Raw genomic sequence first — 57,671 nt, 5'->3', positions numbered from 1 at the left:
TCTTGAATACAACGATTTACATCTATATACGTAAGCTTCATTTAGTCCACCTCTATTTTTAGTAATTGAATTTCCGAACCTGTTAAATTATTTAACGCTGTCATCATTATTTCAATTGCATTACACTATTTGACAACTCTTTATACTACCTAAAAAAATTCAAACAATTGATTGATTCAAAATTTCAAAACACAAACTATGTGAAGGTGAGTGGAAACGTAAGAAACATCAACCTGAATATCGACGTTAATGGCGCAAGCTCCACATTGGAATAGATGCTAAAACTCTGCAAATACGGACTGTACAGCTCACAACGAATAATATCAGTGACTCACAAGCCCTTGGTGGTTTGCTAAATCAAATTCCATCTGATGAGCAAATTGAATCCATCTATACAGATAGAGACTATGATACGAAATACTGCAGACAGGTGATTGCAGATCGTCAGGCACATGCTTTTATTCCACAAAGAAAAAATGTAAAACCATGGAAAGACAAGAAATTGAGATCTTTAGAGAGGAATGAATTATTAAAAACAGTCAAACGTCGAGAAAGAACGCTTGGGAAAAAGTGGTCAGGTTATCATCGAAGAAGTTTGGTGAAAGCCAAGATGCATTGCATCAAATTATTGGGAGAGTTGTATCTTAAATTTATAGTGTTTAGGGTAGTTCTATCTTTCTAATCTTTATGCAATCAAGCCACTAAAATGTTAAAAAAATGTCCTCTTGGCTGAATTAAAAACCAGAATCATCATTTAAAAAACACTAAAAAAAAGCGTTAATTAATTAAAATTAACTCTTCAATTAGCTTTCAAGAACTATTAAAACTCTATTTATTATAGATTAATATTTAACTTAATTACTCATTTTACTACCAGTAAAATATATTATTCAGATGAATAATAATTCGAGATCATTTTATTAATTTTAACGTAGATTGAATATGACAGTACTTCTCAAGAAAATTTCCATTTCGGTCTAAAATCACTCAAAAAAAGCTAAAAATGGGGGTGGGATTTTCACCCTTAATTACCCCATTTTTGAGCGATAAAAACTCAGTTTTCTACAAATACAGGCTCGGAAAAACAAAGTTGTAAAATCAAAAAAAATATCCATCTGTTTTCAATGTATTTTTTTTGATAAATTTCCGTTCATATGCTCAACATCTGATAGAGCCCTTGAGCAATCTTTTTTGATACTCTCGGCACTCTTTCATCTTGTAAAAGACGCTTTGCAACAGCATCTTTTGAATAAAATGATTATCTTTGGGTATTTTCTTATTACGGATTACATATTTTTTTATTTTCACTTCTCCGATTTTAATAGTATCAAATTCATTCCAATCAGGTTGATCCCATTCTAAATTGGATGAATATTCTGGATAAACTTTCTTAATAAATTCTAAGAATTTTTGATAATCAATCAAGTCATTTTTAGATGATGCCTTAAAGTTTAAAATAGGACGATCTTTTTCAAGTGAAATTTTATTTTCTAAACAATCAAAGAAATTTTTAAGGTCTTTCCGGGTTATATTTTTATTTAAGTTAAAAGGTTGATCAATCTGATAAAGAGTAGACCATGTCACCATTTTCTTCCAATTAAGACCGATAAGATTCTCATGATTAGCATCATTTTTTACCTGACTTGTATAGAGAGAAAACGACTCACTGATCGATTGAATGAACTTCAATATTTCAGGATCAATCGTTGCTTGTTCTTTTTTTTCCGACCACTTCCGGTATTCATCTAAAAACGTTTCACGGTATAAAAACACTTCCTGCTGTTGAAGCTGCTTCTGCTTTTTCTTATTCTTTAATAAATCAGTTTGAGGATTATTTTCTTTGAGCTGATAAAATTTCTTCATCGCTTTTAAAATGTCTCTTTCATTCGACTGAAATTCAATTTTGAAGCCGCGACGCATCAGCTGACTATCAGATAATAATGCCTTGATCAATTGAGGTGAATATTCACGGTTTGTTTGATAAAACATGTCAGCAATCAAGATATTCAGATGATGCAGATAATGTCTTGCAGTTATCCGAATGTCTTCATGCCCCATCAGATGCGCGAGTCGAGACCAGGCCTGAGCACTACGCGATGAAGCATCCTTAATATTGGGTAAAATGTGCTTTTTAAGCTCACGCCCAAACTCAGAATCATAGTCAGTAAAACAACGTACCAGTGCTATGCTGCCTTTTAAAAGAATAGCCAAATGTGAAGCGGCACTATGCCTGAAAGCATGAAAGGTATATTGATGATCGTTTGTCCCCAATACGGCATTAAACAGCTGTTGGGTAATCTTTGATAAATTTGTACTAGATAAAGGTTGTTCACCCAGCATAAAGAGTTGTTTGGTTTTTCTTTTGCAGACTGCTGCAGCCGCCTTAGAGCCAGGTAACAGGTTTTGATAAAAGCGACAGAATCCTGTGAACTCGTCCGGTGCTAAAAAATAAGCCAAATCAAACTGACGGGTGGCATTGTCACTTTTCAGACCACGCTCAGAATTCAAACGAATCCTGAGGGTTAGATCATCGATATCACCTGTTGTTTTTGTCATTTTCTGGTCAGATCGATCGTCTTTATGCTGATCTAAAGCGGCTTCAAATACATAATAAAGCTGCCGATTGTCAGGATGTTTTCTTAGCTGTGGAGATACAAAATCATCGATACAGATTCCGACAGCCTCATCAATACGCAAGCCCAGTCTAAATGCTAATATATAGACCCATTTTAGACATGTTGCATCCTGCTCAGTCAAACCCAAAGCTTCTGGGTATTCTCTAAGAATCCGTATCATCAATTGAAACATCTGTGGACTAATGAGTCTGGTTTTTAAAAACAAACCGTCACTTTGACGTTCATATAAATATTGCACGATCGGTGCACGATGTTTCTTGACTAAGTATTGGTGGAAAGCTTTCAGCCGATCAAAGGCATAACCCGAGGTATTGTGTTTTTTATAGTTGTTGGTTTTAGCAGTCGTTTTATGTTTTTTCTGATCATTCAGTAGTTTTTCTTCAACAATCGTGCAGTACATTTCCTCAAACTGTTCTTCAGTAGTTGTATCTAAATTGATCTGCTGTTCTAGAACATAACAAAGTAAGTCAAGCACGAAACTACTATAGTAACGCTTGATCGTGGAGACTTTAATAGCTGCTTTCCCCTGATAAGCAAATTCGTTTTTTAACCACTGACACACACGTAAATGTGCAATAGCCACTACATAATCTAGGTACTCGCCATTTCCAGCCTCATACGCAGATTTATAGTCCTCAGATTTTTGGATGCTTTCTTGGAGTTGATCCGCAAGCTGTTTGGGTTTGATATCCTGATGAAAAGATAAAAGCCAGGATTTCAGCTCATGACGTTGACCGGTTCGTCGATCATGAAATATTTTGACTGTAACTGTAGGCATCTCCAATTCTAAAAATTGGTTATTCTTGCCAAGATTTCTAATTCTGGTCTGAATGGTTTTCCAGTTATCGGGTTGATCATAGAGCTGTGTATGTTGTCCATAGATTAAAGGGGAAGTGATGATTTGATTAGTCAGCACACTAGTACTTAACACATCCAGATCAGGAATCTCTTGCCATAAAACATAATCCATATGTTTAAAAACAGTAAAACCAGTTTTTTCCAGACCTTTTAAAAATAGTTGAACATGATGATCAAATTGTACTTCCTCAGGCAATTTTTTAGAGGCTTTCTCCTCCCCCCTATCCTTCTTCTTCAGATTCAGTACACTGTCGAAATGCGTCTTGAGTTTTTCTAACAATAGGTCTTCGCGCTGAATCGGAACTTCAGTTTCACTGCATTCCTTTTCCCAGCACTGTAATGGTGACGTGTTTTGTAATATATACGCTTGTGGTCCATTGAGTAGTTGCTGGATCCGTCTATAACATAGCATCACAAAGGCATTGAAATAGATATGCTGAGTTTGCCATAACTCCGTCTCTTCTTCGCCATGCTGACGATAGATGTTGCCATACTTTGTCGAGGGCAAAGTGTAAGAAAAAACATAAGCATTCTGGTAATTTGAATAGATAGGGAGCAAGCCACTATCGAGGTTCATTTTAAAAATCGCATCATGAATGGCCAACAGCCGTTCAGATTGAATGCATCCTTGATCAAAAATTAATGAAATACACATACATTCAAACAAGGTATTCACTAATTTTTGTTGCTCTTTAACTGTAGATTCTAAAAGGATGCCTTGGATTTGTTGTGTGAGATAATCCGCCCAATTCACATAAAGTATTTCTTTTACCTTGGCGAACATAGTGCCCTGTTGTAATTTGTAACCAGAAAAAATATTGTCCAGACGTTTAGGTGTGTAGACTATCCAATCGGGCGACTTAATCTGATAGCTCTCGGCATAGCAAGGGTAATCCTCTTGCCACTGCTGGTTTTTCTCCTTACAAATTTGTTTCACTTGTTTAAAACAGAATTGAAGGTATTCTACAGCCTTGTCCTTAAATTTGGGTGTTTGGCAGAGTTGCTCTAAAACTGCTCTATAGATATTAAACTTGTCCAGAATTTGTTGATCGAGCAGCTCAAAATCAATTTGAGCAAGGTCAGAATTTACATCTATATATGTAGCAGTAATCAACTGAGAAATTTCCTTAAAAATGTCGGTGATCCCACTTTTAATGGCATTTTCTAATTGAACTTCGATTTGTTTATCAAGCACGGTATGATCCTTTAAATTACTTCAAGCTTTGCGATTTCTAGTTCGTTGAGCAAGCTTTCAACTTGTTGCTGAATGTCGTGTTTGTAGAGATAAGGGCTTAATCCAGAAATGTGACTGAATCCCATTGTCTGTTTGTCATGGGCATACAGCGTATTGTGAATGTCACCACTGAGATCAAGATGATTTTTAGTGAAATGCCTTGGCCAGTTTTTATAAATCTGCACAGTCTCTTTAAGGTAATGCGTGACAAAATCAGCAGACATCGGCTGTAGCTCCAAATGCTCCACAACTTCCGCAAGATTCACTGGACCTTTCTTAGACTTGATACGAGGATATGAGATGACATAGAGTATAAAACCATCGCTTTCTAGTTGCGCTTGCAAACTTTTTATCCCAAGTGATTCGATGGTTTGCGTCAGATATTTTCGATACGCATTGAAATGATCCTGCCAGTAGCCTGTAACAGGAACAGGACGTCCTACTTTTCGTGAATCAGTTTTTTTATCATGCACGTAAAGTAGTTGTGCCTTAGGATCGTAATGTTTTAGTAACCCCGGCATGCCGACTATTGGACGCACCGTCAGGCAAATTAAGGAAAGATGCCACATCCAAATGCTGTAAGCATTCAGCTTCTCGATCCGATTCGCTTGAGCATTCGCTAATGTGTTTTTGACAAAACGATAAAGCTTATTAAAAAATTCACTCGCGGCTTCTATAGTCCAGCAGCGCTGACTGCCGATACGTTCTTTTTCACGATGAAAAATATGACCAGGGTGTTCATTCTCAACCCATGGATCATCTTTTCTACGATCTAATAGAACATTGATATAGCCTTGAAAATTCTGGTCGATTTGATCGATCTGACGCCCTTCATAGTTCCATTGCACGATATGACGGGTATCCCGATTGGCCAGCAAATGTGCGATCAGGTTATCACCAGTCTCCATATCCATATGGAAATAGATTTGCCGCTCTAACATCCCGCAAGTGATTTCACCAATCTGATGCTCTTTAAAGACTTCCCGCAAAAAATTATTGTATTTAATCGCACAAAATTCACGTCGCTCTAAGTTCTCTAGAGTCTTTAAACTAGTAATCCAAGGTTCTGGTATACGCCATTCCAAGGTTAAGGCCTGGTTGTAACGCTGGGTTTTCTCCCGCATGGCACCTGAATGATTGGCATTGAGCTTGGGATCGATCACCCAGTAATAATGGATGACTTTGTTAATTGATTTTTCTTTGATTCTGCCACTCTCAATCAAATCCTCAATCTTTTGAAAGACCGTTGGACTCAGACCCGTCAAAAGACACATCAGACCACACACAGCTAAAGATGATTGATATGGATCAATGCTGATCTTTTCTTGATAACACTCCTGCAATAGCTGATAGGCCTGATGCAGTAAGCTGGGTTTCAGATAAAGTGGATTCGTTTTATAGGGTAAGTCACGTCGCTGAATGCGCTTTTCCTGTTTTTCAAGCTGTTCCTGATTTTTCTGCTGGTCATCAGAGAAAATCCCCTTCTCCCGTTTGGCTATCTCATCCTGTTCAGGATCAACAACATTGGCCTCTGTATCCTGTCCATTATCATCATTCTCCAAATCAAACGATGATGTGCCTGAATCAGATTTATAGGTCATGCCCTTTTTAATATCGTTAATTAAAGCCTGAACATTGATTGCTGTTGAATTTAATTTACTATTGATGAGCTCATTACACACAATAATGAATTGTTGAATATAGCGGCCGAGATTAAGCTGTTCAAAATCATTTTTTATTGTTTTGCGCTCTAAAAGAGTTTTTAAATCATTGGCATTAAATTCATCCGTAGCTTGGAGTTTTAGTGTGACTTTTTTATACAGCAGTTTATTTTTATTTTTCTCAGTGTTCGAAAATTGCTTTTGCAAAAGAAGTTTTAAATTATAAGATACTGTATTGATTTTATTGTTGTTTTTATACTTATGTAAAATAACCCGTCTTTCATCCTTTTCAGTCTGAGACTCTAACCAGATTATTTCCTTCAGTATTTCACACAAGACTGCAGTACAAAGATAGGAATAGATGAATACTTCTTTTTGTTGGTCGCTTAGTTCTCCTATAGATGCACTTATAGACCATTGAGTTAAGCCTGCCAATAATTTCTGTTGTGTCACCATCCGATTATTTTTAATCACCACACGGATATCGTGAGCAGCACAATACAACTGCTGGGCCTGCTGATCTTGTACCAAGAGATGATTCAAAATTTGTTTTTTTTCGCTCAGAGACTGATTGACCCAGAATTCTAATAGTTGAATCTGTTTGTCTAGATCTGAAAATTCATTCGTTTCATTCATAAAATCACCATAATTTTTCAGGGTAAAAATTGAAATTTAGGTTTTGCTCTAACTTGAGGTTCAAGTCTTTATGCAACCCGAAATACTTTTTATAAGTACTGGCGCGTAGTCGAATGCAACGATGAGGATTTTGATCCATCCTCATATGTAGGGATAACTGCAGAACCAAAGCCTTGGACAATTGAGTAAAAAAACAGCTAAAAAGCACAGCATGTATCTGTTTATGTTTGTGCTTTTGGATCTGCTTAATATCTAGAGAAATGTTGTGGATTAACCATTTCAGGATCTCAAATTCATCAATCACTTGATTGGCTCTAGCATCCTTTTTCAAGGTTTTTTTGATATAAACATCCAACTTGTTTTTTAAATTCAATATAAATACATGAATAAAATCTGGTAAATCTAATATCAAAACTGCTCTGAGTTTCGTCAGGACTTCAAATGATTTTTTTTGCATGTTCAATATTTTTCTATCTTCACAATCTCACCTAATACTGACCTTGCAGGCTCTTATATATTCTGAAAATTTGATTTTCAAAGGTGAAAAATATTTTGAATTCAGTTTCAAAGCCGTCTAATGAATAGATATGAGCACGCAGCCCATACCATCTTCAAAATCAGTCTTCTTTTAAGCCAGCAAATTTGTAGACATCCGCCTTACTCCAACGAAGAGTACGTCCATGTCTAATAGGATTAATTGGGCCATTTTCATACAACGCCCACTTACGCAATGTTTGTTCTGCATACCCTAGGAGCCTAGCTGCCTCCCTAGTGGTCAATAAAAGCCGATCATCTGTAATCGGTTTTTGTTTATGCTTAAATGACATTTTTTTGTGTCCTTGTTGATTTAGAGTCATAACACCACAAATCAATTTGGAATAATACTTTGCAAAAATATGTTTTTCTTGCCAAATTTTCAGTTAAGATAAGTTGTACTTGAGTCAGTCAGAGTGATACATGGGCCGCCCGCTAAGAACTAGGATAGATTTTGCAAAAACAATAAGTTGGTATGACTTTTTTTATAATCAGTTAGTAAGCTTTGGTAGATATAAAAATGATTATGATATGGAAAAATTTTTTTATGGATACCAAAAAGATCACAAGGTACAGAGCTTATTTAAAAAGTATAAATTTGGATTATCCACACCACAAAAATACCAGATAATTAATGTTGAATCTAAATGTATTGGTTCATCTCAAATTATCAACCATCCCCTGTGGAAAATTTTGAAATATCAAACATTTGATGAAGATCTTATATTATTAGAATTAACTACTCTACCTCACTATATCGTAGAGATCATTTCATCCAGTGGACGTATTAAAGACTTTGATAAGAGTGGCTTAGAACATATAGCAAGTTATGGCTCACTCGACAGTGTTTGCGCATTATATTTATTACACCATTGGGGAATGACGATTAACAGTACTGCTCTTGCTAATGATTGCTGTTCACTCCTCTTAAATTCATTAGGCTTATTACTAGAAAAAAATCCTCACCTCCACCGTTCACATGTCTTTTTATTTGATGAATTATGTGATCAGATCTTCCTTATGGAATTAAAAGGATATAGTCGACCACTCAAAATTAAATTAAATTGGCGAGAATACAGAAGGAAAAACTGGTCTAGTGAAGTTAAAGAGATATCTACAAAAGCTGAAGCAGATTTCCGTGTTCACCCCAAACTTAAAGACTTCGTTCCAAGCAAAGATCCAAACCTAGTAGAACTATACAAAAAACTGTTTGTTTAAGTTGATTTCATCTGCTTACCATTTGCTTACTAGAATCTAAAAACAAAAAAACCACTTACGATTAGTACACGTAAGTGGTTGTTTTATATGGTGGGCCCACACAGACTTGAACTGTGGACCAACGGATTATGAGTCCGCTGCTCTAACCAACTGAGCTATAGGCCCTAATATGCTGAATTTGTTATATATCAACAAGTTCAGGCGAAATGAATACTAGCGAAGATTTTTTCAAAAGACAAGCTTTTTCATACATAGTTGTACACTATCCAAACAATCAAGAAAATTTAGATCATCAAACTGACACATCAGGTCTTTCACGATCTTTGAGTTACATACTAAGACTCAAAAGCACTTATAAATACTAGAATAATAAAATTTAATTAAATTGGATAAAACTAAATACCGGCTTTTTCTTTTTTTCGTGACTCAATGAAAAACTCAACAATTGACCATAAAACAACCAAAGCAAAGAGAACTATTGCACATACAAAAGTCGAAAGATAAGTCATTTTAACAATCCTGAGCTTTGTTAAACCAAAGTTAAAGTGTGAAAGTGCACACTTTAGTCTTAGACCAAAGTCTAATCTGTCATTTCGTTTATGAATAGTGGTATTTTCATTTTCAGCATATTTATTTTCTGTTTGATTAGATTTAAAACATCTTAGTGTTCAATTCTTGCCCCCTCCTTGTTCAACTGATGAGGATTCAAGCCCATTCATAAAAGTGGCAAGTGCAATCAAGTAGGACTTGACTCAAACCGTAAACAAGCAGACATTAGCCTCTTTAAAAAACACTTGTATTTTTATGCTCATGTTAAAAAAACTCATTGGTGAGTCTGCGTTTAAACTCGCAGGCTGGAAATATCATGTAGAACCAAACGTTTTGGAAGACAAGCAAGTCATTATTGGATTTGAACATACTTCTATGTTGGATGCTGTCTTGTCACTGGCGATTTTTCAAATCTACGATATGAAAATCCATACCCTGATTAAAAAAGAATTATTCAAAGGGCCAATGAAGCCCATACTCGAAGCCATTGGTGGTATCGCAGTCGATCGCAAGTCAAATAAAGACATTGTGTCTCAAATGGTTGAGCACTTTACCCAAAATAAAAAATTCAATTTAGTCATTGCACCTGAAGCGACACGTGCCAAAACAGGTGAAGTACGTAAACCTATTCGTACTGGATTTTGGCATATTGCTAAAGCAGCAAATGTCCCTATTGTGCTGATGTACGCGAACTCAAAAACTAAGCAAGGCGGTATTTTTGGAAAAATCTACCCAACAGACCTAGATCATGACTTAGCGCTTATTAAAGCACTTTATAAAGAGCATGTTGGTTTAGATATTGAAATTCCTGAATCTAAAACTTCTGCACAATAAGATCGTTTAATTAACCTAAAAGAATGTGAAAACCCTATTCTTTTAGGTCTCTGTGAGTGTTTCCCAACAGTTAATTTTTAAAGTGAACTGCCTCACAGGGAAAATTTTAAATAACTGGCTTTATTTCAAACAATTTTAATTCTTTTTTTGTTTGTTCAGGCGATTTTCAGAAAAACACCTACTTTCGCATAAAAAAGTGCTTATGGTAGAATTTGCACAATTTGATAGGCACAAAGCCAATCTACAAGGAGCATATTTCGCATGGCGGGTCATTCCAAGTGGGCCAATATTAAGCATCGTAAAGCAAAACAAGATGCTAGCCGTGGTAAACTTTTTACCAAATTTATTCGTGAATTAACAACTGCTGCAAAGCTTGGCGGTGGTGATGCTGCAAGCAACCCACGTCTTCGTGCGGTTGTAGAAAAAGCACTTTCTGTAAATATGACACGTGACGTCATCAACCGTGCAATCCAACGTGGTGCCGGTGGTGAAGATAACGATGATTTAAAAGAAATTACCTACGAAGGTTATGGTGTTGGTGGTGTTGCAGTTATTGTAGAAACCATGACTGACAACTTAAACCGTACTGTACCGGATGTCCGTCACTGTTTCTCAAAAACAGATGGTAACTTAGGCACAAACGGTTCAGTTGCTTTCTTGTTCACAAAACGTGGTGAGATCACTTTTGAAGATGTATCTTTAGAAGATCAAATCATGGACGTGGCACTTGAAGCTGGTGCTGAAGATATCGAAGTCGATGAAGATGAAATCTTAGTCATTACTACACCTGAATCTTTTGGTGATGTGCAAGATGCTTTGACTGCAGCAGGTTTAAAATCGGACAATGCTGAAGTGGTCATGAGCCCTTCAACTAAAGCTGAAATCACCGATATCGATCAAGCGAAAAAGATTATGAAAATGATTGATATGCTTGAAGATTTAGATGATGTACAAAACGTATATACCAATGTTGAATTCTCTGACGCGGTATTGGCAGAATTAGACGCCTAGTCTACTGCTTTAAAAAATGCGTTCTCGAATATAGTTTTGGGAGCGCATTTTTTATGTCTGATTGAATACCCTTTCAATAAATTTTGCTTTTTTACAATGATATTTATCCATGCTTAAATGCTGGCTGTCGTGTTTTAATTGATTTTAAGCCATAACTAAATTCTGATTTTTCAACAAGCGATCACGAAAGATCAGAAAACTTTACCACCGAGCGTTTTTCACGACCAATTGAATAGTAACATCATCCTGCTGTAGCACCTCTAACATACACAGCTCATGTGCTCTTATTGTCGCTGATATTATGCAAACTTTTGAAAGTAGGAAGCCTAATACTCATTAGACTCATACAAGTTCAGCGTGACTTAGACTTTGCTCAACAAACCACTACAGTTAAAAACGTTATACTCTTTAATCACAAAGCTTGAGTGCAGTGCCACCACATGTTCGATTTTACCAATGCGTTTGAGTAAAATATCACTATAGTTTTCCATATCTCTTGCCACAACTTCAACAATAAAGTCTGCCGACTGCCCTGTCACTAAAAAGGCATTGGTCACTTCAGGAATATTTTCTAGCTCTTCTAAAAACTTGGAAAAAGTATCGGTATCGTGCTTGCTCAAAGATACTTGTAGCAAAACATGTAGACTAAAACCGAGCTTTTGATAGTTAATATCACGCTTAACTTTGGTCATAATATCGTTATCAATGAGGTGCTTAATACGACGATGTACTGAACTGACCGATAGATTAATACGCTCTGATAATTCGTTTAGATTGATATCTTCATTACTTAAAATTTCTAAAATTTGCTTATCAAAACGATCTAATTCCATTATTTAACTCTCATGACAACTTATGTTTATAGGTGTTTATTTCATATTAAGCATTTCAAATGAAAGATAAAGCTTATTTGCAGTTTTTTTCATATATTTTCAGATTAATAAAAAGATATCAGCTTTTTTAGACAAAGAGTGCCATGATCTTTTACAAAGTTATAAATAGACTGAGAAACTTTCTATTCAGCTTCTATAAATCATGATATTGAAAATACAAGAAAGGTAAAGGTTGTCTGTATTACACCTCCTTTGCCTTGTTTAGCTTGAGCTTATTTTAAACGCCGCGCCAGTCGACCCGGGCATTGCGCTCGGTTTGATAGACTCTTAAAACATACTGTCCCAAGGGTAAATTGGTTAAATAGGTTTTATAAGCACTAAATTCTTCAGATAGACTTTCCTCATGGTCTTTTTCCCAAGGTGTCCCTTTAATCTCCAGTACAGGCGCCAACATCGAACACACAGCAATATCCGCCAAACCTAAACGATCCCCGACAAAGTAACGTCCATGATTAGCAATTAACTTCTCATTCAATACTTCAATTAAACGCTGCATTTCAGCTTTGGAATGCTCTATTTTCTCTGCATTCAACTCATAGCCTTTCGACATCAAAGTTTTCATTAAAGGTTTAGTGTATTTTTCAAATTTACGTAAATAGCCCTTTTCGCCCAACATAATCTGTAACGATTGATCGTTATCGGACAATGCATGGGCCAACCCCCAACGACGCACATGCAATCCCAAGTCGTTGGCTAGTGCATTAACATCTAAAGCCTCTTTACGAAGCTGTACTTCATTACGTAACAGTCGATGTTCTGGATAACGCTCATCAAGATATAATGCAATCTCGGTGGTATCAGCGACCCATTTGTCCTGATCACGCAAAATAGGCAGTTTATTTTGACCGGTCTTTAACTGTGCAAAAGCCCGGTGAACCCCAGGCACCACATTTTGTGCGACAAAATCTAGCTCTTTATGATCGAGCAACCAGCGAGCTTTCTCACAAAAATGAGATAAAGGAAACTGGTATAAAGTTCTCATAAATGCTCCACATTTATTTTTCTATTTTGACTTTTCAGAAAAGCCATCTATTTCAGTTGGATACTTTAGTCACTGTATTTAGGATTTACAATGTACTTTTTACTCAAAACTGCCTAGCAAATGCTCAAAAGCCTTTATCAAATTTATACGTTTTTTTCTCTACAATATCTCAAATCTTGATAAGCAAGCCTTTGATCATACTATTTACCCCACCGTTAAATTAGTTATTCCTTATTTTTCAAATTCTTAACATATCTTCTAAATGATTAAACTTAGCATATTTTGTTTTTAACTTTTTAGCTGCTAAGTAATTCAAAATCCTTCATTTAATCATTCAAGCAATCCCAAGTAGCGTATAGGCATTAAGTAAAGGTGCTTTTATGTCTCATACACTCTCTAAAAATATTCACGTGATACAAAATGATCAGGACGCAATTAATGCAGCCTATCATGTCGCTGACTTTGCCTTAGAAGGTCGGGATCAACGTGATCAGAACCGTCAACTCCCTTTTGCTGAAGTCGAGTTATTTAGCCAAAAAGGATTAGGTGGTATTCGTATTCCTCAAGCTTTTGGAGGCGCATTTGTTTCCAACAAAACCTTAGCTCAGGTTTTTCGCATTATTAATAAAGCCGACTCAAGTGTCGGCCAAATTCCCCAAAACCAAATTGCGCTGCTTAACATGATTGATATCTTAGGCAACGAACAACAGAAACAGTTTATTTTTAATGAAATATTAAACGGCAAACGCCTTGCCAATGGCGGCCCTGAACGCAATACCAAAGACACTAAAACTCTGAGTACAACATTAAGCATTGAAAATGGTCGTTACTATGTCAATGGTGAAAAGTTCTACTCTACAGGCAGTAGCTTTGCCCATTGGTTAGCTATTAAAGCCATTCACCCTGAAGGATATGTGGTACTGACGCTTGTTGATGCCACAGCACAAGGTGTGGAAGTCATCGATAACTGGAACGGTTTTGGTCAGCGTACAACTTCAAGCGGCACAGTAAAATTACAACGGGTTGAAGTCGACCCACTACTTATCTTTGATGAGCGGAAACTAGCTGAAGACGTTAATTATCGCGGTGCTTTCTCGCAGTTAATGCAAGTTGCAATTGATGTCGGTATTGCAGAAGCCGCATTTGAAGACACTTTGTCAACAGTTAAAAAAGCCCGACCAATTGTCGATGCGCAGGTTGAGAAAGCCAGTTTTGAACATTACACCTTACAAGAAGTCGGCAAATCCGCTGTCCTGTTAGATGCCGCTATCCTACTGCTCGATGAAGCTGCTGAATATTTAGATGAGCTCGACCAACTGAGCGTTGTCAGTGCCGAACAAGCAGCTAAAGCTTCCATTCTAGTCGCCGAAGCTAAGGTCTATGCCAATGATGCTGCACTACAAATTTCTGAAAAACTCCTAGAGCTTGGCGGCAGTCGTTCGAGCCTAAGCCAACATAATTTAGATCAACATTGGCGCAATGCACGTGTGCATACCTTACACGACCCGATCCGCTGGAAGCTGCATGCACTGGGTAACTATTATTTGAACAACACTTTCCCTGCTCGCCACGCTTGGATTTAAGGAGAACGTCATGACTTCATTTCAACCCATTCTTCCACTTCAATCCCAAGACACGGCGTATGCACATATTATTCAAAGCGATGCAGAAGCCTTAGAGATTGCCAAAAATTTAGCTGAGCAGTTTAAACAACAGGCCATCCAACGTGATGCTGAACGAATTTTGCCTTTTGCGGAAATCGAAGCCTACAGCCAATCTGGGCTCTGGGCTATTACTGTACCGAAGGAATTCGGGGGCGCAGATGTTTCCAGTTATACGATCGCGCAAATTATCGCACTAATGAGTGGTGTAGATGGTTCGATTGGACAAATTCCCCAGAACCATTTCTATGCCTTAGAGGTTTTACGTAACAACGGTACTGAACAACAAAAGCGTAAACTCTATGCAGAAGTGCTCAAAGGGGCACGCTTTGGTAATGCCTTGGCAGAGTTTAAAACTAAAAACGCAACACAAAAACAAACTGCACTCAGCCAAACTGAACAAGGCTATGTGGTCAATGGTGAAAAGTTTTATTGCACAGGCAGTCTGTTTGCAGACCGCATCCCCACCTTAGTCAAAGATGCCGATGACAAAGAGTTTCTGGTCTTTATCCCACGTAGTAGTACAGGGCTAGAATTGATTGATGATTGGTCGGGTTTTGGTCAACGTACTACAGGCAGCGGTACAATCAAATTCAATCATGTCGCTGTAGATGCAGAAGATATTGTTCCTTTCGATACAGCTTTTTCTAGACCAACTCTGGTTGGGCCTTTTGCGCAAATTATGCATGCTGCCATTGAAACGGGTATCGCGCGTGCTGCTTTTGAGGAAACACTGGTTCGTGTGCGTCAGGCTCGTCCGTGGATTGACTCTGCTGTTGAACAGGCAACTGATGATCCTCTAACACAGTTTGAACTGGGACGAGTAGTTGCCGATGTGCGTGCCAGTGAAGTCCTACTCAAACAAGCAGCCCGCTCAATCGATGCAGCACGTCCCCATCCAACCATAGAGAACATTGCTAAAGCATCACTCGATGTAGCGAAAGTTCGTGCACACAGCACAGAAACCGCATTAAAAGCTGCTTCAAAATTGATTGAACTGGCAGGCAGTCGTGGTAGTCAGCGTGAAGATGGCCTAGACCGCTTTTGGCGTAATGCACGTGTTCACACGCTACATGATGCGTCACGTTGGAAATATTACTTCATTGCCAATTATCTTCTTAACGGTGTACTTCCGCCACGCAGAGGGACATTGTAATGACACTATCATCTCAAAATAAAAACCCGAAACAAATCATTCTGAATGCCTTTGATATGAATAGCGTAGGTCATATCAATCATGGTTTGTGGACACACCCACGCGATGAGTCGCATCGTTTTAATGAGCTCAGCTATTGGACCGATTTGGCGCAAACTTTAGAGCAAGGTTTATTTGATGGTTTGTTTATCGCCGACATTACAGGTGTCTACGATGTTTATCAAAACGGTCTAGATTTAACCCTAAAAGAGTCAATTCAGCTTCCAAGCCATGACCCAACTACACTCGTTTCTGCTATGGCTGCCGTTACACAACACTTAGGTTTTGGCGTCACTGTGAATCTGAGCTATGAGTCGCCTTACCAATTTGCACGGCGCTTTGCGAGCCTCGACCATCTAACAAACGGTCGTATTGGCTGGAACATTGTCACGGGTTACTTAGACAGTGCAGAACGGTTAATTGGTCAAAAAGGTTTAAAAGATCACGACTTGCGTTATGAACAAGCTGAAGAGTTTCTCGAACTTTGCTATAAATTTTGGGAAGGTTCTTGGGAAGACGATGCCGTACAAAAAGATAAGTTAAACCGTGTCTTTACCGATCCTTCAAAAGTTCATGCCATACAGCATCAAGGCAAATTTTTCCAAAGTCAGGGTGTTTTTCAGGTTTCTCCATCTATTCAGCGCACGCCTGTACTTTATCAAGCGGGCGCTTCAAGCAAAGGCTTAGCCTTTGCAACTCAACATGCTGAAGCCATGTTTATTGGTGCTGACACGCCTGAAAAAATTAAACAGCAAGTCGATAAGATTCGTGCACTTGCCTTAAGCCATGGACGTGATGAGCAAGCCATTAAACTCTTCGTTGGCATTAGTGTAGTGACGGCAGAAACAGAAGAACTCGCACAAGAAAAACTGGCCGAATATATTCGCTATGCCAGTCCAGAAGCAGGTTTGGCGCATTTTTCCAGTTCAGTTGGAATAGATTTAGCACAGTTTGCAGATGATGAAGCGATTCCTTATAAACAAACCAATAGCATTGCCTCGGTCAATAATAAATTTAAAGAGCAAAAAGTTACGCGAGCGGATTTGAAAGCCCAACATGTACTCGGTGGACGCTATCCACTGATCGTCGGGAGTGGAAAAACTGTAGCAGAAAAGCTCATTCAGCTCATAGATGAAACTGGCGTAGATGGCTTTAATCTCACACGAACCGTTGCCCCAGAGTCACATCAAGACTTTATTCGTTGGGTCATCCCAGAATTACAAGAGCGTGGCCGTTATAAAACCGCCTATGAAACAGGTAGTTTACGCCATAAATTATTCGCTCAAGGTGACCGACTGACCGCAAACCACCCTGTACAGCAGTATCGATGTCAAAGCTCGTGCTCTCATCCTAAAACACCGCAAAAACAAACCGCATAAATTTTAAAATACGAGAAATATCATGGCTCAAACTGCAAAAACAAAATTTACCGTTATTGGGGTAATTGTCGCTGCCATCGTCATTGCACTGGTGGCGTGGTCTTATCATAAAAAATCGAGTAACTCTGAACTGGTGATTGGGATCAGCCCACCCTTTGCCAGTCCATTAAAGGTGGCTGTGGAAGAGGCGAAACAACAAGGCATCAATGTCAAACTGGTCGAGTTTTCGGATTGGAATACCCCGAATATTACTCTCAGCCATGGTGATATTGATGCTAACTATTTTCAGCATCAGCCCTTCTTAGATAACGCTATCAAAGAAACTCAATTTAAACTGAAAGCACTGGATAAAGGCGTCACCACACACGTCGGTTTATATTCAAAAAAATATGACTCGATTGATGCGATTCCTGAAAATGCACGTACAGTTATTCCAAATGATCCAGTGAATCAAGGTCGTGCGCTTTTACTGTTACAACAGGCTAAATTGATTAGCTTAAAAGATCCGAACAATCACCTATCCAACCTACAAGATATTGTCAACAACCCTAAAAAGCTCCAGTTTATTGAAGTTGAAGGTCCACAAACTGCGCGTGCCGTTGATGATGCTGACTTGGTTTTTAGCTATCCACATTATTTACGTCTTGCAAAAACCATCGACCCAAATGATGTGCTGATCTTAGATGACAACACCAATACCCTGTATTCGATTTTATTTGTGGTGCGTGACGACTACCAACAGCAACATCCAGAGAAAGCCGCGCAACTTGAAAAGTTCATCAAGATTTATCAAACGTCTGACAAAGTTAAACAGACTTTGAATAGTGAAATTGGTGAAAAACTTTGGTTCCCGGGTTGGAAGTGAGTATAAGCCATGACACAATCTTTCACTCAAAATCGAAAAAAATGGCTGATTGGCTTAAACATCATCGTGACAATTTTTGCTCTAGCGGGTTACCGCTATAGCAAAAGCCATGCGCAAGATGATGTCTTAACGATTGGTATTAGCCCACCTTATGCCGAACTGCTGCAAAGCGTGGCAGATGATGTAAAAAAGCAAGGCATTCAAGTCAAACTGGTTGAATTCTCTGACTGGCATGCGCCAAATGTTGCTGTGCAAAATGGTGACATTGATGCCAACTTTTTTCAGCAAAGTGTCTTTCTACGCAATGCGATTCGCGAAACAAATTATGATCTGCATGCATTCGCCACAGGAACAGGAAGTCATGTCGGACTGTATTCTAAAAAATATAAGTCCTTAGATGCACTACCAGCTCAAGCACGTGTGGTCATCCCCAATGACCCTGTAAACTCGTCACGTGCTCTGATTTTACTGCATCGTGCGGGTTTGATTCAGCTCAAAGACCTCAACAATGAACTGTCTACCGTAAAAGATATTGTGAGCAATCCTAAACAGCTTCAGTTTATTGAAGTAGAAGGCCCACAAACTGCACATGCGTTTAATGATGCCGATTTAATTTTTGGCTTCCCGCATTATTTAAAAATGGCCAAAGTCACTGATCCGCATCATGCGCTTTTTCTTGATCCGATAGACAAGAAATACGCCATTTTATTTGTGACACGTAAAGACTATCCAGATCAAAACCAAAAACTTGCGACTTTTGTGCAAGCATTCCAAAACTCAAAACACGTTCAAGAAATTTTAGACCGTGATTTTGGCCAAGGTCTGTGGTTTGAAGGCTGGAAATAAGGAGAAAAAGAATGGTCAGCTTTGGTTCTCATGTGGATTTTTCAATTCCACATATCAAAATTCGTAACTTAAACAAACACTATACAGTACAAGGGCATACTGTACATGCACTCAAAAATATTGACCTCGACATCCCGACAGGGAAAGTGTTTGGCATTATTGGCAAAAGTGGTGCAGGTAAATCGTCTCTGCTCCGCACTTTAAATGGTTTAGAAAGTATCAGTGAAGGCCATATCCATATTCATCAGCAAGACTTGGCCGCATTGAACCACGCTGAGCTGATTCATCTCCGCCAACGTATTGGCATGATTTTCCAGCATTTTAATCTAATGTCTGCCAAAACAGTCTATGAAAATGTCGCACTGCCCCTCAAAGTGGCCAATTATCCTAAACCAAACATCGAACAACGTGTCAACGAGGTTCTCCAGTTGGTTGGGCTGAGCGATAAGGTTCAGCATTACCCATCACAACTGTCTGGCGGTCAAAAGCAGCGCGTGGGCATTGCTCGTGCATTGGTCCACCATCCTGAAATTTTACTCTGTGATGAAGCGACATCTGCTCTCGATCCAGAAAGCACCTCTGTAGTGTTGTCCCTACTCAAAGAGATTAATCAAAAGCTGGGTATCACCATTGTATTGATTACCCATGAAATGCAAGTGATTCGGGAAATCTGCGATCAGGTCGTGGTCATCGATGCTGGTGAAATTGTGGAATCAGGCGAAGTTTGGTCGGTGTTTTCTCAACCCCAACAAGGCATTACCCAAGAACTACTGAATCTAGAACAACTCGATTTGCCTTTTCGCTTAAATGCTGAACCTACGCAGCTCGATACACATGCCATTTTCAAAATTCGCTCGACTTCAGATGCGCATCATCCACCTGACTTAAAACAGATTTTGGAGCACTTTCCACAAACTGTGCATTTATATCAAAGTCAGGTCGACACCATCCAGAACCATTTAATAGGAACATTAGTTATTGCTGTTCCCACACAGGACTTAGAAATTCAATCGCTACTACAAAAACTAAAAGCACATGTGACACATGTAGAGGTACTGGGCTATGCACGACCAACTGATTGATTTATTACTGACAGGCACCATCGATACCTTAATCATGGTCGGCGCATCTGCATTTTTTGCCTTACTCATTGGTCTGCCAATGGCAGTAGTTCTAGTCAGCACCTCAGAGCATGGCATTTATCCTTCCAAAAGTATTAACCATAGCTTAGGCTGGTTAGTAAATATCACTCGTTCCGTTCCCTTCCTGATTTTGATGGTGGCCCTCATTCCACTCACACGTTGGATTGTCGGCACCAGTTATGGTGTTTGGGCAGCAGTTGTCCCTTTAACCTTGGCTGCAACCCCCTTTTTTGCACGAATTGCAGAAGTCAGTTTACGCGAAGTAGATCAAGGTTTGATTGAGGCTGCACAAGCTATCGGCTGTAACCGTACTCAAATCATTTGGCATGTGTTGTTACCTGAAGCGCTACCAGGAATTGTCGCGGGTTTTACCGTGACCATTGTGACCATGATTAACTCCTCTGCCATTGCAGGTGCCATTGGTGCAGGTGGTTTAGGCGATATTGCCTATCGCTATGGTTATCAGCGTTTTGATATGCAGATCATGTTGGCCGTGATTGTCGTGCTTGTAATTTTGGTGATGTGTGTGCAAGCAATTGGAGACAATCTGGCAAATCAACTCGATAAAAGGAAGGTTTAATCCCATTTCCCAAATAAAGCAGAGACTATGCTTTCCACTTAAGTTTTTTAGCCCTCCTTTTTCTGAGGAGGGCGTTTCAATATGAAGTTCACGCCATTTTCATGAAAGACTCAAGCCAGTGTATAGACAATGATCTACATGCAACTGACCTCTTAAATCTGGTTTCTTTATTAAAAGAAAAGGCTTAAAAGGCTCGTACATACGGCTTAAATGAGGAAGTTCTGCCCACAACATGATTTACAACTTTGATTCTTCGTCCCTGAGACCTGACTTTGTCATGGCTTTCATGTAAAATCACTGGCAATTTTTATATAACACGTTGTGAGTTATTTCATGGGTTTTAATTGCGGTATTGTCGGCTTGCCGAACGTTGGTAAATCTACACTTTTCAATGCATTGACTAAAGCTGCTATTGCTGCTGAAAACTTCCCATTCTGTACCATTGAACCAAACACAGGCATCGTTCCTGTGCCAGATCCACGTTTAGACAAATTAACAGCGATTGTAAAACCTCAACGTGTGATTCCAACGACGATGGAATTTGTAGACATCGCAGGTTTAGTTGCTGGTGCATCTAAAGGTGAAGGCTTGGGGAACCAATTCCTTGCAAATATCCGTGAAACGGATGCGATTGCTCACGTTGTACGCTGTTTTGAAGATGAAAACGTCATTCACGTTAACGGTAAAATTGACCCGCTTGATGACATCGCAACCATCAATACGGAACTTGCACTTGCTGACTTAGAAACTGTGACAAAAGCAGTGACTCGTTTAGCAAAATCTGCAAAAGGTGGCGACAAAGAAGCGCTCGCAACCAAAGCGGTTTTAGACAAAATTTTACCTTTACTTGATGAAGGTAAACCTGCTCGCGCAGCTGACCTAGACGACGACGAACGTAAACTAGTTCGTGGTTTTGGTTTAATGACTTTAAAACCAACCATGTATATTGCGAACGTTGCTGAAGATGGTTTTGAAAACAACCCACATTTAGATGCTGTGAAAAAACTGGCAGCTGAAGAAAATGCAATCGTAGTTCCGCTTTGCAACCAAATCGAAGCCGAGATTTCACTGCTAGAAGACGAAGACCGTGCTGAGTTCCTTGAAGCTTTAGGCATGGAAGAACCAGGTCTAAACGTAGTAATTCGCGCAGGCTACGGTCTTTTAGGTTTACAGACTTACTTCACGGCGGGTGTACAAGAAGTTCGTGCTTGGACCGTTAAAGTGGGTGCAACTGCACCACAAGCGGCGGGTGTGATCCACACTGACTTCGAAAAAGGCTTTATCCGTGCTGAATGTGTTGCTTATAACGACTTCGTTCAATACAACGGTGAAGCAGGCGCGAAAGAAGCAGGTAAATGGCGTTTAGAAGGTAAAACGTACATCGTTCAAGACGGTGATGTTCTACACTTCCGCTTTAACGTATAAGTCGTTCCGAATATAAAAAAACCCGATACCCATCGGGTTTTTTTATAAGCTTAAACCAAGCTTAAAAACAGCATTAAATAACATATGAACACCTGATCCGTTTGGATCTCACACAATATTATAACTTCTATTCTTTCGCATTATCGCTAATTTAATCACAGGCACTAATGCCTTCCTTGAACAAACGAAAATGAAAAAGATCAGCACATTTATTGCAGCAGGTTTATTCACAACGCTTAGCGCTACAGCATTTGCATGCCCACAAGGAACAACACTGTCGGGTGGTACAGGTGCAAATCATAAAGGTGGTAAGTGCATCGCAACCATGAACGTGACGAAACATGATCAGGTAATGAAACAAGACAAAACAGCCAAACACGATCAAGCCATGAAACAGGATAAAATGGCCAAACATGATCCAGCCATGAAGCAAGATAAAATGGTGAAACATGATTCAATGAAAGCCAATGATATGACCCATAAATCCCATAAAGATGCTCATGCTCCAAGCCCGAATACACCCAAAGCTCAACCAGATACACATAAAGTCGCGAAGACATCTTAAAACAGCATAAAAAAAGCCAGTGAAATTCACTGGCTTTTTTTATCGATAAAATAATTCAGTTAGTGTGATGTCACAGAGACATGCTTATTATCCATTGCTGCACGCTGTTTACGCGCTTCATCTAACATACGTTGTTCGATGTCTTTTCTAAAACCAAGCATAAACACCATTTCCGCCAAAACAAATAATGGTCCGATAGCTAGGCCAATCACATCATCCATAAAGGCCGGTTTTTTCTTCTCATAGAAATGCCCGACAAACTGGAACGCCCAGCCGACGACAAAAATACCAATACTTAGACTTAACCAAAGTCCCAAATCAAACTGTGAAATTTTATATGCCAATGGATAAGCCATGGCATAGATTACTAACATGATCACACCAAAAATTCGATCTAGGCTTAAGTAGTAAACAATACTCGCTAAGATCAAAACCATCGCCAAAGTAATTTCAAAACTGCCAATAGTCATGCCAGCTCTTGCGGTTAAGCACATAATTGAAAACACAATCAACGGAATACCCACAAAGTGGGTCACGATATTTTTATGATCAAGATGATAAGCTGCATACTGACTTAATAATTTTTCTAATTTATTCATACTGTATTTCCTTATTGCATGATATTGATCACGATATAGAATAACTTTAAAGGAAAACAGCTCATAAAGTTGTCGTCGACCTGACAAGTTGCTCGATCAATCACGAAAGGACGCGGAATGCTGGAAGTTCAACATCAACAACAATTACTCAATAACAATTGGTTCGCCAAACTACCACAAGCCTATCAAAAGTATATTGTGCAACATGCCAAATATATTGAGGTTGCAAAAGACCAAGCTGTTTTTCACTCTGGAGATTTATTTGATGGCATCTATGCAGTCTTGAACGGCGCAATTCGTTTAGGTCATGTCGACATTGAAGGTAAAGAAGCCGTTGCAGCAATTGCTGAACCGATTATGTGGTTTGGAGAAATTTCGTTAATAGATCAGCAACCGCGTTCGCACGATGCGATTGCTATTCAAAAAAGCACCCTGCTCCATTTGCCTAAACGCGATGTTGAGGCGTTTATCCAAGCTACCCCAGAATTTTGGTTTCATATTGCACAGCTTGCTTCACAGAAGTTACGCCTCGCTTTTTTAGAACTGATCGCAATCCAAAGTCAAAATATCAGTCAACGACTGGCTCAACGCTTACTGTTTATTTTAAGCGGTTATGGCAACCATCTGTCGATTACCAATGATGAAATCCATTTATCACAGGAGCAACTGGCTCAAATGCTGATGTGTTCACGCCAAACCATCAACCAAGAACTTCAAAACTTAGAAAAACAAGGAATACTGGCAATTGCGTTTAAAAAGATTAAGATTTTAGATCCTGCAATGCTGCATAAAATGGCACATAGCTCAGAATAGACAATCAATCGTGCTCCTTAAGAGCGCAATTCATATAAAAAAGATGTATAAAAAATTGCTACACGGCCTAATGTCTTGGCTATTCGTCTCCCCCGGCTTGAGACTGCTGTGGCAGCATTTGACCAATAATCAATGTAAACATCGCAACAACTAATTTTTTAAATTAACCCTTAAAATTCGACTCAATCCTTATATTTTAGTGCATAGGAATATTTTTATTATGTTATTCATTAAAGCTACAACCATAAAAAAGCGAGTTTTTTAAAAACTCGCTTTTGCTTATGCTATACAGGTATTAGACACCTACTTTTTTAGGGTCTGTATTGCCTAAACTTGGGTTATCAATTGCGCCCCGACATTGTGCTTTATCACGTTCATAATCGCTCTGTTTCTGTGCAACACTCGAAGAGCCATCTAAGGTCTCACGTGCCCATACTTCTAAGCTGGTCAAGGCTTTACGACACAGTGCGTATTTTCCTTCGGTCACTGAGTCTGTCATTTTGACATTGATACGCCAGTCCGTACCGAGTTTACGTGCAGGATAACGGACTTTAGCTTCAATTTGATCCAGTTGCTTATTATAGACCAAGCCATCGACTTCATTGATAAACACCCAAGCACGCTGGGCATATTCCGTAGCGTCATTGGTAATTTTTGGCGCAGCCTTAATTTCTACTTTTTGTTCAGGAGCTTGCTCTGACTGCCCACAAGCTTGTAAAAGTAAACTGCTTACAATGATTGCAGTCAGCCCTAAAGTACGTAATTCGAGCTTCAACATGGTTAAACGCCTCAACAAACAATTGGGCACTATGCTAGTGAATTCAGTTACAATACACAATCAATTTTGACCTATTGATAAAGTCTTCTTCAAGGTGTGTTGTGTCCGAACTTAATCCCACTCCTGCACAAGCTGCTGGCTTTTGGCAAGGGGCTAAGGATAGCCAAGCGATTATCTTTACCTATCTACCTGTTTCTTTTGCCTTTGGTGTATCTGCAACCCAGTTTGGCTTTAGTGCATGGGAAGCTTTATTTTTATCTTGCTCAATGTATGCAGGGGCCAGTCAGTTTTTAGTGGTTGCCCTATTGGGTAGTGGTACGTCTATTTGGATGACCGCACTCACTGTAATTGCCCTAGATATTCGTCACTTACTCTATGGCCCTGCGCTACAAAACTTAATTCAAGATAAACTGAACCTAAAGAAAACTGCTATTTGGTCATGGGGGCTAACCGACGAAGTTTTTGCCTCAGGCATGATTAAATTATCGCAACGTCGCCAAGAGTGGTCTGAGTCTTGGATGCTGGGCTTAAGCCTGTTTAGTTGGCTCGCATGGGCTACCGGTTCTTTTCTAGGGGGAATGTTTGCAGACCAAGTCAGTCATTTACCCCAGTTTTTACAAGCCGCTCTAGACTTTCTATTACCTGCACTGTTCTTAAGTTTCTTATTGGCAGCATTTGAAAAGAAACACACTTTTGTGGTGGCTGTGACCATTCTTGTATCTGCCATTGCCTGCTATTTTATTGACTTATCTGCTGCAATTTTTATTGGTATCAGTTCGGGTATATTTGCAGGTTTGTTTAAACACTATGTACTCAAAAAACCAGACCCTGAACATATGGGAGATCAAGCATGAATATCGAAATTATTTTGGTCGGCATTGTAGTGGGTATTGCAAATTTTGCCTCACGCTTTGGCCCATTCTTCGTCATTCAAAAATTCCAGCAAGGTTCACAAAAGCGCGGTGCCTTATGGTTAAAAATTGCATTAGGTTCGATTGGTATTGCGGCGATCAGTTCGATGCTCGTGGTTGCCACCTTGCCACCACTGTTAGATACACCCAATAAAAGTTTTGCCATGTTGGTCGGCTTCATCGTATTAGCTGGACTTTATTTCAAGTTTAAGCAAATTGTCCCCGCTACACTCACCGCAGCGCTGAGCTACGGCTTGGTTTACACCTATATACCTATGCCTTTTTAACCCATATCTGACATCCATCAAAACCTGATGTGCTATTTGAAGCACTCAGCTGTGCAAGACATTTCAAGCTTAATTGGAAAAGTTTATTGAGCATCCTTTTTGCATGAAAATCTGGACTTTAGAATACACCGCTTTATAAAAAAAATTGTTGGACAATATCATTAATTTATGTGAATGAACCCTGAACACTTTTAAGAGTTCTGCTATGCTAAAAGCCCATAAAATCAAGCATGGATGATTTACATGAGCGTTACTATTGGTACTCCACTTCAGCCTTCAGCATTTAAAGTCCTGCTATTGGGTTCTGGAGAGCTTGGGAAAGAAGTTGTGATTTCTTTACAACGTTTAGGTGTAGAAGTTCATGCTGCTGACCGTTACGATCATGCTCCTGCAATGCAAGTGGCACACTATGCCTATACCTTAAATATGGCAGATGCGACAGCGCTTAAACAACTCATTCAGGACGTTAAGCCAAACCTAATTGTTCCCGAAATTGAAGCCATTGCAACGCAAGTATTGGTTGAAATCGAACAAGAAAATATTGCCACAGTCATCCCCTCTGCAAAAGCGGTCAATTTAACCATGAACCGTGAAGGCATCCGTCGTTTAGCTGCGGAAGAACTGGGCTTACCGACATCGGCTTACCGTTTTGCAGATACTTTAGAATCTTTCCGTGCTGCATGTGATGACATTGGTTATCCAAACTTTGTTAAACCAGTCATGTCCTCTTCTGGTAAAGGCCAATCCCGCGTAAAAGAATTTTCAGAAGTAGATGCTGCGTGGGAATATGCTCAAACAGGTGGTCGTGTAAATCAAGGGACAGTAATTGTAGAATCACAAATTGATTTTGATTTTGAAATTACGCTATTAACGGTACGTTCAAAAAACCCTGAAACAGGTGAAATTGAAACTTCGTACTGCGACCCAATTGGTCACCGCCAAGACGCGGGTGACTATGTGGAAAGCTGGCAGCCTCAAGCCATGACACCAGCAGCCCTTGACGAAGCAAAGCGTATTGCCAATAAAGTCACCATCGCATTGGGTGGCTGTGGTATTTTCGGTGTAGAACTCTTTGTCAAAGGCGATAAAGTGTGGTTTAGTGAAGTATCACCACGCCCACATGACACAGGTCTTGTGACACTTGCCTCTCAGTTCCAAAGTGAATTTGAACTACATGCACGTGCGATTTTGGGTCTACCTGTAAATACAGCACGTCACAGCGTTGCAGCGAGTGCCGTGATCTATGCTGGCATAGATGATAATAACTTATCTTTTTCTGGCTTAAATCTTGCTTTGGCAAACCCAAATACTGATTTACGCATTTTTGGAAAACCAGAAGGCTTTACACGTCGCCGTATGGGCGTTGCGACAGCACGTGCTGAAACAACCGACCAAGCGCGTGAACTAGCAGCACAAGCTGCTGAACTGGTTAGCGTTCATCAAAATTAAGCGTTGTTAAAATATACGGATACGGTTCATGATCAATACTTCTCCACTGCTTAACTATGTCAGCAGCAATCACGACATCAAAGCTATTAATCAATGGCGTAGTGATGTCGAAAATCAATTACAAGAAAGTTTTGATCATGGCCAATCCATCCGCGATGTCATTTTAACGCGTTCAAATATGACCGATGAAGCGCTTATTTTCCTATGGAAATATGCAAAACTCGATCAGACAGACTTAAGTTTATTTGCTGTCGGTGGTTACGGTCGCCGAGAGATGCTGCCTTACTCAGATGTAGACATCATGATCTTGTCTGAGGATGAGTTTAGCGAAGAACAAGAGAAACTCATTTCAGTCTTTATTTCCTCACTTTGGGATGTCGGCAATTTCAAGCCCGGCATTAGTGTACGTACCATTGCCAACTGTGTTGAACAAGCAACCTCCGACTTAACAGTTGCTACTGCTCTCATCGAATCTCGTTTAATTACAGGCAATGAACACTTAGCCAAATGGCCGCGACGCATTGTTTCACAAACATGGACAGACAAAACCTTCTATGATGCAAAAATGGAAGAACAGGCTAAGCGTTATGCACAGCATAACTTTACGGAAAGTAATCTAGAGCCCGATATTAAAAACGCGCCGGGCGGCATTCGTGACATTAACCAAATTGGTTGGATTGCTAAGCGGCATTTCCGCGTCAACCGTATTTATGACTTGGTACACTTAGGCTTTATTTCTGAGTTTGAGTTGGGGGTATTAGAAGAAGCCGAAAGCTTCCTCTGGGAAATTCGTCATCACCTACACCGCCTAACGAAACGTGATGAAAACCGTTTACTGTTCGACTATCAACGTGACATTGCCGCAAAGTTTGGCTATGTGCGTGAAGAAGGTAAATCACCGAATTATCCGATTGAACAATTCATGAAGCGTTATTATCGAAGCGCTCAACAAGTCACCACGCTGAATGAAATGCTGTTGGCTTATTTCAATGAATCTGTGATTACCCCACGCCTGCCGAACTATGAGCGTAACATTGAAGAAATCAATGAAAATTTTAAACTGGTCGACGGCAAACTAGCCGTTCAACACCATAAAATTTTCTCTGAAAATCCAAGTGCTATTTTAGAAATTTTCTATATATTGGCCAATCGACCTGAAATTACAGGCATCCGAGCACGAACGCTACGTTTGTTGATTTTGGCGGCTAAACGCATTGACCAAAAATATAGAGATAACCCAGCGCATCAAGCCCTGTTTATGGCCATCATTCGCTCACCCCATCGTTTATATGAAACCATGGTGGCAATGAAACGTTATGGCGTTTTAGGTAACTATATTCCTGCGTTTGGGCAAATTATGGGGTTGATGCAGTATGACTTGTTCCATATCTATACCGTGGATGCACATACTTTATTATTACTGCGCAACTTAAACCGTTTCAAAGAACCTGAGTTTGCCAAGGACTTCCCAGTTGTGAGTTCGGTGTTCCAACGTCTGGCACGTCGTGACATTGTCTATTTGGCTGCCATTTTCCATGATATCGCCAAAGGCCGTGGTGGTGACCACAGTGAGCTAGGTGCAACCGATGCGATTGAATTCTGTCGTAGTCATGGTTTTACCGAACGTGAATGCAACCTTGTCGCATGGCTCATCCAAAACCATTTACTCATGTCCGTTACTTCTCAAAAGAAAGATATTTCTGACCCCGATGTGGTTAAAGCTTTTGCTGAGAAAATGGGCGACATGGAACATCTCGACTACCTATATACGTTGACTGTTTCAGATATCAATGCAACCAATCCTTCACTTTGGAATACGTGGCGTGCTTCTCTCATGCGTCAGCTCTATACCCATGCACGTGACGTGATTCGCTCAGGTTTAGGCCGTCCTGTTGACTATCAAATGCTCATCGAGGACACCAAGTTTTCTGCCAGCGAACAACTGGTCGAAGAGTTTGCACTAGATGACGTCGAAAAAGTCTGGCAAGAACTGGGGGATGAATATTTCCTCAAAGAATCTGCTGATGAAATTGCTTGGCACACACGTGCTATTTTACAGCACGGTGACAACCCTGAACCGCTGGTTTTAATGCGTGCACAGCGTAAATTTGCTCAAGATGCAGTACAAATCTTTATTTATACCCAAGATCAGCCCAACCTGTTTGCAACAACAGTTGCTATTCTCGATCGTATGAATCTGGACGTACAAGATGCGCGTATTATTACCGCAACCAAAGCATTTAGTTTAGACACTTATGTCGTGCTTGACCGTTTTGGTACGCTGCTAACCGACCCTGAACGTGAAGCCAAAGTGCTGTCAGCATTAAAAGATGCCTTAGCCAATTCAGATAAATACCCAGGACTCATGCAACGTCGCATCCCACGTCAGCTGCGTCATTTTGACATTGAAAACACCGTTGATATTACGCTGAATGAAGCACTGCAACAAAACATGGTCGAAATTGCAACACTCGACCATCCCGGCTTACTTGCCAAAGTAGGCGGGTTGTTTATGATGCAAGGTCTAGATATTCACTCTGCTAAAATTGCCACCCTAGGTGAGCGTGCCGAAGATATTTTCTTTGTCACCAAAAAAGATGGTCAACCCATGACCGAAACTGAAGCTGAAACTTTTGCTGCACAACTAAAATCAGCCTTAGATGAAGCCTCTAGTCAGGTCTGTGGTCAACATTAACAATACACACTGGTATTTTGTTTCATGAACTCGAGTTTATCCCTTTTACATCCTTATCCTTTTGAAAAGTTGAATAAACTATTTCAGGATATTACTCCCGCAGACTTACCCCTCATTCCACTCTCGATTGGTGAGCCTAAGCATCCTGCACCCGAGTTTGTGAAACAAGCCATTATCGATAATTTTCAGCATTTATCGACCTACCCAAACAGTAAAGGTATACCCGAGTTACGCACCAGTATTGCAAACTGGCTAACCCGTCGTTTTCAACTCAATCAGATTAGTGCAGAAAACAATATATTGCCTGTTTCTGGCACCCGTGAAGCAATCTTTTCTTTTGTTCAAGCCTTGGTGAACCGCGAAGATGCACCTTATGTGGTTATGCCTAATCCGTTCTACCAAATTTATGAAGGTGCAGCCTTACTTGCTGGGGCAAAACCGTTTTTTGTGAATTGCACCGAAGAAAATGGTTACCTCGGTGACTTTGATGCTGTACCTGCTGAAGTCTGGGAGAAAACTGCCCTATTATTTGTCTGTACACCGGGCAATCCGACTGGTGCGGTGTTATCAAAAGAACAATTCAAAAAATTAATCGCACTGTCAGACCAATATGGTTTTGTCATTGCATCAGATGAATGCTATTCAGAGCTTTGGTTTGATACTGCACCTGTAGGCTTACTCGAAGTTTGTGCTGAAATCGGCCGAGACGACTACAAAAACTGTGTCGTATTCCACTCACTCTCTAAACGCTCAAACTTACCAGGTATGCGTTCTGGCTTTGTCGCTGGTGATGCCGCTTTACTCAAGCCTTATTTGCAATACCGTACGTATCATGGTGCGGCGATGCCTGTACAGCACCAATTGGCTTCGATTGCAGCATGGGATGACGAAGCGCATGTTGAAGAAAACCGCGTGCAATATCGTACAAAATTTGATTTATTTCAAAAGGAATTGGGCCATATACTGCCCCTACAAAAACCAGATGCAGGCTTTTACTACTGGTTGAAAGTAGATAATGACGAAACTTTTGCAAAAATGCTCATGGAAAAGGCACATGTCAAAGTGCTTCCTGGACGTTATTTGTCACGCGATACTGAGCAAGGTAACCCAGGCGAAAACCATGTACGTCTTGCGCTAGTTGCAGATCTTGCACAGTGTGAACAAGTCATTGCTCGCCTTAAAGCAATTTTATAAATAAACTCATCTAAAAAAGAAAACCTCCTATAAAGGAGGTTTTCTTTTTTTCATTCGATTAAAAATCAAATGATGCACTAAGCATAAATGTCCGCGGTAAACCAGCAACTAAATAGCCATTATTGGTGTTACTTGTATTGTTAATATTGTCATATAGACCAACAGAACCCCAATAATCTTGATCAAATACATTATTTACAAGGAAGTTAAATGTTGTTGGGGTTTGACCAAACTGAGTTCTATAACTTGCACCTAAATCAAGCGTAGTCCAATCTTTAACTTTCAAATTATTGTCCAAGCTTGCATAAGTTGAACCTGTATAAGTCAATTGGGCATTCAAAGAAATATCTTGCGGGAGTGGTAATTTCCAATTCGTGCCTAGGTTCGCCTGAAACTTTGGAACCCCTACTTCATAATTTCCATCATAAATAGCTGAGCCAGTATTCTCTTGCGTCGCATGCATCCACGTTAAACCACCTAAAACAGTCAAGGAGTCTGTAAGCTTTCCATAACTGCTCAGTTCTACCCCCCGATGAACGTATTCACCAGAATCACTAAATACACCATTTTGCATAATGCCACGTTGTTTATTAATATCAAATAAACTTAGTGTCACCCCAAGATGGTCATTTTCATATTTGGCACCTACTTCTTTCTGTTCAGCCACAAACGGTTTAAGCGATGTGGTCACGCCACCAGTTGTATTTGTTAGACCTTTCGCTAAAGATTCAATGTAGTTGGCATAAACTGAAACTTCTGGAGTAATTTTATAGGTTATTCCAAGTGCAGGCGTCCATTTACTCTCATCATATGCCCCTGTTTTCACTTGAGCATAGTTATATGTATCTTGGAGAATCTGCTGATAACGCGCACCCAACATGATAATTAATTTATCATCTAATGCAGTCAGATTATCCCCAATAGCAACACTTCTTAAGCGCGTCCGAGTGGTCAATTTCGGACTATCCATATCTCCACCTGAGAATGCTGGTGTTAAAGCAGCAGGTTGGTCATGTTGAATAGGATGATAAATATTAGAGTTCAATGGATTCCCTGAATCCATAAAATAGGCATTTCTCGTATTTAGTTGAAATGCTGATCCAGAAACAACTAAATTATGTTTAATTGAACCTGTATCGAACTTTCCACGTACCCCAACCTCACCTGTATTGACCATGTCTACACGAGCATTGTCAAAACGGTAGAGTGTACTAGCACCCGTTGAAGCATTTCTTAATGTGTAGCTTGCCAGTGAGTTTTGTTCTTCGCCATGACGGAAACCATATGCTGCATATGCAGTTAGTGCATCATTAAAATCATATTCCGCACGGTAACTTCCAAAAACATTCTCTTCATTTGAATAAGACCATTTTTGAGCATAATTACTAGAACTATCAATAGTCTTTGGTACCAACGTTAACCCAGCACCCAATGTTACATTTGGTCGCGTTGCATTTAAGCGATTGTTGCTATAGCCCATATCACCCGAAAGGCGTAGGCCCTCACCACTATAATCTAGTCCAATAGCAGCAAGCCCTAATGATTTCTTTTCATCATCAACAGGCGTATTTCCATCATGGTAGGCGGTGTTTACTCGTACTCCAAATTGCTGATCTTTACCAAAACGTCGTGAAATATCATTTGAGATATAGCCACCATTAAAATCTGTACCTACAGTTACCCGATTTAATGGCTCATTTCCTGCTCTTTTTGGTAGAAGATTGATTGCTCCACCGATCCCACCATTACTTGGCATAGCACCGTTTAAAAATGATGAGGCACCCTTTAATACTTCCACACGCTCAAAAAGTTCTGTTGGAATATATTGACGCGGTAATATTGAATATAAACCATTATAAGCAGTGTCATCTGAACCTAAGTTAAAACCACGGATATAGTAGTTTTCTTGAAAATTACCATATCCTCGCCCAACACGTACACTCGGATCTGCTTTTAGCACATCCCCAACACTCTTTGCTTGACGCTCTTGAATATATTGATTGGTATAGCTAGTTAAATTAAATGGCGTATCAAGATTTTTTTGATTCCCAAAAATCCCAACTCGGCCGCCACTTGCAACCTGCCCCCCAGCGAAAGCTTCCATTAAACCATTTGCAGAAGCATCGGCACTTGCAACTATACGGATTGTTTCCAAAGCTGTAACATTATTCGCCTGAGATGATGAGTCAGATTCAACGACTACTGGAGCTTCAGCCGCATGTGAAATACTGTACCCAGATACACATGCCATCATTAACACCAATGGTTTCAGCTTAACCATTTCCTACCCTTTTTCATCAATCTAAAATTCGAGCCTGATAGTAAATGAGAATTGATCTTAATCAAACTGATTTAATTCTCATTTAAATTGTAAATTCAAATGAGAATTAATTATTTCATTGTTATAACTTATGACGTCAGACAACTGATTGACTTTTACTTTAAGATTCTCATATTACTAGTCCATCTAATAGCAAAACGATTGCAAAAAAGGCAAAGCAGCACCCTGACATCTTATAAATCCAGTTTAGTCGCTGGGTTAAAAAATGATTCCAACGCTTCCAACTCAATAACTTAAGCAACAGCAGATTCCACATCAGAACCACTGCCACCATCCAGAGACTCATTAAAAGCAAGGTATAAACATCAAAGTTTGAATAAACCAGCAATATCAAACTACTGTAGAACATCATATTTTTAGGATTCAGCAAACTTGACTGTAAACCTTGAGTAAAACATAGAGTTCTCGTTTGAGGAGGTGCAGGATCACGCGCTTGAACTTCAACACTCTCATGATGCTTATAGCGAAAACACTGTATAGACAAATACAACAAATACGCAACACCTAATCCGCGTAGCAACATCAGAACATAAGCATGAATATGCCCAAGCCACCCCAGTAACGTAAAAATAAGCGCTAAAATAAAAGTATTCCCAGCTACAATACCGAAAACTGTATATCGTGCTCTTCGTTGACCACTGTTTAATGCCGTCATCAGAATCAGGAAAAAATCGGGGCCAGGGGAAAGCAAAGCCACAAAATGCGTCACAGCAATAACAATAAAAAACTCCATCACTTATCTCTCTTTAAAAGTGAGACAAGCCTAACGATGGATGAAGTTCAACTCTTGGATAAAATTGCGCGATGCTGCTTTTGATAGAGCTTAGGCGTGGTTCCCGTTAAACTTTTAAAAACACGATGAAAATGACTTTGATCACTAAAGCCCAACATATAACTCAGTTGCGCAATATCCATACCTTGTTTTAAAAAGATGCGTGCATCATTAATTTTATAATTCAATTGATAAGCGTGCGGCGTCATGCCTAAAGATGATTTAAATAGCCGAATAATGGCATACCGACTCAACTGGACTTCTTGCGACATTTGCTCTAATGATAAAAACACGTCAGCATCCTGAATCATCGATAAAAGCTGCTTAAACTCTTGCTGTGCATAGTGTTGAGGAGCAAGCCATTCTAGCTGAATATATGGAAATAAAAGCTCAGTAAGTGTTGTGATTAAGCTTTGTTCTTTTTCCCAATACGACAGTGCAGTATCAAATAATTGACTGTTAAGACAACTAAAGTCTTGATACATCTTTGACTGTTTATACAACACAGGTTTGAACTGCGGTATGTCTTGATAAGTATCTTTATGTGCAGTTTCTTGTAATAACTGGTTCAACCACCATGCATCTAAATGCATCATTTGGTAGCTCCAAGCCTGATCTGGAATAGGATTACACGCATGTTCTACATGTGCAGGAACCAATACCAAGGTACCCGCGTCTATTTGTTGCGTTCCACCAAAATGACTAGTGAAAATGCTGTTGCCTTGATCCACCGCTCCAATTGAAAATGTCGGATGAGTATGGGCTTTATAACAAGCACGACTTGCACATGCCCGACGTGTTTCCACATAAGGCATGTGCACGTCACTCCAAAATTCAACTGAAGTACCTTGCTCTTTCATCACTGACGCCACATCAACAGATTATTGTTGTAATGCTTTTTCAATATCTGCCTGAATGGCTTCAGGCTTGGTGGTTGGCGCATAACGATTAATTACTTTGCCATCTTTACCAATCAAGAATTTTGTAAAATTCCACTTAATGCCGCTGCCGAGAATCCCTTTGCTGTTATTGGTTAAATAACGGAATATGGCGTGGGCTTCAAGGCCTTTAACATCGACTTTGGAAAACATGGGAAAAGTCACCCCATAGTTTTTCTGACAATACGTTCCTATTTGCTCATTACTTCCCGGATCTTGCCCCCCAAACTGATTACAAGGGAAGCCTAACACCTCAAACCCTTGTGCATGATATTGCTCATAAATTTTTTCTAATCCCGCAAATTGTGGTGTAAAACCACATTTACTGGCCGTATTGACGATGAGTAGCACTTCGCCCTCATAGTCAGCAAAGGATTTATTTTTTCCATCTAACAATTCCGCTTCAAACTGATAAATGTTGGTCATGGATAAGTATCCTCATCACTTTTTTCTTGTGTTTCTAGTTCTAATGAAGCCGAGTTTACACAGTAACGTAAACCTGTAGGCTCAGGTCCATCTGTAAAAACATGGCCTAAATGAGCATCACAGTGATGACATACAATTTCGGTACGCACCATGCCATGTGTTGTATCCTGATGCTCTTCTATCACAGTCGTATTGAGTGGCTTATAAAAACTTGGCCAGCCGCAACCACTGTCATATTTATTTTCAGAATTAAATAATGGCGTACCACAGCAACGGCATACATAAGTGCCGGCTTGTTTAGTATTCCAATATTTCCCCGTAAAGGCTGGTTCCGTCCCCTTTTGTCGCGTAATGCGAAATTCGTCAGGTGATAACTCTCTTTGCCATTCTCGGTCTGTTTTATTGAGTTTTCCCATGATCACGTCCCTTTCTATCTTGCTATTTAAAATAGGATAATCTTATATTTACGTGATTCAACTTAAAATTTCTAGTGTTTAGTTCACAATTTACAAAAGACCTATAATTCCAATAAAAGCAAAAAGAAAGCAATTAATAAAAACGGTAAGCAATTTATTTTCTTAAATGCTTTTTTGTGAGCAAATTTAGTGTTAGTCTTATTGACATTCTTGCTCAGGATTAAAAAATGTCGCAAAAAAAGAGCGTTATTTTTAAACATCTACTGCCTGTGATTAAACAATATCAACAGGTGGGTTTTACGCATGAAAAAATTGTTGCTTTACTCAGAGATGAACATGATCTCGATCTGGTGACAACTGAAACATTTAAAAGCTATTTATACCGTTATGCAAAAGTGACCTCCACTCTTTCCGAGAACATCAAAATGCCGAACACTCTCCAAACCCCACGCGAAATAAAAAAATCGTCTAAGCTCGAGCATGTATGCTACGACATCCGTGGACCAGTGTTACGAGCGGCCAATGAAATGGAAGAAGCCGGCCATAAGATTATCAAACTCAACATTGGTAACCCTGCACCCTTCGGCTTCGAAGCCCCTCAAGAAATTATTAATGATGTGGCTTTAAACCTGCCAAATGCAGTGGGTTATACCGACTCAAAAGGGATTTTCCCTGCGCGTAAAGCCATCTGTCAGTACTATCAGCAAAAAGGCATCTTAGATATGCACGTTAATGACGTTTATATCGGAAATGGTGTCTCTGAATTGATCGTGATGGCCATGCAAGGCTTGTTAGATGATGGTGACGAGATGCTCGTGCCAATGCCTGACTATCCCCTTTGGACAGCTGCGGTGAACCTTTCAGGTGGGACTGCCATTCATTATAAATGTGATGAAGAAAACTTTTGGTATCCCGACATTGCAGATATGGAGAGTAAAATCACACCACGTACCCGCGGTATCGTGATTATCAATCCAAACAACCCAACAGGTGCAGTTTATCCACGCCATGTACTTGAGCAAATTGTCGCATTGGCTAAAAAGCATGATTTGATTTTGTTTGCAGATGAAATTTACGACAAAATCGTTTATGACGGTATTGAACATGTTTCTGTCGCAGCATTAGCGGGTGACCAACTCTGTATCTCTTTCAATGGTTTATCTAAAGCATACCGTATTGCGGGTTATCGTTCAGGCTGGATGGCAATCACAGGCGATAAGTCGCGTGCAGTCGACTATATTGAAGGTTTAGACATGCTCGCTTCTATGCGTTTATGTGCTAACCACCAAGCTCAGTATGCCATTCAAACTGCTTTAGGCGGCTACCAGTCAATCAATGATTTAATTCGTCCAGGCGGTCGTTTATACGAACAGCGTAATATTGCTTGGCAAATGTTGAATGATATTCCGGGTGTATCTTGTGTTAAACCTGAAGGCGCAATGTATTGCTTCCCGAAATTAGACCCAGAAATCTATCCAGTTCAAGATGACGAAAAACTGATGCTTGATCTACTTCGTGCGGAAAAAGTACTTCTGGTTCAAGGTACAGGCTTTAACTGGCCAACACCAGATCATTTCCGCGTAGTGTTCTTACCTGCTGAAAATGAACTACGTGAAGCCATTACACGTGTAGGTCGCTTCCTTGCGAAAATGCGCTAATTGATCACTTAAAAAAACCGTACTTTATGTACGGTTTTTTTATTTACAAAACTGTAATACTTCACTTTTTAAGTTTGGCATAAGTTTAAATTAAGCAGCCACATTGCTGTGATTCCATGTAAATGATGGGGAGTCGCTTATGGGGACAATTGCGGTAACATCTTGGAAATACAATGCTTCCACACGCTATTTAAAAATTTTCTATGCCGATGGTTCAGGCGAGCTGTACCACCCTGTGCCTGAATTTATTTATAACAACTTAGTTCGATGTAATAATAAAACAGCCTTTGTTCATAAATATTTAGAATATGATTTGCACTTTACGCGCTTAAGTATTCATTAATTTTTGAAGCTCAAACAATCAGGATTTATCCTGATTGTTTTTCATGATCCCACGTCACCACCAACAAGCCAGCACCAATCGCTAATGTAGACAGGTTAAACTGCTCGTCCTGCTGAATAATCGCTATGAAGTCCGTGACTTGATCTGCATGCGATAGAACATTATCAACCACCAAAACTCCGCGTGAAACACACATCAATCGTTTCAAATCTGGCCAATAATCGACATAAGCATCACGTTCAGCATCTAGCAATATAAAATCAAAGATGGCTTGTGACTGCTTCAAATATTCAGCTGCGTCACCCACCCAAAACTCAACACCATTGGATAAATTGAAATCCGCAAGATGGCTAGCGGCTTGTTGACTTCTCTCAGCATCAATTTCCAAAGTGGTTAATCGAGCATTCACTTGTTGCGCTGCATAAGCCAACCATAAGGTTGAGTAACCTGTTGATGTTCCTATTTCTAATACCTGCTGGGGCTGCTGAATATGAACCAGTTGCGCCAAAAATTGTGCAGACTCAGGCTCAATATTGCGAAAACGCGCAATTCGATCTGCTTGCGTACTGTCATGTTCTTGAAAGCGTTGATATAAGGCCGATACTTTACTCAAAAATTCTGCACGCATAATCAAATCCCCTCTACTTTACTTAGCGTTGTTTATACTTCTTGAATCAGTTTAAAGCGCTCAACTTCACGGTCATCTTCTAGCATTACCGTTTCAGTAAACATGGCAAGTGGACGTACCCAAATCGAGTAATCACCATATAAACACTGATAAACCACCAGTTTTTCTTCGGTTTCACTATGCGTCGCTACATGTAAAACTTGATACAGTTGCCCTTTATAATGCTGATAGATACCACGCTGTAATTGCATCACTTGCTTCCCTATTTTTTAACTGTCTCGATCATACCTAATTTATACGGCTTAAACTTCAAATTACTTGAAGAATCATTTAAATCCCCCATATAGCTTCATGAAATGATTGAAGAAAATATCCTTAAATCCATAAAACCGATTATTAAAATAAAAACAAACTGTTTTATCTATTTTTAGATTTACTCTATGATTATTTTATCAAATAAATTTATAGACTGCTTTGGAGAGCTTAACAATGTTAGATCAAAATACTTCAGCTCAATTAAAAACACTTCTTGAACGCCTAGAAGGTCCGATTGAATTGGTTGCGACTTTGAATGGTTCTGAGAAATCAGACAAAATCAAAGAATTGGTTGAAGAAGTTGCAGCACTGTCTCCACTGGTGACTGCACGTTTTGATGGCCAAAACTCACGTGCACCCAGCTTTGGTGTGACAAAGGCGGGCGAACAGCCGCGTGTGTTCTTTGCCGGGTTACCGATGGGACATGAGTTTACCTCTTTGATTTTGGCATTGTTACAAACCTCAGGTTATGCACCTAAAGTATCTGATGAAGTTTTGGCTTCAATCAAAGCTTTGGGCATCCAGTCTGACTTTGACGTATTTGTCTCTTTAAGCTGTCATAACTGTCCAGACGTGGTGCAAGCGTTGAACCTGATTGCCATTTACAATCCAGGCACGACAGCAACTATGATTGATGGTGCATTCTTCCAAGACGAAGTTGAAGAACGCAAAATCATGGCTGTACCGATGGTGTTCCAAGACAATAACCATATCGGTCAAGGTCGTATGACTTTGGAAGAGATTATTGCCAAACTGGATACCAATTCTGCTGCCAAAGAAGCTGAAAAACTCAATGCCAAAGATGCTTTTGATGTTTTAGTGATTGGTGGTGGCCCTGCAGGAAATACCTCTGCCATTTATGCCGCACGTAAAGGCATTAAAACGGGGATTGTGGCTGAACGTATGGGTGGTCAAGTCATGGATACCATGGACATTGAAAACTATACCTCGATTCAAAAGACCCAAGGGCCGAAGTTTGCTGCTGAAATGGAAGCACATGTCCGTGAGTACGGTGTGGACATCATGAACTTACAACGTGTTTCTAACATCAAAGGTGCAGATGAGACCGCGAATGGCTTAGTTGAAGTCACTTTAGAAAATGGTGCGAAGCTTGAATCTAAAACGGTAATCCTTTCAACAGGTGCACGTTGGAGAGAAATGAATGTGCCTGGTGAAGCAGAATACCGTACTCGTGGTGTTGCCTACTGCCCACACTGTGATGGTCCAATGTTTAAAGGCAAACGTGTTGCTGTGATTGGTGGAGGGAACTCAGGTGTCGAAGCTGCGATTGATCTTGCTGGGATTGTAGAACATGTGACTTTGGTTGAGTTTGATACCAAACTACGTGCGGACCAAGTGTTGCAAGACAAATTGCATAGCTTGCCTAATACCACAGTAATCCTGAACGCCCTATCAACCGAAGTTGTGGGTGATGGTAAGCAAGTGACAGCATTGAAATATAAAGATCGCGCAACTGATGTAGAACATTCGGTTGAGCTTGCAGGAATCTTTGTGCAAATTGGTTTATTGCCAAACACCGATTTCCTCAAAGAAACAGCGGTTGAGCTTTCAAACCGTGGTGAGATTGTGATTAATGATCGCAACGAAACCAATGTCAAAGGTGTATTTGCCGCAGGTGACTGTACAACAGTGCCTTACAAGCAAATCATCATTGCCACAGGTGAAGGTGCAAAAGCATCTCTGTCTGCTTTTGATTATATTATTCGTTCTGGCGTGTAATCCTCTCAGACGCTTCCCTGCTAAAGGCTTATAGGCAACTCAGCTTATAAGCCTTTTTATCATGCTGTTTTTTATAAAAAATTACATTTTTTTAACAATAATGCAGTCTGCTTTACACTCAAAGTAGATTATATTTTGCCCAACCCCTACTTTTGGGTATAAAACGAAAAGGATATGAAAATGAATAAATTACTTATTGCTTTAGGTCTTGCTGCTGCTGTTGTTTTAGTGGGTTGTTCAAAAGAAAAAGCACCTGAAACAGGTGCAACGACAGGTGAACACCTTGAAAATGCTGCTGAACAAGCAGGTCATGATATTAATAAAGCTGCAAGTGAAGCCGTATCTGACACTCAAAAAGCTGCAGATGAAGCATCTGCAAAAATTGGTGCTGCCGCTGACGAAGCTGCTGCGAAAACTGAAGCTGCTGCTGAAGATGTTAAAAATGCCTCTAAAGAAGCAACAGCTCATGTTGCTGGTGCAGTAGAACAAGGTGCTGCTGATGTGAAAGAAAAAGCGCAATAATATTTCTAAACTCAAAAAAGCCTCCCACTCGGAGGCTTTTTTATGGGCTGTGCTATAGTAGATGAAACGTGCATTATTAAATAAATCATAACTTTAAAATTTGAGGATGATCTATCGTCATGTCCTATTCTCACCATGTTGAACCTCATTTAATTCATCGTACTGGTTGGCTACGTGCAGCGGTATTGGGTGCCAATGACGGCATCATTTCAGTGACCAGTTTAATTATGGGGATGGCGGCCAGTGGCGCAACCAGCCATACCTTACTCATCACGTGTATTGCAGGGCTCATTTCAGGTGCGAGCTCTATGGCTGCGGGCGAGTATATTTCGGTGAAGTCTCAATCGGATATTGAAGAAGCCGACTTAAAACATGAAGCCAGAGAATTAGATAAAAACCCTCACTTAGAACTTAAAGAACTGACTCAAATTTATATACAACGTGGACTAGAACCCAAACTGGCACATGAAGTCGCAGTACAACTCAGCGCACATGATGCACTGTCTGCACATGCTCGTGATGAAATAGGCATCCATGAAAATACCAGTGCCAAGCCACTTGAAGCCGCGGGTTCTTCTGCCCTCGCCTTTTCACTAGGTGCTCTGTTTCCTATGCTAGCCATTCTATTAAGCCCTCAAGGTTATCTGACTCAGTCAGTTGCTCTTACAGGGGTACTATCATTGTTCGGTTTAGGCGCTTTATCAAGTTACTTTTCTGGGACTTCTATGTGGACAGGCGCATTTCGTGTGACGCTATGGGGAATTTTTGCGATGCTGTTTGCCAGTTGGATTGGTTCCCTATTTAATGTGCATGTTTAACGTTAACAACAGGATAAGCGTTAACAATCTACCTATTAAAAATGTAAAAAGCCCATGGATTGAATGGGCTTTTTACTATTGAAAGCATCATTCATCATCAACTTTAAGCTTGCACATTTTTCTCTGAGCCACTACTCAGATGCACTATTACTGATGACTGAAGTTCCATTCTACAGGTGCAACAGCTTATTTTTTAATTAGCATGAATTGCTTAACGTCTGTTCTCATTCCCATAACAGCCTAAAACATTATAGAAAATGATGAGTCAACGCCTTACTTGCATCTCGCTAGATTGTTTTTTCATTCATATAACGCCAGTAGCGTTTAGGAACATATTGCACATGTAGTTTGATATTTTTTCTTGCCTCGATGTTGATACTTTTAAAATAATCTTTCCATAACTGGTCATACAGCAGCTCATCATCATCTAATTCAACACTAAAGAACTGACTGTGTCCGGCTTTGTGTGCATGATCAATTTGATCTATATCCATTTCCACCTGATGCACAGCTGTCAAATCATAATAAATGCCAAAATTTCTTTTTTCATCATAAATCAACCATCTTTGATCTTGATATCGGTTTCTAAAATGCCGTTCTATCAGTGGTAAAACATTAAAATCCGGCTGTACCAAACTTAGAAACAATCCATCCTGACATTTTTTAAAGCGGACAAAAGCTTCCATACGATGCTTTTCCCTGCCCACTTGTTTGGCCCACTGCGAAACAGCCAACACATCCGTATGCGCATAGTTATGATCTACCGCATGTGTATTTCTAAATACATAGATACAGAAATTAAAAAGATGTTGATGTGCCTGCTCCTGCTCAGACAGAAAGCAATAATAAAAAAATCGTAGACTTTCAGCCGTAATTTTTTGCTTTAACCCTCGCCAAACTCGCTCTGCGTGTTCGTCATTTGAAGCAACCTCAATACACTCATCAAACAAGCTGGCTTGGGAATTGTTAGATGCAAGCTTGACGTCAAAATCTTTAAACTGAAAGCTTCTATATACACAACTCAGTAGTCCAGTCATGCTTTGATCAAAGCGATATATCGACATACTAAAAACCGAAGCCCAGTTGAGGCGAAAGCTGTTTTTGATATTTGGATTGCCCCGATTGCAAAATGTGCTGCCGAATCTGGTTCGCTGGTTGTTCTTTTTTAAACTTTGGCGTATCTGCACAGCGAATAAAATACTGTGCCCGATTGTAAGCAATGCCCATACGCTTTAGTTGATCGATATGAATCTGCCCAAAACGACGAGCTTGCACAATTTTTTTAGCCGATTGAACACCTATACCCGGAACACGTAAAATCATACGATAGTCTGCATGTTGAATATCAACAGGAAAATGCTCAGGGTTACGTAATGCCCAACTTAGCTTCGGGTCAATGTCCAAATCTAAATTCGGATGCTGATCATTCACAATTTCCTGCGCATCAAAACCATAGAAACGCATGAGCCAATCTGACTGGTACAGCCGATTTTCTCTTAATAATGGCGGTGCAGAACCCACGACAGGAAGCATTTTTTCCTGTTCATTGATCGGGATATAGCCTGAAAAATACACCCGTTTGAGCTGATACACTTTGTAATGATGATCTGCCATTAAAATAATATCTTTGTCTGTTTCTTGATGTGCGCCCACCACCATCTGAGTGGTTTGTCCCGCTGGTACAAACTTCGGTACATGCTGAATCACACGCCGCTCATCCGTCAACTGAATTAAGCGATCGCGTACAATGCCTAAGTCCTTTTGTACTTCTGCATGTGATTTCTCAGGTGCAAACTGTTTTAAACCAACTTCCGTTGGCATTTCCAAGTTAATACTCATGCGGTCTACATATAAGCCGGCCTCAGTAATAATTTCTTGGGAAGCACCAGGTATCGTTTTTAGGTGAATATAACCATTAAAGTTTTCTTCAAGGCGAAGCTTTTTCACCACTTGTAGCATTCGCTCCATAGTGAAATCAGCTGATTTAAAAATACCTGAACTTAAAAATAACCCTTCAATATAATTGCGTCGGTAAAAGTTGATGGTTAAATCCACCACTTCTTGTACAGTAAAAGCGGCTCGCTTGACATCGTTAGAGCGTCTAGAAACACAGTACGAACAATCAAAAATACAGACATTTGAAAATAGAATTTTAAGCAATGAAACACAACGACCATCTTCTGTATAACTATGACAGATACCGTTTCCTGTATTTCCCAAACCTTGATTGTTGTTTTTACGATTGCTACCACTGGACGAACAGGACACGTCATATTTAGCTGCATCAGCTAGAATCTGTAGCTTTTCACGGATACGATCGGTCATGACGATCCTCGGTAAAATCTAAAATAAAAGTATAAAAAATTTCAGACTAAAAGCATTGCCAATACACATACCCAACGACATGGCTTGTCGCCAAAAACCGAGAAATAAACGTGATTGCTTTAGATATTTTTCGAGAAAATACTGAATATTATTTGCCAATTTTGCAGCGCTTGGGCAAAGTGTCTATATGTAAAAGGAGCAAGTACATGTCTTTATTATTAGAACGTCTTGAAATTAAACATCCTATCTTCCTTGCACCAATGGCCGGTGTTTCTACACCAGAGCTTGCAGCGGAGGTTTCAAATCAAGGCGGGCTAGGCTCACTTGGATTAGGCGCAAACACCGCGGAAGCCGCACGTAGCCAAATTTTAAAAACCCAAGCACTGACCGAACAACCTTTTCAAGTTAATTTCTTCTGTCATCAAAGTGTCGAACTTGATCCAACTATCGCACAAACATGGATTGATTTTGTAAGACCTCATTTTGAACAATACGATGCAGAACCACCTACTCAACTGCACTGTATTTATCCTAGCTTTTTGGACAATGATGACTTTTTAAATGTCGTACTTGAAACTCGCCCTAAAGCCGTCAGTTTTCACTTCGGTATTCCGCATCCGCACCAAATACAGGCGCTAAAAGACGCTGGCATTTTAACCATGGTTTCTGCAACCAACTTAGCGGAAGCACGGGCCATTGAAGCAGCAGGGATTGATTTTATTATTGCTCAAGGCATAGAAGCAGGTGGACACCGCGGGATTTTTAATGAACATTTTGATAGTGCAATACGTACGATCGACCTCGTACAACTTCTGACGCAGCACTGTCGGTGCCCTATTATTGCTGCGGGTGGCATTATGAATGGTACACAGGCTCAGCAGATGTTAAGCCTCGGCGCGAGTGCGGTACAGTTGGGAACAGCTTTCGTACAATGTAAAACGTCGAATGCCAATGATGCCTACCGTCATGCACTTTTCCATGAGCACATCACACAAATAAGTGCCAGTATTTCAGGTCGCCCTGCTCGCGGCTTACTGGGTCACTGGCATACCCAGATTGATCTACCGAACCGCCCTGCGGTTGCTGCTTATCCGTACTGTTATGATCTTGGAAAACAATTACATGCTGTAGCAAGTAAACAAGGCGATCAAGGCTTTGGTGCATTTTGGGCAGGTACGAATGTTTCGCAAATTCGTGCCATGGAAGCACCTGACTTAATTAACCAACTGTTGGTTGAAATGCAGCAAGTCAGTTATTAAGTCTCATTATTCACTCAAAGCTCCATACGTGGAGCTTTGTTTATTTGGTTTCTAACAAATTGACCTGTTCAACCTGTACGTCATTCATGGTTGCACCATGTATGAGTAACTGGTCAAAGTAGTCAGCGACCACTTTAAATTGTTCAGTTGTACTTTCCACTTTGTACATGTTCTGACGAAACTCATTACTTGAACGTAAACCTTTGGTGTACCAAGCAATATGTTTACGTGCAATTCGGCAGCCAGAATATTCCCCATAAAATGCATACAGTTCGGCAAGATGTCCAAGTAGAACTTCTTTTACTTCTTGAATGCTTGGCGCTGCCAAATGTTCACCCGTCTCCAGATAATGCGCGATTTCACGAAAAATCCACGGACGCCCTTGCGCAGCGCGACCAATCATAATTGCATCTGCACCGGTATAATCGAGTACATATTTGGCTTTTTCTGGACTATCAATATCCCCATTGGCAACCACTGGTATACGAATGAGCTGTTTTACTTCTTTAATTAAATCATAACGAGCCGTGTTCAAATACATGTCTTCACGGGTGCGCCCATGCAATGCCAACGCCGCAATACCCGCCTCTTCAGAACGTTTCGCTACACGTAAGATATTTTCATGACCATTCAAAAAACCCAAACGCGTTTTAAGTGTTACAGGTACATCAACTGCAGCCACAACTTCATCCAAAATTCGAGCCACCAAGTCTTCATCTTTTAAAAGTGCAGAACCTGCCAGTTTGTTACAGACTTTCTTGGCTGGACACCCCATATTAATGTCCACAATTTGAGCACCATTTGAGACCTGATATCGTGCAGCTTCCGCCAACTCTTTGGGATCTGATCCTGCAATTTGCGCTGAAATAGGCGCCAATTCACCATCAAAATTAGCACGATATAAGCTTTTTTTACTCATCCGTAACGTTTGGTCTGATGTCATCATTTCACTGACAGCATGCCCTGCACCAAAGTATTTGCACAGAGACCTAAATGGACGGTCAGTTACGCCTGCCATCGGAGCCACAATCAAATTATTTGACAGTTGATACGGACCAATATACATATGAATTCATCACTTTTTCGACCGGCACAGTATACTGCATCTACACTTTCGGCTCATCTTTTATCATGTGTTATGTGACTATGAAATACTCATAATAAAAAAGCCAGACGAATCTAAAAGGCAGCCATCAGATAGCCTCTAAATCACATCATTTTTTAAAAAGCATACTTTTTAAGACGTTATCTTTGAAAATGAAGTGGTGAACCAATGCCGCACAGGCATGTAAACCCACGAGCGCGATAAAGAGATTCCCTAAAAATTGATGCGCATCTGCAATATAGTCACTCCCCCAAACAGTGCTCAAAAGCGGTAAATTTAACGATAAAACTTGGAAATTATCAGTAAAACTCGATAATGTCATCCAACCCGCAATTGGAACAATACATAGGCTTAAGTAAAGGAAAAATCTGACCATTTTAAATAACATTATCTGGTAAGAATTAATTATTTCAGTTTTAGGAATACTTTTTCTATACAGAAAAACAAAACTCAATCTCAAGAAAAATAAAATAAATATTAAAATCCCACCTGCAACATGAATCTGGCCTTTCCAGTCTGTTATTGTGGGATCACCTGCAGTCAGATACACCATTGCAACTAAAGCAAAGGTAATCCAATGCATGATTATTATAGGTTTTGGATAGTTATCCTTCATCGCTTTTCCTAAGTTTTAAATATTTTATAAAACGGAGCTGTTAAAAAAAAGCTTAAACGAAAAATGTAAAGAAAAATAGAATGCTCAGCTTTTCATTCAGGCTAGGCTTTACTTAAACATTAAAAATCAATTACCTGCCTACCCACTATTTCCAACATCTTGTAGATTAAAGTACTTTTAAGTACAACATCCTTCATCCCTTCAAGTATTCCTTACATCCTTTGTAAAACTTCTGGTTGAACATTTGTGCTACATCAACTTTCTGATCACAATATTCTGGTATCTTGACTTTATTATGTCGTCCATAACAATAGACGTAATACCCTTTAAAAGGTTCTATAAATTCATCGATAATTGAATCTTCCAGTACATGACAAACGTCACAATATAAGTGATTTTATAGGTTTATGATTATATTGGCTGATTTACCATCTGCACCTGTGGCACCTGTTGCACCAGTCGCACCATCTGCACCTTTAAGGTAATCAATCAGATCGTTTGTATCAGAACCCAGTGGTAATTCACCCGCATCAATCAGCAACTCTAGTGCTGACTTACCATCTGCACCTGTGGCACCTGTTGCGCCAGTCGCACCATCTGCACCTTTGAGGTAATCAATCAGATCGTTTGTATCAGAACCCGGTGGTAATTCACCTGCATCAATCAAAAGCTCTAGTGCTGATTTACCATCTGCACCTGTGGCACCTGTTGCGCCAGTCGCGCCATCTGCACCTTTGAGGTAATCAATCAGATCGTTTGTATCAGAACCCGGTGGTAATTCACCCGCATCAATCAGCAACTCTAATGCTGATTTACCATCTGCACCTGTGGCACCTGTTGCGCCAGTCGCGCCATCTGCACCTTTGAGGTAATCAATCAGATCGTTTGTATCAGAACCCGGTGGTAATTCACCCGCATCAATCAGCAACTCTAATGCTGATTTACCATCTGCACCTGTGGCACCTGTTGCGCCAGTCGCGCCATCTGCACCTTTGAGGTAATCAATCAGATCGTTTGTATCAGAACCCGGTGGTAATTCACCCGCATCAATCAAAAGCTCTAGTGCTGACTTACCATCCGCACCTGTTGCGCCAGTCACACCATCTGTACCATCTGCGCCTTTGAGGTAGTCAATCAGGTCATTCGTATCAGAACCCGGTGGTAACTCACCCGCATCAATCAGCAACTCTAATGCTGATTTACCATCTGCACCTGTGGCACCTGTTGCGCCAGTCGCACCATCTGTTGATAAGAGACAGAAACTATTTTTTATAAATTGAAAAATATCTATTTTAAGAATTATACACATTAAAAATAAAATTGTTTTTTTATGTAACTTTAAAAATGAAAAAGCACATTTTTTTTATGTATTTTTATGAGAACAATATCACAATAGCATGTATTTATTGTATTTAAAAACACAATATTTGACATGCTAAGTACCACCCATTGCCAAAAACAAAAAATCACTATTTTGATTTTACCCACACTTTTTTTATTTTAGATATCCATACATCTAGTACTGAATTAAACTAAAACCAATTTGTATTTTACTAAATACACATCACTTACACAAAATTTGCATACCATCTTTATCAGTTAAAAAAACTAGAGAAAATTTTATTAATAAACTCTAGTTTTTAATCCAAATAAATCATAGTTTTAAGAATTAGACAAAAGATAACTGTGTTGTTGCCTTTTTTTCCTTTAAAACCATTACTAAATGCTTCAACAATATTTCTATATGATCTTGCGTGGTATATCTTCCAAAACTAAGACGTACCGTATTTGACGCTAAATTTTCACTCAGTCCTAAAGCACTTAGTACATGCGACGGCGCGGCATGATGCGAATTACAAGCCGAGCCACTTGAAACTGCGGCTACCTGTTTAATCGTGGCAATAATAGAATTGGCTCGTTCGCCTAAAAAACTCACATTTAAATAATTTGCGACATGCTGTGTGGCATGGCCATTTAAGTTCACGGGTGTTAAAGCCTGTAAACCTTGCAATAGCTTATTCCTTAGATGTTGGATCCGCTGTTGTTCTTCCCCTAAGGCTAATTTAGCCAGTCGGCATGCTTCTCCCATACCCACAATTTGATGTGTGGCTAAAGTTCCCGAACGTAAGCCTTGCTCATGCCCACCACCATGAATTTGGGTCTTGATCTGTTTTTGAATATCTTGACGAACATAGAGTGCACCAATGCCTTTGGGCCCATATATTTTGTGGGCAGATAAACTGAGTAAATCAATCTGCATCGCCTGAACATCAATCTGTGTCTTTCCAGCGGCTTGGGCGGCATCGACATGAAATAAAATCTGATGTTTATGCGCTAAAAGACCAATGGCCTGAATATCGGTTAATGTGCCAATTTCGTTATTAACCATCATCAACGAGATCAAAACTGTATTGGGTTGAATGGCTTGTTTTACCTGCTCTGGGCGAATCACACCTGTACCCAACTCAGGTTGTAAGTAAGTAACCTGAAAACCGAGACTTTCTAGCTCTGCACAGGTATCTAAAACGGCCTTATGCTCTATTTTGCTGGTAATAATGTGTTTATTTTTATGCTTATAAGCATCTAAAGTGCCTTTAATCGCGAGGTTATTCGATTCTGTCGCACCTGAAGTCCAAATAATTTCTTGAGGTTTGGCGTGGATTAAATTGGCAACGTGTTGTCTAGACGTGGTGATATGTTTTGCCGCGTCCCAACCATAATGATGCGATTGAGAAGCTGGGTTTCCAAAATCACCTTCAACAGACAAACATCGAATCATTGCTTGAGAAATTTCAGGAAGAATGGGTGTTGTTGCTGCATAATCCAAATAAATTAATCTGCTCATTTTAATCACTATTAAAAATAAATTTAAGATGATTATAAAGGATGAAATTTATTCTATTTATATGGATTTAATCATACCTTATCAACAAAATTAAACTTATAAAAAAATCGTTAGTTTTATTATTAACCAACGATTTTAATATATAAAACCAAAATAGATATCATTAAAAAATAAGACTTAAATTTATAAAACCCGTGATAAAAAGTTTTGAGTACGCTCTTCTTTAGGATGTTCCAGAACCTGTTGAACTGTTCCTTGTTCAACAATTCTACCTTGATCCATAAACACCACATGGTCGGCAACTTCTCGTGCAAAAGCAATTTCATGCGTTACAATCACCATGGTTTTACCTAATTTTGCCAAGCTTTTGATTACATTCAAGACTTCACCTACCAGCTCAGGGTCTAAAGCCGAAGTTGGCTCATCAAATAAAATCACTTTAGGGTCTAAGGCTAAAGCTCTGGCAATCGCAACACGCTGCTGCTGGCCGCCAGAAAGTTGTTTCGGCCATGCTTCAACTTTATCCCTTAGCCCAACTAAACCCAATAATTGATTGGCTTTTAAAATGGCTTGATCTTTACTCAGTTTTTTATGAGCTAAGGGTGCTTCAATAATATTTTGTAAAACATTTAAATGCGGGAATAAATTAAAGTTCTGAAAAACATAACCCACAGATTTACGCTGTTTTAAAATATCTCGTTCTTTTAATTCATAGAGTTTATCGCCTTTTTTACGATAGCCAATAAACTCATCATCAATTTGAATAAATCCTGCATCTACACGCTCTAAATGATTTATCGCTCGTAATAACGTTGATTTACCCGACCCAGATGGACCGATAATTACCGTGACAGAGCCCGCTGGAATATCCAGACTAATATCCTGTAATGCCGCATGTCCCGCATAATTTTTAAATACATGGCTCACTTGGATATGACCATTTGCAGGAGATGTTGATTGATTAATGATCATAGCTGGCTCCTATACGCGGCTGGGTTGTGTGTGGCTGTGCTTTCTTGAAAAAAGCAAAGCTATTAATCGCTGATTTCCGCTCACCTTTCGCCAATATTTTTTCGATATACCATTGCACGATGGAAAAAACACTGGTGACAATTACGTACCAAACGGCGGCAACCATCAACAGCGGAATCACTTCTTGGTTGCGGTTATAGATCATTTGTACGGTGTAAAAGAGTTCAGGCATTGCCAAAACATACACAATCGATGTGCCTTTAGATAAACCGACACATTCATTGATAATCGCGGGGATAATACTGCGAATCGATTGCGGTAAAATAATCCGCGTCGTACGGCGCCACCATGATAGCCCCAATGCCGCCGCTGCTTCAAATTGACCATGATCGACAGACAAAATCCCACCTCGAATCACTTCGGCGGTATAAGCACTTTGTACGATCACCAAACCCACCAAAGCCGTTGAGAACTGATCCAGTGCATTAATAGTTTTAAATTGGGCAAAGACCGTGTCGGTAAAAGGTACACCGACATTAATGTATTCATATAAATAAGAAAAGTTATAGAGAATAATCAACACCAACAGCAATGGTAATGATCTGAACATCCAGATATACACCCATGCCAATGAGCGAATTAACCAAGATGAAGACAGTCTCATCATGGCTACAATGGTACCCAGAATTAAACTAAACACGATTGACCAAAAGGTCAGTTTCAGTGTCATTAACAAGCCCTGAAGAATGGCAGGATCAAAGAACCATTGTCTAAAAACAGGCCAGCCCCAGTTTTGATTGGAAAATATCGATTCCGCGACGACTGCAATAATTAATATCGAAAATGCGACGCCAATGTAACGCAGTGGATGACGTGCTGGAACGATTTTATAGTGCTCTAAACTCATGCGACCTCCTTTTGCAATAAAGTCTTTCTAAAAGGAAGTCCACCGTGTAAAGGCGCACCAATGTATCGATCAAAATTAAAATCTGGGGTGAGTTCAAACTGCGGTTCATAACCTAAGCTCAAATACAATTTCACTGCTGGAATTTGTTTAAACCCCGTGGTGAGAAAGATTTTGCGATACCCTGCAGCAAGCGCACTTCGTTCAAGTTCTTTGACTATTTTTGCAGCCAGCCCCTGTTTACGTAAGTTTCGATGTGACCAAATCCGTTTCAACTCTGCGGTTTCTGCGTCATAGCGTTTATACGCACCCATTGCAATGACTTCATCATCACGTTTAAGCACCACGAATAATCCATGCGGCGGTAAAAAGTCTTCCGCGCCTTCATAGCGTTCTCGATGTGTGGCTTTTTTACGTTCATCAATCACTTGTGCATCTTGGCGTGCAAAAAAATCACCATAAATTTCTTCATATTCAGCAAATAACTGATCCAGTAAAGGCTGTGCTTCGGGCACATCAACGGGTATTTGGATAAATTTTTCTTGCATAACGGCCTCTTATTTATCCTGAATCAATTGAAGACTAATCTAATCCAATTAATCAGTTTTCAAACTTTTTTACGTGTGAGCCGCTCTCCCATTGTTGTAGCAACTCATCACACTTATTAATGCCAGAACAAAATTACCATTGTCTGGGCGTTGTACCTTTTAGTCTCCTAGCCCCGGCGGGTTGATTACAGAATGCTGAATCGCTTCTGCCTGTGCCCCCCAACGCGCTAAGACTTTTTGATACTCGCCTGTTTGAATTACTCCATTTAAAGCTGTCTGTACCGCATCGGCCAAACCACCGCCTTTTTTCAGCGTGACCCCCAATTCGGCAGGTCGTGTTCCACCACCGAGCGCTGTTCCTGCTAAACGGATTTTTGCACCATTTGCTGCTTGCCATGCATAAGCAACGTTAGGACCAAATAAGGCATCAACCCGCCCAGACTGAAGCGCCAAACTTGCGGATGCACCATCATCGTAATAAAGTGCTTGCCCCGGTGGCAGCCCTTTCTTTTTATTGTCCTCAATCCAGTCCAACAGCACTTTTTCCTGATTGGTGCCAGAACCGACAATCACTTTTAAACCTGAAATATCATCGGGACCTTTGATGGCTTTGACTTTACTTTTCTCTGAGACATAAAAAGCCAATACGTCTTGGCGATAGGTCACAAAGTCAAATTTCTCCTTACGCTCTTTGGTCACAGTGACATTGGCAATGGCTGCATCATATTTGCCACTAATCACACCGAGCGGCCAGTCTTCCCATGAGGTGCGAACCAGTTTCAGCTTTAAACCCAAACTGTCTGCAATCAAACGGGCAATATCAATTTCTGTTCCAATATAGGTTTGGTTATCGGGTCCCAATACACTTAATGGAGGTGCGCCTGAAATCGCAGCAATGGTTAAATAACCTGCATTTACAAACTTAAAATCTTTTGGAATTTTTTGACGGGCTTCTGCATTTTGAGCAACATGAATAGGCGTCATATTCTCTTTTAACTTTGCAAGCTCACGGCTATAAAAATCGGTTTTATCGGTCGATTTTGTAGACTCGGCTGTTGAGCTAGCTGTTTGATTAGATGTTTGTTCTTTACTACATCCAACCAAAGAAATTCCTAGAAACAGTGCCAAAGCAATCGTCAAAGGTGTTTTATTCAACCGCATGAAACTGTTCCTTTTCTGATGGTTCAAATTGATTTTCTGGTCGCTTTAAACCAAAACTAGAACGTAAAGTGCTGCCCGGATACTCGGTACGATATAGGCCACGCTGTTGCAGCAATGGCACGACTTTTTCAACAAAAGTATCTAAAGTTTTTGGGGTTGCGCCCGCAATAATGAAGCCATCTGCCGCTTCTTCTTTTACCCACAGTTCCAACTGATCAGCCACTTCTTCCACGGTTCCAGCAAAAGGTGGACGTGGAGTTGCTGCTTGCAGTGCAACCTGACGTAAAGTTAGATTCTCTGCTTTGGCTTTACGTTTAATTTCATCAGTGCCACTTTTGAAGCTGTTTTCACCTAGTGTGCCCAGTTCTGGAAAAGGTGCATCGAGTTCATACTGAGAAAAATCATGGTGTTCAAAGAAGCGCCCCAAATAATTCAGTGCATCCTCTATCGTCACCAATGCAGCAGTTTCAAGATATTGACGCTCTACGTCCTCAGCAGAATCTCCAATCAATACCCCAATCCCTTGGAAAATAAGCAAATCATCTGCGTCGCGACCATTCTTAATCACTTGCTGTTTCACATCTAAGTAAAACGCTTGTGCTTCTTCCAAAGAGGCTTGATGGGTAAAAATAGCATCGGCATGTTTCGCAGCTAATGCACGACCTGCACCCGATGCTCCAGCTTGGAACAAAATCGGACGGTCTTGTGGCGAACGCTCCACATTGAGGGGGCCAGCCACTTCAAAGTGTTTTCCTTTGTGGTTCAAAGTATGTAATTTACTGCGCTCAAAAAATTGCCCCGTTTCTTTATTGCGAACAAAAGCACCTTCACCCCATGAGTCCCAAAGCCCTTTTGCCACTTGCAAATATTCATCGGCAATTTCATAACGCTGGCTGTGCTCAGGATGCTGCTTACGGGTATGATTTTTTGCAGTACCTTCTAGTGGTGTGGTCACCACATTCCATCCTGCACGACCGCCACTTAAATGATCCAGACTGGCGAACTGACGTGCAATCGTAAACGGCTCGCTATATGAGGTCGACACTGTACCCACCAAACCAATATTTTGCGTCACACTGGCTAGGGCTGAAAGCAACGTAATCGGTTCAAAACGATTGAGAAAATGAGGAATTGATTTTTCATTGATATATAGACCATCAGCCACAAAGACAAAATCAAACTTTGCCTGTTCTGCCTGAAGCGCTACATTTTTGGCAAATTCAAAATTAATACTGGCATCGACCACCGCTTCAGGATGGCGCCATGCAGACATATTTCCGTTTGCACCGTGTAAGATAGTTCCAAGGCGAATTTGTTTGTTATTACTCATGTTAGACCTCTGCATTTTTATGAATAGACTCAAGTGCTTGTGTTGCTAAGGCAGCAAAGTATTGAGCAGCTTGATAAATTAAAGATTCATTAGGTTGATATTGGGGATGATGCAAACCGAAGGAACTGGCACTGCCGATACTGACAAAAGCACCCGGGATCTGTTCTAAATAGGCGCCAAAATCTTCACCGATCAAATAAAGTGGCGCATCTTGCACCTCATAACCTTGCGCACGTGCAACGCTTTGGCTCAGTTCAGCCCATGTCGCAGTGTTAATTAATGCCGCGGGGCCATTGTCCCAATCCACAGCAATCTCAGCTGAGTGGGCAAGTGCAATACCCTGTGCAATTTGTTTAAGTTTTTGTTCAACGGCTAGGCGAATCTCAGGAGAATGGGTTCGTACCGTGCCCTCTAAGTGCGCTTCTTCTGGCAGGATGTTCCAGCTTGTGCCCGCATGTATTTGGGTGATACTAACCACACAGGTGTCTAAATTATTTATGCTGCGACTGGCAATGGTTTGCACAGCACTGATCAACTGTGCCGCGACAACGATCGGATCTTTGGTTTCATGCGGACGGCCTGCATGCCCTCCTTTGCCTTTGATCACAATTTTGAATCGGTCAACGTTGGCATAAAATGCACCAGAGCGTGTTGCAAAAGTGCCTAGAGGCAACTCAGGAACATTATGAAAACCGAAAATGGCGGATACATCTTCCAAGGCTCCACTATTGATTACCTCATAAGCGCCGCTATAAGTTTCCTCGGCAGGCTGAAAAATAACGCGTACCGTACCTTTTAATTCAGACGCTTGAGCTTTAAGTAAAATCGCAGCGCCTAAAATGGTCGAGCTATGCAAATCATGTCCACAAGCGTGCATTACCCCATTTTGAGTTGAACGAAAGTCTTGCTCAATCTCTTCATGAATGGGTAACGCATCGATGTCTGCTCGAATAGCGACAATTGGATGACCAGTGCCAATATCCGCAATCAGTCCTGTTTTTAAACCCCAAGTTGAAGTTTCAATGCCGTATTCAGACAGCCATTGTTTTAACTTATCGGTGGTTTGAAACTCTTGACCTGATAATTCTGGATGACGATGTAATTCATGTCTCCAACTGATCAACTGCTGTTCAAGTAACTGCCTATTTGACATCAACTTCTCCAACTCAAGCTGCAAGCACAGCGTGCTGTGCCAGTAAAGTTAGAGATTTCAGACGCGTTGCATGATCTAACAGTGGCGATTCAACAATAAATTCATGAATTTCATATTGCTGATGTAAAGCGTGTAATTGCTTATGAATATCATCGGCAGTACCTTTAATAATGTTTAACTGCTCTTTTTTAAGACTTTTAATCGCAGATTGAGCTTGTCTCGAAAACTCCTGTCCGCTTTGTTCATTCGGGATTTTGACCCGTTGACCATTCTCAAGTTCTAAGGTCCAAACAGACAGTCCTGCTGCCAATTCTTCCGCTTGATCACGGCTATCTGCCACAATAATTTGTGCTGCAACAATCGCCTTTTTTCCAGCTGAAAAGTTTGAATAGGTCTGCAACGCATCTTGAAGTAAGGTGGCATCGCCATTTAAATGCGCAGCAAATACGAATTTCCAGCCTAAATCTGCTGCAAGTCGAGCGCTTTCAATACTGGCCCCCAATAAGAACTTTTCTGCACTTTGCTGAGGTATTGGTGTTGCAGCAACCTGATCAGGCTGATTTCGATCTAATTTTGTATTCAAATAATGATCTAATGCTTGTAACTGGACTTTAAAGTTGCCCTTTTGTGTTTGGTCTAGCCCAAGCTGTAATGCTTGAGTTGAAACAGGAAAACCGCCAGGTGCTTTGCCTACCCCCAAGTCCACGCGGTCATGTGCAAGACTTGCTAAAACATTAAAATTTTCCGCAACTTTATAAGGACTGTAGTGTTGCAACATCACCCCACCCGAACCAATTCGAATGCTTTTAGTCTGTGCCAATAACCATGCAATCAAAATTTCGGGAGATGGACTGGATAACAAAGCCGTGGAATGGTGCTCAGCCACCCAGTAACGATAAAAGCCTAAAGCTTCTGCCGTTTGAGCAATTTGCAATGCATTTTTAAATGACTGTTCCGCGCTGATACCTTCGGCTCTTGGGCATTTATCCAGTATGCTTAATTTATAACTCAGCCCCATTTTCTATTTTCCAAAAGATATAAAGTTGGGACCTATTAAACTAATTTACGCTTTAAAAATTAAATATTAAATAAACTTAAAGTTATAT

53 protein-coding genes, 1 tRNA gene and 1 pseudogene (1 of these 55 running past the window's edge) are annotated in these 57,671 nt (G+C 40.1%); 25 read left to right on the top strand and 30 right to left on the bottom strand.

Features of this window, described 5'->3' with window-relative positions; genetic code table 11:
• Positions 1-41, bottom strand: partial view of a hypothetical protein gene (locus tag GVX98_RS12685; RefSeq protein ID WP_159128284.1) — the 5' end (the start) only. 250 nt of this gene lie to the left of the window's left edge; the window shows 41 of its 291 coding nt (coding positions 1-41); it begins with the start codon at positions 39-41; its stop codon lies beyond the left edge, outside the window.
• Positions 42-202: 161 nt separating this feature from the next.
• Here GVX98_RS12685 and GVX98_RS12680 point away from each other — a divergent pair.
• Positions 203-634: pseudogene (locus tag GVX98_RS12680) on the top strand (IS5 family transposase); the annotation flags it as partial.
• 524 nt (positions 635-1,158) lie between these two features.
• On the opposite strand, the gene GVX98_RS12675 reads toward GVX98_RS12680, so the two are convergent.
• The 4 genes from GVX98_RS12675 to GVX98_RS12660 form a co-directional block, all read right to left on the bottom strand.
• Positions 1,159-4,689: a hypothetical protein gene (locus tag GVX98_RS12675; protein WP_159128283.1), complete on the bottom strand. Its 3,531-nt coding sequence runs from the start codon at positions 4,687-4,689 to the stop codon at positions 1,159-1,161.
• 11 nt (positions 4,690-4,700) lie between these two features.
• A complete protein-coding gene (locus tag GVX98_RS12670; protein WP_159128282.1) occupies positions 4,701-7,025 on the bottom strand; it encodes a hypothetical protein in 2,325 nt (774 codons plus the stop codon).
• 4 nt (positions 7,026-7,029) lie between these two features.
• Positions 7,030-7,482 (bottom strand): transporter, encoded by a 453-nt coding sequence (locus GVX98_RS12665; RefSeq protein WP_159128281.1) that lies wholly within the window; start codon positions 7,480-7,482, stop codon positions 7,030-7,032.
• Between the two features lie 160 nt (positions 7,483-7,642).
• Positions 7,643-7,882: a helix-turn-helix domain-containing protein gene (locus GVX98_RS12660; RefSeq protein WP_159128280.1), complete on the bottom strand. Its 240-nt coding sequence runs from the start codon at positions 7,880-7,882 to the stop codon at positions 7,643-7,645.
• Positions 7,883-7,982: 100 nt separating this feature from the next.
• Between GVX98_RS12660 and GVX98_RS12655 the strand changes: the two genes are divergently transcribed.
• Complete coding sequence (locus GVX98_RS12655; protein ID WP_159128279.1) at positions 7,983-8,777, top strand: hypothetical protein; 795 nt, start codon at positions 7,983-7,985, stop codon at positions 8,775-8,777.
• 88 nt (positions 8,778-8,865) lie between these two features.
• Here the strand turns inward: GVX98_RS12655 and GVX98_RS12650 are convergent.
• Positions 8,866-8,942: transfer RNA gene (locus tag GVX98_RS12650), tRNA-Ile, on the bottom strand.
• A gap of 645 nt (positions 8,943-9,587) precedes the next feature.
• Between GVX98_RS12650 and GVX98_RS12645 the strand changes: the two genes are divergently transcribed.
• Positions 9,588-10,160, top strand: a complete 573-nt coding sequence (locus GVX98_RS12645; protein ID WP_114837338.1) for a 1-acyl-sn-glycerol-3-phosphate acyltransferase — start codon at positions 9,588-9,590, stop codon at positions 10,158-10,160.
• Between the two features lie 261 nt (positions 10,161-10,421).
• Entirely contained in the window at positions 10,422-11,171 is a 750-nt protein-coding gene (locus GVX98_RS12640; protein ID WP_004693421.1) for a YebC/PmpR family DNA-binding transcriptional regulator, read from the top strand.
• Between the two features lie 362 nt (positions 11,172-11,533).
• Here GVX98_RS12640 and GVX98_RS12635 read toward each other — a convergent pair whose 3' ends face one another.
• Positions 11,534-12,004, bottom strand: coding sequence for an Lrp/AsnC family transcriptional regulator (locus GVX98_RS12635; protein ID WP_004693423.1), 471 nt, complete (start codon positions 12,002-12,004; stop codon positions 11,534-11,536).
• Between the two features lie 277 nt (positions 12,005-12,281).
• Positions 12,282-13,046, bottom strand: a complete 765-nt coding sequence (locus GVX98_RS12630; protein ID WP_159128278.1) for a glutathione S-transferase family protein — start codon at positions 13,044-13,046, stop codon at positions 12,282-12,284.
• A 380-nt stretch (positions 13,047-13,426) separates the two neighbouring features.
• On the opposite strand from GVX98_RS12630, the gene GVX98_RS12625 reads away from it, so the two are divergent.
• From GVX98_RS12625 to GVX98_RS12585, 9 genes are all read left to right on the top strand, one after another.
• On the top strand, positions 13,427-14,629 hold the full coding sequence (locus tag GVX98_RS12625; RefSeq protein ID WP_159128277.1) for an SfnB family sulfur acquisition oxidoreductase: 1,203 nt from the start codon (positions 13,427-13,429) through the stop codon (positions 14,627-14,629).
• A gap of 10 nt (positions 14,630-14,639) precedes the next feature.
• Positions 14,640-15,863 carry an SfnB family sulfur acquisition oxidoreductase gene (locus tag GVX98_RS12620; protein ID WP_159128276.1) on the top strand — a complete coding sequence of 408 codons (1,224 nt, stop codon included), beginning with the start codon at positions 14,640-14,642 and terminating at the stop codon, positions 15,861-15,863.
• Entirely contained in the window at positions 15,863-17,281 is a 1,419-nt protein-coding gene (locus GVX98_RS12615) for an LLM class flavin-dependent oxidoreductase (RefSeq protein WP_159128275.1), read from the top strand. The genes GVX98_RS12620 and GVX98_RS12615 overlap by 1 nt, the downstream gene beginning before the upstream one ends.
• A gap of 22 nt (positions 17,282-17,303) precedes the next feature.
• Entirely contained in the window at positions 17,304-18,146 is an 843-nt protein-coding gene (locus GVX98_RS12610; protein WP_159128274.1) for a MetQ/NlpA family ABC transporter substrate-binding protein, read from the top strand.
• Between the two features lie 9 nt (positions 18,147-18,155).
• Entirely contained in the window at positions 18,156-18,992 is an 837-nt protein-coding gene (locus tag GVX98_RS12605; RefSeq protein WP_159128273.1) for a MetQ/NlpA family ABC transporter substrate-binding protein, read from the top strand.
• Positions 18,993-19,003: 11 nt separating this feature from the next.
• Positions 19,004-20,074: a methionine ABC transporter ATP-binding protein gene (locus GVX98_RS12600; RefSeq protein WP_159128272.1), complete on the top strand. Its 1,071-nt coding sequence runs from the start codon at positions 19,004-19,006 to the stop codon at positions 20,072-20,074.
• Positions 20,055-20,714 (top strand): methionine ABC transporter permease, encoded by a 660-nt coding sequence (locus GVX98_RS12595; RefSeq protein WP_004693438.1) that lies wholly within the window; start codon positions 20,055-20,057, stop codon positions 20,712-20,714. Before GVX98_RS12600 ends, GVX98_RS12595 begins: the two co-directional genes overlap by 20 nt.
• A 333-nt stretch (positions 20,715-21,047) precedes the next feature.
• Positions 21,048-22,139 (top strand): redox-regulated ATPase YchF, encoded by a 1,092-nt coding sequence (ychF, locus tag GVX98_RS12590; protein ID WP_004693442.1) that lies wholly within the window; start codon positions 21,048-21,050, stop codon positions 22,137-22,139.
• Between the two features lie 190 nt (positions 22,140-22,329).
• Positions 22,330-22,704, top strand: a complete 375-nt coding sequence (locus tag GVX98_RS12585; RefSeq protein ID WP_159128271.1) for a hypothetical protein — start codon at positions 22,330-22,332, stop codon at positions 22,702-22,704.
• 59 nt (positions 22,705-22,763) lie between these two features.
• On the opposite strand, the gene GVX98_RS12580 is transcribed toward GVX98_RS12585, so the two are convergent.
• Positions 22,764-23,303 (bottom strand): DUF962 domain-containing protein, encoded by a 540-nt coding sequence (locus GVX98_RS12580; protein ID WP_159128270.1) that lies wholly within the window; start codon positions 23,301-23,303, stop codon positions 22,764-22,766.
• A gap of 117 nt (positions 23,304-23,420) precedes the next feature.
• Here GVX98_RS12580 and GVX98_RS12575 point away from each other — a divergent pair, with 117 nt between their 5' ends.
• Positions 23,421-24,116 carry a Crp/Fnr family transcriptional regulator gene (locus GVX98_RS12575; protein ID WP_159128269.1) on the top strand — a complete coding sequence of 232 codons (696 nt, stop codon included), beginning with the start codon at positions 23,421-23,423 and terminating at the stop codon, positions 24,114-24,116.
• 295 nt (positions 24,117-24,411) lie between these two features.
• Here GVX98_RS12575 and GVX98_RS12570 read toward each other — a convergent pair whose 3' ends face one another.
• Positions 24,412-24,894 carry a hypothetical protein gene (locus GVX98_RS12570; protein WP_159128268.1) on the bottom strand — a complete coding sequence of 161 codons (483 nt, stop codon included), beginning with the start codon at positions 24,892-24,894 and terminating at the stop codon, positions 24,412-24,414.
• A gap of 101 nt (positions 24,895-24,995) precedes the next feature.
• Here GVX98_RS12570 and GVX98_RS12565 point away from each other — a divergent pair, with 101 nt between their 5' ends.
• The 5 genes from GVX98_RS12565 (at position 24,996) to dapC (ending at position 31,430) form a co-directional block, all read left to right on the top strand.
• The gene (locus GVX98_RS12565; protein WP_004693451.1) at positions 24,996-25,748 is read left to right on the top strand and encodes an AzlC family ABC transporter permease; all 753 of its coding nucleotides are present in this window, start codon (positions 24,996-24,998) and stop codon (positions 25,746-25,748) included.
• Positions 25,745-26,092, top strand: coding sequence for an L-valine transporter subunit YgaH (gene ygaH / locus GVX98_RS12560; RefSeq protein ID WP_004980107.1), 348 nt, complete (start codon positions 25,745-25,747; stop codon positions 26,090-26,092). The genes GVX98_RS12565 and ygaH overlap by 4 nt, the downstream gene beginning before the upstream one ends.
• Before the next feature lie 234 nt (positions 26,093-26,326).
• A complete protein-coding gene (gene purT / locus GVX98_RS12555) occupies positions 26,327-27,541 on the top strand; it encodes a formate-dependent phosphoribosylglycinamide formyltransferase (RefSeq protein ID WP_171503348.1) in 1,215 nt (404 codons plus the stop codon).
• A gap of 28 nt (positions 27,542-27,569) precedes the next feature.
• Positions 27,570-30,236 carry a [protein-PII] uridylyltransferase gene (glnD, locus tag GVX98_RS12550; RefSeq protein ID WP_159128266.1) on the top strand — a complete coding sequence of 889 codons (2,667 nt, stop codon included), beginning with the start codon at positions 27,570-27,572 and terminating at the stop codon, positions 30,234-30,236.
• 24 nt (positions 30,237-30,260) lie between these two features.
• Positions 30,261-31,430 (top strand): succinyldiaminopimelate transaminase, encoded by a 1,170-nt coding sequence (dapC, locus tag GVX98_RS12545; protein ID WP_159128265.1) that lies wholly within the window; start codon positions 30,261-30,263, stop codon positions 31,428-31,430.
• A 58-nt stretch (positions 31,431-31,488) separates the two neighbouring features.
• On the opposite strand, the gene GVX98_RS12540 is transcribed toward dapC, so the two are convergent.
• The 5 genes from GVX98_RS12540 to msrB form a co-directional block, all read right to left on the bottom strand.
• Positions 31,489-33,711 (bottom strand): TonB-dependent siderophore receptor, encoded by a 2,223-nt coding sequence (locus tag GVX98_RS12540; RefSeq protein WP_159128264.1) that lies wholly within the window; start codon positions 33,709-33,711, stop codon positions 31,489-31,491.
• A gap of 169 nt (positions 33,712-33,880) precedes the next feature.
• Entirely contained in the window at positions 33,881-34,504 is a 624-nt protein-coding gene (locus GVX98_RS12535) for a LysE family translocator (protein WP_159128715.1), read from the bottom strand.
• Between the two features lie 47 nt (positions 34,505-34,551).
• A complete protein-coding gene (locus GVX98_RS12530; RefSeq protein ID WP_171503347.1) occupies positions 34,552-35,403 on the bottom strand; it encodes an AraC family transcriptional regulator in 852 nt (283 codons plus the stop codon).
• A 21-nt stretch (positions 35,404-35,424) separates the two neighbouring features.
• Positions 35,425-35,907 (bottom strand): glutathione peroxidase, encoded by a 483-nt coding sequence (locus GVX98_RS12525; protein WP_159128263.1) that lies wholly within the window; start codon positions 35,905-35,907, stop codon positions 35,425-35,427.
• Positions 35,904-36,323, bottom strand: coding sequence for a peptide-methionine (R)-S-oxide reductase MsrB (msrB, locus tag GVX98_RS12520; RefSeq protein ID WP_005399615.1), 420 nt, complete (start codon positions 36,321-36,323; stop codon positions 35,904-35,906). Before msrB ends, GVX98_RS12525 begins: the two co-directional genes overlap by 4 nt.
• A 227-nt stretch (positions 36,324-36,550) precedes the next feature.
• Here msrB and GVX98_RS12515 point away from each other — a divergent pair, with 227 nt between their 5' ends.
• On the top strand, positions 36,551-37,981 hold the full coding sequence (locus tag GVX98_RS12515) for a pyridoxal phosphate-dependent aminotransferase (protein ID WP_062032676.1): 1,431 nt from the start codon (positions 36,551-36,553) through the stop codon (positions 37,979-37,981).
• A 139-nt stretch (positions 37,982-38,120) separates the two neighbouring features.
• Positions 38,121-38,324, top strand: a complete 204-nt coding sequence (locus GVX98_RS12510) for a KTSC domain-containing protein (RefSeq protein ID WP_004980128.1) — start codon at positions 38,121-38,123, stop codon at positions 38,322-38,324.
• A gap of 25 nt (positions 38,325-38,349) precedes the next feature.
• Here the strand turns inward: GVX98_RS12510 and GVX98_RS12505 are convergent, their stop codons facing one another.
• The gene (locus GVX98_RS12505) at positions 38,350-38,952 is read right to left on the bottom strand and encodes an O-methyltransferase (RefSeq protein WP_228716295.1); all 603 of its coding nucleotides are present in this window, start codon (positions 38,950-38,952) and stop codon (positions 38,350-38,352) included.
• A gap of 32 nt (positions 38,953-38,984) precedes the next feature.
• Complete coding sequence (locus GVX98_RS12500) at positions 38,985-39,203, bottom strand: DUF1653 domain-containing protein (RefSeq protein ID WP_004693482.1); 219 nt, start codon at positions 39,201-39,203, stop codon at positions 38,985-38,987.
• Positions 39,204-39,441: 238 nt separating this feature from the next.
• On the opposite strand from GVX98_RS12500, the gene ahpF reads away from it, so the two are divergent.
• From ahpF to GVX98_RS12485, 3 genes are all read left to right on the top strand, one after another.
• Positions 39,442-41,007 carry an alkyl hydroperoxide reductase subunit F gene (ahpF, locus tag GVX98_RS12495; protein ID WP_159128262.1) on the top strand — a complete coding sequence of 522 codons (1,566 nt, stop codon included), beginning with the start codon at positions 39,442-39,444 and terminating at the stop codon, positions 41,005-41,007.
• A gap of 180 nt (positions 41,008-41,187) precedes the next feature.
• The gene (locus GVX98_RS12490; protein WP_058869489.1) at positions 41,188-41,529 is read left to right on the top strand and encodes a hypothetical protein; all 342 of its coding nucleotides are present in this window, start codon (positions 41,188-41,190) and stop codon (positions 41,527-41,529) included.
• 119 nt (positions 41,530-41,648) lie between these two features.
• Complete coding sequence (locus GVX98_RS12485) at positions 41,649-42,347, top strand: VIT family protein (protein WP_004693487.1); 699 nt, start codon at positions 41,649-41,651, stop codon at positions 42,345-42,347.
• 287 nt (positions 42,348-42,634) lie between these two features.
• Here GVX98_RS12485 and GVX98_RS12480 read toward each other — a convergent pair whose 3' ends face one another.
• Complete coding sequence (locus tag GVX98_RS12480; protein ID WP_159128261.1) at positions 42,635-43,411, bottom strand: TIGR03915 family putative DNA repair protein; 777 nt, start codon at positions 43,409-43,411, stop codon at positions 42,635-42,637.
• Between the two features lies 1 nt (position 43,412).
• On the bottom strand, positions 43,413-44,672 hold the full coding sequence (locus GVX98_RS12475; RefSeq protein ID WP_159128260.1) for a putative DNA modification/repair radical SAM protein: 1,260 nt from the start codon (positions 44,670-44,672) through the stop codon (positions 43,413-43,415).
• 206 nt (positions 44,673-44,878) lie between these two features.
• On the opposite strand from GVX98_RS12475, the gene GVX98_RS12470 reads away from it, so the two are divergent.
• Positions 44,879-45,931, top strand: a complete 1,053-nt coding sequence (locus tag GVX98_RS12470; protein ID WP_159128259.1) for a nitronate monooxygenase family protein — start codon at positions 44,879-44,881, stop codon at positions 45,929-45,931.
• Positions 45,932-45,971: 40 nt separating this feature from the next.
• On the opposite strand, the gene dusB is transcribed toward GVX98_RS12470, so the two are convergent.
• The 11 genes from dusB to GVX98_RS12415 all read right to left on the bottom strand — a co-directional run bounded on the left by dusB (position 45,972) and on the right by GVX98_RS12415 (position 57,583).
• Complete coding sequence (dusB, locus tag GVX98_RS12465; RefSeq protein WP_159128258.1) at positions 45,972-46,997, bottom strand: tRNA dihydrouridine synthase DusB; 1,026 nt, start codon at positions 46,995-46,997, stop codon at positions 45,972-45,974.
• A 148-nt stretch (positions 46,998-47,145) separates the two neighbouring features.
• Positions 47,146-47,652, bottom strand: a complete 507-nt coding sequence (locus GVX98_RS12460) for a cytochrome b (protein ID WP_159128257.1) — start codon at positions 47,650-47,652, stop codon at positions 47,146-47,148.
• 397 nt (positions 47,653-48,049) lie between these two features.
• Complete coding sequence (locus GVX98_RS12455) at positions 48,050-48,961, bottom strand: hypothetical protein (RefSeq protein WP_159128256.1); 912 nt, start codon at positions 48,959-48,961, stop codon at positions 48,050-48,052.
• A 360-nt stretch (positions 48,962-49,321) separates the two neighbouring features.
• Positions 49,322-50,497, bottom strand: coding sequence for a cysteine desulfurase family protein (locus GVX98_RS12450; RefSeq protein WP_159128255.1), 1,176 nt, complete (start codon positions 50,495-50,497; stop codon positions 49,322-49,324).
• A 183-nt stretch (positions 50,498-50,680) separates the two neighbouring features.
• The gene (locus GVX98_RS12445; RefSeq protein ID WP_159128254.1) at positions 50,681-51,469 is read right to left on the bottom strand and encodes an amino acid ABC transporter ATP-binding protein; all 789 of its coding nucleotides are present in this window, start codon (positions 51,467-51,469) and stop codon (positions 50,681-50,683) included.
• A complete protein-coding gene (locus GVX98_RS12440; protein ID WP_004980258.1) occupies positions 51,459-52,376 on the bottom strand; it encodes an amino acid ABC transporter permease in 918 nt (305 codons plus the stop codon). Before GVX98_RS12440 ends, GVX98_RS12445 begins: the two co-directional genes overlap by 11 nt.
• Positions 52,373-52,921: a GNAT family N-acetyltransferase gene (locus tag GVX98_RS12435; RefSeq protein ID WP_004980259.1), complete on the bottom strand. Its 549-nt coding sequence runs from the start codon at positions 52,919-52,921 to the stop codon at positions 52,373-52,375. Before GVX98_RS12435 ends, GVX98_RS12440 begins: the two co-directional genes overlap by 4 nt.
• Positions 52,922-53,080: 159 nt before the next feature.
• Positions 53,081-54,082: an ABC transporter substrate-binding protein gene (locus GVX98_RS12430; protein WP_004980260.1), complete on the bottom strand. Its 1,002-nt coding sequence runs from the start codon at positions 54,080-54,082 to the stop codon at positions 53,081-53,083.
• Positions 54,069-55,412: an LLM class flavin-dependent oxidoreductase gene (locus GVX98_RS12425; protein ID WP_004980261.1), complete on the bottom strand. Its 1,344-nt coding sequence runs from the start codon at positions 55,410-55,412 to the stop codon at positions 54,069-54,071. Before GVX98_RS12425 ends, GVX98_RS12430 begins: the two co-directional genes overlap by 14 nt.
• Position 55,413: 1 nt before the next feature.
• Positions 55,414-56,565: an amidohydrolase gene (locus GVX98_RS12420; RefSeq protein ID WP_004980262.1), complete on the bottom strand. Its 1,152-nt coding sequence runs from the start codon at positions 56,563-56,565 to the stop codon at positions 55,414-55,416.
• A 13-nt stretch (positions 56,566-56,578) separates the two neighbouring features.
• Positions 56,579-57,583 (bottom strand): MsnO8 family LLM class oxidoreductase, encoded by a 1,005-nt coding sequence (locus GVX98_RS12415; protein ID WP_004980271.1) that lies wholly within the window; start codon positions 57,581-57,583, stop codon positions 56,579-56,581.
• Positions 57,584-57,671: the final 88 nt, after the last annotated feature.

It is taken from the genome of Acinetobacter sp. 8I-beige, from assembly GCF_902505955.1.
Classification (GTDB): Bacteria; Pseudomonadota; Gammaproteobacteria; order Pseudomonadales; family Moraxellaceae; genus Acinetobacter; species Acinetobacter johnsonii.
The sequence above is the reverse complement of the archived record's forward strand: the minus strand, read 5'-3'. Positions and strand labels throughout refer to the sequence as shown.

Coding starts and splice junctions, on each gene's coding strand:
- GVX98_RS12670 (WP_159128282.1), bottom strand. CDS start 7,025: ATGAATGAAACGAATGAATTTTCAGATCTAGACAAACAGATTCAACTA.
- GVX98_RS12665 (WP_159128281.1), bottom strand. CDS start 7,482: ATGCAAAAAAAATCATTTGAAGTCCTGACGAAACTCAGAGCAGTTTTG.
- GVX98_RS12660 (WP_159128280.1), bottom strand. CDS start 7,882: ATGACTCTAAATCAACAAGGACACAAAAAAATGTCATTTAAGCATAAA.
- GVX98_RS12655 (WP_159128279.1), top strand. CDS start 7,983: ATGGGCCGCCCGCTAAGAACTAGGATAGATTTTGCAAAAACAATAAGT.
- GVX98_RS12645 (WP_114837338.1), top strand. CDS start 9,588: ATGTTAAAAAAACTCATTGGTGAGTCTGCGTTTAAACTCGCAGGCTGG.
- GVX98_RS12640 (WP_004693421.1), top strand. CDS start 10,422: ATGGCGGGTCATTCCAAGTGGGCCAATATTAAGCATCGTAAAGCAAAA.
- GVX98_RS12635 (WP_004693423.1), bottom strand. CDS start 12,004: ATGGAATTAGATCGTTTTGATAAGCAAATTTTAGAAATTTTAAGTAAT.
- GVX98_RS12630 (WP_159128278.1), bottom strand. CDS start 13,046: ATGAGAACTTTATACCAGTTTCCTTTATCTCATTTTTGTGAGAAAGCT.
- GVX98_RS12625 (WP_159128277.1), top strand. CDS start 13,427: ATGTCTCATACACTCTCTAAAAATATTCACGTGATACAAAATGATCAG.
- GVX98_RS12620 (WP_159128276.1), top strand. CDS start 14,640: ATGACTTCATTTCAACCCATTCTTCCACTTCAATCCCAAGACACGGCG.
- GVX98_RS12615 (WP_159128275.1), top strand. CDS start 15,863: ATGACACTATCATCTCAAAATAAAAACCCGAAACAAATCATTCTGAAT.
- GVX98_RS12610 (WP_159128274.1), top strand. CDS start 17,304: ATGGCTCAAACTGCAAAAACAAAATTTACCGTTATTGGGGTAATTGTC.
- GVX98_RS12605 (WP_159128273.1), top strand. CDS start 18,156: ATGACACAATCTTTCACTCAAAATCGAAAAAAATGGCTGATTGGCTTA.
- GVX98_RS12600 (WP_159128272.1), top strand. CDS start 19,004: ATGGTCAGCTTTGGTTCTCATGTGGATTTTTCAATTCCACATATCAAA.
- GVX98_RS12595 (WP_004693438.1), top strand. CDS start 20,055: ATGCACGACCAACTGATTGATTTATTACTGACAGGCACCATCGATACC.
- ychF (WP_004693442.1), top strand. CDS start 21,048: ATGGGTTTTAATTGCGGTATTGTCGGCTTGCCGAACGTTGGTAAATCT.
- GVX98_RS12585 (WP_159128271.1), top strand. CDS start 22,330: ATGAAAAAGATCAGCACATTTATTGCAGCAGGTTTATTCACAACGCTT.
- GVX98_RS12580 (WP_159128270.1), bottom strand. CDS start 23,303: ATGAATAAATTAGAAAAATTATTAAGTCAGTATGCAGCTTATCATCTT.
- GVX98_RS12575 (WP_159128269.1), top strand. CDS start 23,421: ATGCTGGAAGTTCAACATCAACAACAATTACTCAATAACAATTGGTTC.
- GVX98_RS12570 (WP_159128268.1), bottom strand. CDS start 24,894: ATGTTGAAGCTCGAATTACGTACTTTAGGGCTGACTGCAATCATTGTA.
- ygaH (WP_004980107.1), top strand. CDS start 25,745: ATGAATATCGAAATTATTTTGGTCGGCATTGTAGTGGGTATTGCAAAT.
- purT (WP_171503348.1), top strand. CDS start 26,327: ATGATTTACATGAGCGTTACTATTGGTACTCCACTTCAGCCTTCAGCA.
- glnD (WP_159128266.1), top strand. CDS start 27,570: ATGATCAATACTTCTCCACTGCTTAACTATGTCAGCAGCAATCACGAC.
- dapC (WP_159128265.1), top strand. CDS start 30,261: ATGAACTCGAGTTTATCCCTTTTACATCCTTATCCTTTTGAAAAGTTG.
- GVX98_RS12540 (WP_159128264.1), bottom strand. CDS start 33,711: ATGGTTAAGCTGAAACCATTGGTGTTAATGATGGCATGTGTATCTGGG.
- GVX98_RS12535 (WP_159128715.1), bottom strand. CDS start 34,504: ATGGAGTTTTTTATTGTTATTGCTGTGACGCATTTTGTGGCTTTGCTT.
- GVX98_RS12530 (WP_171503347.1), bottom strand. CDS start 35,403: ATGAAAGAGCAAGGTACTTCAGTTGAATTTTGGAGTGACGTGCACATG.
- GVX98_RS12525 (WP_159128263.1), bottom strand. CDS start 35,907: ATGACCAACATTTATCAGTTTGAAGCGGAATTGTTAGATGGAAAAAAT.
- msrB (WP_005399615.1), bottom strand. CDS start 36,323: ATGGGAAAACTCAATAAAACAGACCGAGAATGGCAAAGAGAGTTATCA.
- GVX98_RS12515 (WP_062032676.1), top strand. CDS start 36,551: ATGTCGCAAAAAAAGAGCGTTATTTTTAAACATCTACTGCCTGTGATT.
- GVX98_RS12510 (WP_004980128.1), top strand. CDS start 38,121: ATGGGGACAATTGCGGTAACATCTTGGAAATACAATGCTTCCACACGC.
- GVX98_RS12505 (WP_228716295.1), bottom strand. CDS start 38,952: ATGCGTGCAGAATTTTTGAGTAAAGTATCGGCCTTATATCAACGCTTT.
- GVX98_RS12500 (WP_004693482.1), bottom strand. CDS start 39,203: ATGCAATTACAGCGTGGTATCTATCAGCATTATAAAGGGCAACTGTAT.
- ahpF (WP_159128262.1), top strand. CDS start 39,442: ATGTTAGATCAAAATACTTCAGCTCAATTAAAAACACTTCTTGAACGC.
- GVX98_RS12490 (WP_058869489.1), top strand. CDS start 41,188: ATGAATAAATTACTTATTGCTTTAGGTCTTGCTGCTGCTGTTGTTTTA.
- GVX98_RS12485 (WP_004693487.1), top strand. CDS start 41,649: ATGTCCTATTCTCACCATGTTGAACCTCATTTAATTCATCGTACTGGT.
- GVX98_RS12480 (WP_159128261.1), bottom strand. CDS start 43,411: ATGTCGATATATCGCTTTGATCAAAGCATGACTGGACTACTGAGTTGT.
- GVX98_RS12475 (WP_159128260.1), bottom strand. CDS start 44,672: ATGACCGATCGTATCCGTGAAAAGCTACAGATTCTAGCTGATGCAGCT.
- GVX98_RS12470 (WP_159128259.1), top strand. CDS start 44,879: ATGTCTTTATTATTAGAACGTCTTGAAATTAAACATCCTATCTTCCTT.
- dusB (WP_159128258.1), bottom strand. CDS start 46,997: ATGTATATTGGTCCGTATCAACTGTCAAATAATTTGATTGTGGCTCCG.
- GVX98_RS12460 (WP_159128257.1), bottom strand. CDS start 47,652: ATGAAGGATAACTATCCAAAACCTATAATAATCATGCATTGGATTACC.
- GVX98_RS12455 (WP_159128256.1), bottom strand. CDS start 48,961: ATGTGTATAATTCTTAAAATAGATATTTTTCAATTTATAAAAAATAGT.
- GVX98_RS12450 (WP_159128255.1), bottom strand. CDS start 50,497: ATGAGCAGATTAATTTATTTGGATTATGCAGCAACAACACCCATTCTT.
- GVX98_RS12445 (WP_159128254.1), bottom strand. CDS start 51,469: ATGATCATTAATCAATCAACATCTCCTGCAAATGGTCATATCCAAGTG.
- GVX98_RS12440 (WP_004980258.1), bottom strand. CDS start 52,376: ATGAGTTTAGAGCACTATAAAATCGTTCCAGCACGTCATCCACTGCGT.
- GVX98_RS12435 (WP_004980259.1), bottom strand. CDS start 52,921: ATGCAAGAAAAATTTATCCAAATACCCGTTGATGTGCCCGAAGCACAG.
- GVX98_RS12430 (WP_004980260.1), bottom strand. CDS start 54,082: ATGCGGTTGAATAAAACACCTTTGACGATTGCTTTGGCACTGTTTCTA.
- GVX98_RS12425 (WP_004980261.1), bottom strand. CDS start 55,412: ATGAGTAATAACAAACAAATTCGCCTTGGAACTATCTTACACGGTGCA.
- GVX98_RS12420 (WP_004980262.1), bottom strand. CDS start 56,565: ATGTCAAATAGGCAGTTACTTGAACAGCAGTTGATCAGTTGGAGACAT.
- GVX98_RS12415 (WP_004980271.1), bottom strand. CDS start 57,583: ATGGGGCTGAGTTATAAATTAAGCATACTGGATAAATGCCCAAGAGCC.